Genomic DNA, 46,955 nt, shown 5'->3' with positions numbered 1-46,955 from the left:
GATCTGACGATCGCAGACGGGCTGAAGAATGCCGAGACGACCAGCTCGGCCGGTGGTCGGTCGGTGTCGATGCTGGCGGTCCTCGAGGATGGCCAGGAGACGCCGTCGAAAGTGCGGTACTACGGGGAGGCGAGTGACACCACGTCGACGACCTATCGGCTCGGGATGGTTCAAGGCGAGCAGCGCCAGGCCGTCAGTGGGCATCAGGCGGTTGAACTCCACCTGCCGCCGCTGCCCGAGGACACACTGGTCTACCGAGTCACAGACGAGGGCAGCCAGCCGATCACTGCCAACGCCAGCATCGGGGGAATCACGCACTCGGCGAACAAGACGGTGATCAAGACGTACACGACGACCGATGGCGATGTCGGCGTCGAAGTCGTCTACGATCCGGGGATCCTCGAACGAGTGGACTGGTGGGTGTCCACCTCGGTGCCGGATATCTCCATCCCGTCGTTCGGCTTCGGGATGGCCTCGTCACCGCTGGTCGGCGGGGCGTTGCTTGTCCTTGCCCGCCGGCGGCGAACCCTGAGGTGATCACCCATGCTCCGCAAACTTCGCACACTCCTGGTAGTCGCAACGCTCCTGACTAGTGCGGTCGCCGCCCCGGTCGGCGCACAATCGCTCACAGACGGAGAGGACGCCCCGATCGTCCAGTACGCCACCGATGGCGAGCTGCGGCCGTCGTTCATCGTTGAGTTCGAGAACGACAGCGCGGACTCTCTTCGTGACTGGGTTCGTGGTGCTGAGAGTCGCGAACTCATCGAACTGGACAACGCGTCGAAGACGGCCACGGTCGCCGCCCCGCACTTGCACGTCATGGGTGGGTTGTTCCGCCTCGATGGCGGCTCCGTCGAGTTCTTCCTCACCGGTGAGCAACTGCAGAGCCGCAGTTACATCGAGGATGTCGCGATCAACTACCAACTCAGCTACACCGAGCCGGTGATCCTCGAGTCCGGCGACAGCTGGAGCACGCCACAGGTCGGGCTGCTCGAGTTCGACGATCCGGCATACCCGACAAACGGTGTCGCCTTCTCCGAGGACGCGAACCGGACGACGATGGCCGAAGCACGCGAGTCTGTCGGCGATATCTCGGCAGATTCGTCGGGCCAGACGGTCGCGGTCGTCGACACGGGCGCGAACACGGCCGACGGGCGCGTGTTCGGCAACGGCTCGGTCGGCTCGCCGATCCGGATCAGCAACGCCTCGAAGAACGTCATGACGAACGAGACGGTTGCCGACGCTGGCTGGGACGCGATCGAGGACGGGAACGGGCACGGCACCTGGACGGCCGCCAGCATCGCGGCCAACGCCTCGGGCACCGTCCACGACGGTGTTGCACCCGACTCCCAGCTGCTCGTCGTGAAAGCACTGGCGGATGATGGCGGCGGCTCCACCGCAAACATCGCGGATGCGATCCGCTACGCGGCCGATCAGGATGCGGACGTGATCAGCCTGAGCCTGGGCGCGAAACTCCGCTCCGAGCCCGTGGTCGATGCCGTCACGTACGCCCAAGACGCCGGCTCGGTGGTCGTCGTCGCCGCGGGGAACTCCCGGCAGACACGATCGCCGGGCGTCGCAACGCCGGCTGACGTGGCCGGCGTGATCACGGTCGGGGCGACGAACGGCTCCGGACCGCAGGAAGCGTGGAGTGCGTACTTCAGCCAGTACGCCGGCTCTCAGGCAGCCGACGGCAACGTGACGAACGCCGAGCCGATCGACGTTGTCGCGCCGGGGATGCAGATCGTCGCCCGGACACCGACGACCGGCGGCAGTCTCACGAACACGTCGCTGTCGGGCACGTCGATGGCGACGCCGATCGTCGCCGGTGGAATCGCCCAGGCGATGGCGGCCAACGACACGGTCTCGAGCTTCAGTGACGGTGACTCACTGGCCGAGGCCTCGCCAGCGGAAGTCCATGATGCGGTCACGAACAGCGCCTCGCCCGCGCCGCATCTCGCGACTGCGGAGGCCGGCCACGGGATGTTCAACGCGACGAACCTCGCAAGCGGCACGCATCCCGAGACGAGCCAGTCCGAGGCGATGACTGATCCCGCCCAGCAGCGCCAGACGTACTACGAGGCCGCCGCCGAGGCGGCGGGCGGATTCCTTGCCCGGGTCGCCTCTGCTGCGGGGGGCTGATCATGCGCCGACGAGAGTATCTGCAGGCAGCCGGCGCGGTGGCCGTCGGTAGCACCGTGTTCTCAGCGAGTGCGCTCGCGGAACACTTCGACGCTAAACCAGACGACGTTACGCTGGAGTACGACGAGTCCGTGCTCGAGCGCTACCGGCCGGAGCTGGTGATGCCCGCCGCTGCCGAGGAGAAGTTCATCGGCCTGTACGGCTGGGTCACCCGGTCGGAGGAGCGAGAGACCAACGTCGCCGTGTACTGGGCGAGTTACTCCCACCAGGAGGGCTGGCTGGGGAATCTCGACAGCCACTACGGCGACCACGAGCCGGTGTACGTGTTCTTCGACGACGATGGGGTCACCCAAGTGATCGCGTCGATCTACCATTGGATCGCCGGCCGGGCGCCCGGAGCGGAGATCCCACTCGTCGACGACACGCACCCACAGCTCCGCGTGATCAAGCCCTGGCACCAGTACACAGCAGCCGGCCAGCCCGGCGAGTTCTTCGACGTGGACGACCTGACGACCGTCTTCGACAGCTGGCTGGATAACGGGCTGGAAGAGTCACTCGCGCCGGGGTCGGTCACCAACCCGTGGACGATGCGATCGCGGCCGGACTGGTGGCGCCGTGGGACGGCTGGGTTCTCGATCAATGCCACGCTGGTCGACGCGATGATGTCGGTCGGTGTCGGTGACGTAGGCAGTCTCTCAGACCAATGATGCACCAGATGCACGCACGGGCGGATCGCGACCGGCCACCGCCCGCCCCGCCGCCGACTCTCCCCGGTATCGTCCCCAAAATGACCTGACCTTTCCTTCGATGTTCAACTTCACCACAACGACGAAGAGCGTCCTGCTCGTCGCGATCATGCTGGTCGCAGCGGCCGGCGGTGCCCTCGCAGCGGCGCCGACGGTCGACACCGAGACGACCAACACCTCGACGACGACGGAGCTCAACGACGGCGGCACACAGGCGTACAACCAGTCGACTACCTCTCTGATCGCGTGGTCGGCCGACTCCGAGCACTCGAAGATCGAGATCTCCCAGGACGGCGACACGCTGTATGCGGCATCCCCCTCGAACTACAGTGCAGCCGACACGGACTCCAGCGGGAGTCTCGACACCTGGTACTTCAACGTCAGCGTGGCGGATGACGGCGCCGACTACAGCGGTCTCGACGCCAACGCTGGCGAATCGGTGACCCTCAACGTCACGCTGATCAACAACACCGAGGTGTCGAACCCCGACACCACCAACATCTCCTACACGTTCGCGAACGGCAACGTCGAAGCGTTCGAGGACGTGGATGAGACGAGTGTGCAGACGCCGAGCGACAGCGGCACCTTCAGCGTCGCCTCACTGGCGTTCTGGAGCGACAACGCGACCGACCCGGCGAAGACCGATGCGACGATCGGGGTCACCGGCAACGAGACCGAGACGGTCACCCTGAGCGTCGCCGGGACGCCGATGGCTGAGGCGTTCAGCACGGCCGCGGAGAACACCGAGAGCGGCGACGTGATCTGGAGCTCCGCCACCTCGCTCGACGATGAGTACGTCGTGGTCGCGAACAGCGAAGCGCCGGACACGGACTGGTTCAACGACAGCCAGCCCTACGCGACCTACGACGAGGACGCCCAGACGCTGACCTACCACAACGTCGACGAACTCACTGCCGACGATGCGCAGGACCTCGAGATCTCGGCGACCGGCAACGACGGCCTCGGGCTCACGAACACGGCGTCGATGCTGACAAACTACGACGCCACCTGGTCGAGTGCGTACGGGACGGCGATCTGGAACGCCGACTTCACCGAGCCGGACTGGGAGGACAGCGACGAGTAACGCCGCTGCTCCATCGCGCACCGCTTTCTGACAGTCAAAATCCCCTACCCGACGCTGACCCGCTTCGGTAGCCATGCCGCACCGCCGGTCGAGCCCGGCAGCGGGTCCTCAGATGTCCACCACAGCATCCACCCGACTGCGAAGCACCGTAGAACGCATCCCGAATCCGCTTCCGTACCCCGTCTCTGTGGCGGGGAAGTTCCTGTTCTGTGGAACAGTCGGCCAGCTCACGTGGCTCATGTTCCTCGCCTACCTGCAGGGTGGTGAGATGTGGAGCGCAAACGGCGCGGAGGAGGCGGCGAGCATGTCGACTGAGGGGATGCTCTTCCTCGGTGTTCTGACGCTCCCTGCGCTGGTCGTCGCCCTTGTGTACACGTATCTTCCGGCCGAGACGACGGATATCTTCCACCGATTCGGCAAGGGCTCGGCGATGTTTTTCGCCCTGAACGTCTCTCTGTCCACGTCGTTGATCGCATGGCAATACGTCTACGCTGACGTCCCCCTTGACCCGTTTACCCTAATCGGAGAGTGGGCTATCGCTTCGATATTCCTCCCCGGTCTCTACGTTGGCTGTCTGGTTGCGGCCCGTTGGGCGCGGTAGCTCCGACTCGTTCCTGCGACTCGCTCACATCGGCCTCGCGACGGTTCGACTCCGTCGGTGAGCTTGAGGTGAACAGATGCTCCAGCTTGCTGACCGACTCCGAGCACCGGCCACAGACCACGACTGCAGCGACGCAGTCGCCCCAACGCCGACCCAGCGCGGCCCGCGGTTCGAGTGCCCGTCGTGTGGGGCGCTGTTCACGGAGGCGATCGTGACATGATCCGCCGCCTGTTCGTCGCGCTGCTGGTCGTCACGGCAGCGATCGGCGCCGGCTCGATGGGCGTCGCCGCCCAGTCCGACGACGGTGCCTTCTTCGACGGGCTGATCGCCGACGACGATGACCAGGGCATCCTCGAGGAGGCCGGCATCTGGATTGCCGGCGCGACCAGCGGCGCCTCCCGGACCTACGCCGCCTACCTCGGCGACGAGGCCAACGCTACCACCTACGCGGCGGACTTTTCGACCACGTTCAACGAACACAACCAGAGCCTCGAAGCCTTCGCGAGCGAGCGGCTGACGGCTGACACCAACCACGACGTGTTCGCGGTTCACTTCCACGATCGCGAGGACGGCAACGTCACGCGCTACGTCGTTTCGGACGTGGAAAACGGCTCGTGGACGAACGCTCGCGTGCTGACGCCGTCGGAGTTCGACGCGACCAACCGGACGGCCGACCAGTGGGTCTCACTCGACTGGTACCAGTCCCGCGCGGCTGGCGACGAGCTCGAGACGTTCGTCGACGAACACGCCGAACCGAATGAGGACCTCTCGACGGGTGACAAGGCCGCCTACCTTGCGAAGTACGGCGCGCCGGAGTCGTCGATGTGGAACACCACGGAGGAAGCATGAGTGACAAAGGACGCGGCTGGTACGGCGACAGCAAGCGCCACGCCGAGGCCGCGAAGAAGGCCAACGAAGGCCGACTCCGAACCGCCTGGCGCTCGATCAAGAGCGGCGCCGGAACCCTCGCCAACGGCGCCCGGATGCTCGGCACCGGAACCCGCCGGGCGGGTGGCTTCCTCCGTCGGCAGGTGTCCGGCACCCGCCGAAACCTCGGCCGGGCCTGGGACTACCTCACCTTCGACGAGTTGCTCCCGCCGAGCATCCGGGACATGATCCAGTGGACGATCGAGACCATCCCGAAGCTGCTGGGCATCCGCGGAGCGACGCCGTGGCAACAGATCGGCGCCGCGATCTCGGTCATCGGGTTCGCGCTGCTGGCCAGCTTCCTCACCGGTGGCGCGCTGATCGGGACGGTCGTCATCGTGATCGCTCTCGGCAGCATCGGCATTGCCCGGCTGATCCCGGCTGTGAACGATGAGTACGGGGAATGGATCGCGGCACTCTCGATCAAGAACGACTACGACCTGCCGAGGTGGAAGCGTGACTGACGTTCGTCGCCGCCTCCGGTCAGTCGACCTCCCGAGTCGGGAGGACATGACTGTCCGCAGTGCGTTCCGATGGGGATCGCGGCTGATCTTCATTGGCGTGTTCCTGGTCGCGGTGGCGCTCTCCTTCGCCGCCGACGCGATCGCTGTTGCGCTACTCGCCAGCGTCCTACTGGCACAGATGCTCTACGTCGTCCTCCCGATGAACACGATCCGGGAGAAGGCGTACGAACTCTACAGCGGCGAGGCGGGCGAACAGGCCTACGAGGAGCTCGAAGACCGAGGGGGGAAGTTCCGCTGATGCTCCGACCACGCGTGGGCGTGCTCGTGGCGGTCCTACTCGTCGCGGCGGTCGCCCCCACACTGGCTGCCGTACCGGCGACGGCGTCGACACAGTCGGACTGCTCGACGCGCGTCACGTACGACGCCTTCCGGTTCGACAACGCGACTGTCGACGCCGCGACCAACGACTCGGCCACCGTCACGGCCCAGAACACGGAGGTCCGCGTCGAGCAGGCCACCGGCTTCCTCCGCATCAACGCCAGTAACCCGAACGGCTACTGCGTCGAGTTCCGGGTGAACATTGCGCCGGCGATCGTCTCGCCGGCCGAACTCGGCGATGTCGAGAGTACCGACGGGAACCGAACGGCTGGCTGGCACGCGGTTCACGACTTTGAGCATGACGAGACCTACACGCAGGTCGTGTTTACGCTCGGCCCCGGTGAGACGGTCACGTTCGCGCCCTCGACGGTGCGCGTGAAGAGCCTCTCCTGGACGGGCGAAGTGAAAGACACCGGGAGTTCGTTGTGGGAGTCGATCTCGAACTTCTCGATCGGCGACGAGGAGGAGGATCTCGAGAAGCGAACCTACCGCTTCTCGGCGACGAACACCACCGAGACGGTCACGATCTCCCTGCAGAACGAGTCGACCGGAAAGGTCGTTGAGGAGTGGCAGGCGATGTACCGGACGAGTAATGCCTCGAGCTGGCGGCCGGTGTCGACCGACTCGCAGGCACCCGTGTTCTACCGGCAGGTCGACGACTACCGAGTCCAGTTCGTGTTCAACGACCCGGATGCGAAGGTACGGTTCACCGCGCGACCGACGCGGTGGGACGAGATGCAGCACCAGTGGGAGTCGTGGAATGCTGGCACCGACGTGATCGACGACTTCCTGGACGGACTCTTCGACTGATCCACACCCATGACTAGCAACTTCGAACGAGTAGCTTGGGGCCTCGCCGTCCTCGCGTTCATCCCGGCACTGACCGTGATGAGCGGGTTCCTCGTCGCCGCGGCGATCGCGGCGGCGATCCTGTTCCTGTTCTACGGTGGCCGGTATGGCTTCCGGCTGTACGAACAGCAGAACGTGGGGAAGAAGGCGGGCCGCTTCGACGTGAACAGCACGCTCAACGGGGGCAAGGACGACAAGGACTGGGGGCGAAAGTAGATGGCCGAGCTCATCACGGTCGCGACCGCGCTCCTACTCTCGATCGCGATCGGCCTGTGGCTGTTTGCGAGGTTCTCCAGCGGCGGCGACGTGGCCGTCGCGAGCTTCGGCCTCATCCGAAACGCGTCGACGCTGCTGATCGGCGTGTTCCTCCTGATGACGGGCGCATGGCCGCTCGTCATCCTCGGCGGCCTCATCATCGTCGTCGCCGTGTTTCTTGGGAGCACCCACGCAAAGAACCTCGATCAAAACACCAGTCTCCGGAAGAAGATCGCCGGATGACCCGACACACCACGCGGCGGGCCTCACGGCCCGCCTTTTTTGATGGCGCTGGCGTTGTAACGCGTTCGACCGACACAGGCACCCTACCCCAAGGATGTGCCGGGCGACCCACACGGTAACCGAGGTCGGGGTTGGCCAGATCCAGTTCTACATCCCGCACGAGGTGAGCGAGGGCTGCGTGTTCAACCCCGGCGACGACTTCGAGGTGCGGGCGATAAGCGGTGTCGGACTGCTTCTGATCGACCCCAACGTGGCGCCGACGATGGAGGACCTCGCGCCGGTCCTCGACGAGTAACCGACCTGATTCATCATGCAACCTACGACCGACCAGCGACAGTACCGCCCCGACAGCATCTCGTGGCTGTCTGCAGAACTCCGTGAAGAAGTCCAGTTCGTCAACGACCGGGGCCTGAAGGGTCGCATCTACCAGTGGCTCCGCGACGTGAGCGAGCTCCCCGGCGGCGACGTCCTGGACATCGTCGATCACCACCTCAGCACGGTCCGTGAGAAGCCCGACGACGAGGAGGGCATGGGCGAGTTTGCGATGCGCCGCGTCGACGGCGACGGAACGGGCAACTTCCCCGACTCCTGTGAGGGCTGCCCCCACTACGGGACTCGCTGCCCGGTGTTCGTCGACCCGGTGGAACGGCGCCGCCGTGAACAACTCCAACTCGAACACGCCGACGCCGACACGAGTGACAAGCGCCGGGCCTACCGACGCTACGCCGAGGAAGTCGGCTGCCACCAGATCACCAGCGCGCTGTCGGACCACGTCGAGCAGTATCAGTCACTCCAGGAACGCGGCCTCGACCTGCTCGAAGAGAGTGACGTAACGATCGGGTTCACCGGCGAGGCCGACGAGGGCGCCCGCGTTGAGGCCGAGGCAACCCAGGAGGGCCGCTAGATGGTGAACGTCCTCCTCGTCGGCGTCATCGCCGTCGTGATCGTGCTGCTGATCCTCGGTGCGCTCGACCGCTGGAACGTCTTCGGTGACGATCGGGAGAACCCCGAGAGCGGGACCGACCGGGTGAAGCAAGAAGCCCGTCGCGAGGGCGACTACAGCGTCTCACTGCTGAAGAAACACAAGACGCTGACGTTGCCAGCGAAGGTGCTGGCGATCTCGCTGGGCCTGCTCGTGCTCGCGACCGGCGTGTTCGCGTACTTCTCGCTGAAGAACGGCGCGCCCGTGGAGGTGCCCTACGCCAACTACCTCGAAGCCGCGGGGATCGCCACCGTCGCGATCGGCGGCGGCGTCGCCTACCGCGGAAAGAAGGACGCCCAGCGCGGGAAGCTGAAGGTGATCTACGAGGACGACGACTCCAACGAGGATGGGACGGAGACGGTGTACTTCGACCCCTCGGAGACGACGACAAACAAGGACGGCAACCTCGTGATCTACGAGCACTTCCCAACGCGGATCGTCGGCCTGTTTGGCCGGCGGAAGCTGGTCGCCCACGACCGGGAACTCCGGGCCGAGCGCGGGATTCTGAGCGACATCGTCGCCCACGAGATCCCCGATCACGCGATCCGTGTGAAGGAAAACGAGTACCTGGTCAAAACACAGGAGCGGATCGTCACGAACGGCGTCTCGAACGCCGCGGACTACCGCTACCGAACGCCAATCGAACTGCCCTACGAGTCCTACCTCCAGCAGCGCGAGAAGATGGAGAAGCTGGAGAGTCGACTCGACACGAAAGACGCGATCCTGGGCGAGACGCAGACGCAGCTCCGCGAACTGCAGCGTCGCCTCGAAACCCAGGACATCCGCTCTCGCGACGAAGCCCGCGAGGAGATCATGGACATTCTGACACAACTCCCAACTGGCCAGAAGAACGTCGAGATCCGCAACGAGCGGGCGGCCCAGCGCCTCCCGAAAGACCAGCGTGAAGTCGCGCAGAACGGCGCCGAGGTGGATCGCTGATGGAGTTCTCGCTTCCATCGCGGCGGCGAGTACTGCGGTTCATCGCCGTGTTCTACACGGTGACCGCACTGGCGTTCTTCACGCTCTATGAGGTAATCGGGGTGTACGAACCGCTGTCTCTCTTCGCAATCTACAATTCTGTATTTTGGCCTCAGACAATGACGTTCCACTGGCTCTATGGGGTACTGATGCTGCTCGGCCTGATGGCAGCAATCGTTGAGCCGCGAGTGGCGGAGGTGGTGAACTGATGCGTCGACACCTTCTCCTCGCCGTCGTCATGGTACTCTCGATGGCGGTGGCCCCTGTCGGCGCCGCCGTCGCCGATCCGGTCGCCCAACAACAGACGGCCACACCGACGCCGGCGCCGACGGCGACACCGACCGCGAACAACACGACGACCACGCCGACGGACACGAACGGCTCGACGAACCCGACTGCAGCCTCACAGGTCCGGATCACGCCGGAGAAGTTCGACGAACCGTTCCTCGCGGTGAGCGTTCGCGAGTCGGACTCGGTGTTCGAAACTACCGGTCCGTTCGCGCTGTTCACGCTCTCCCGGGAGGTCGAGGCCGCCCGGATCAGCCAGCAGCCCGCGGAGGCGCAGGTGTTCGCGGGCGGGACGCAGGTGAAGGTCACCTACGCCGATGACGCCGCGCCGCCGGGCGAGACCAGCCTCTACACGCTCGAACTGTTCTTCACGGACGGCTCGACGAAAGAGGTCGAACTCTATGCCCGCCAGACGGGCGTCTCCGTCGGCGCGTCGGAGCTGCAGGAGTACGCCCCGGTGCTGGAGGAACTCCGTGAGGTCGCCGAGCAGCACGGCTACGGGACCTCGCCTGAGGAGTTGGAGGCCTACCTCTCGTGGGTGAACGAACGCGCGGATCTGATCGACGGCTTCCTCACGAAGTCCGCCGCGCAACTGATGGCCCTCGCGATCGCGGCGTCGATGAACTGGCTGTTCTGGTTGCTGCTGCTGGGCCTGATCGCCCTGGTCGCGAAGTGGATCCAGAAGCGCTGGGGTGGGCTGCTCGAGGCCCTGCAGAACGACGTGGGGCGTGCCGAACGAAAGCGTCGCGAGCTCGAGCTCGCCTACGAGGAACAGAAACAGACCGCCGACGAGGTGCCGCTTGAGGAGGTGCCGGCGGTCGGCTCGAACGCGGTGTACTGGCGTGATGGCCACGGCGTCCGCAGCGCCGGCCAACTCGCCCGGATGGCCGCCTTCGGCGCCCACCGACAGACCGATGACGGCCTCGAACAGGTCCACGGTGGCGTTGAGGACCTCGACACAGACTCGCTGGAGGACTCCTGGCTCGAACCCGTCCTGCGTTCGAACCGTATTCCGACGGCGAAGCAGGCACTCGGCGAGATCAAGGCCACCCTCGAACACATGGAGACGAAACACAACCTCGGCCACCTGTATCGGGACGCCCGTGACGACGTGGCCCAGCTGATCCAGGATGTCGAAGAGGAAGACCAGATGATGTTCGGGCCGGGCAACGCCGGCACCGGAGGGGATGACTGATGGGTCTGCTCACGAGTGCGGTGGCGTTTCTGAAAGGCCTCCTCAAGCTGCTCCTCCGGAGCGTCCTGTTCCCGTTCCGCCTTCCGAAGAAGCTCTGGAACACGGTGACGGGTATCCGGACGGCGTCGCCGGCGTCGAAGGCGCTGCTGGTCGTGGTGTTCGCGCTGGCCGCCGTCGCCGGCGCGGGCGTCTTCTACATGACCCAAGCCGAGGTCGAGGTATCGGCCTCCAGCGCGCCGTTGCTCTCGGCGGTGCTGGAGTGGGCTACGTCGGGCTGGGGCTACGTCTTCGCGGCGATCGTCTTCGGCCGCGGGTCGATCTGGGGCATCCGCAAGGCCCGGATCGTGAAGGCCGCCCGTGAGACGGGGCACAAGCCACAGACGGTCGGGCGGATGGCCGACGAGATCCGCACGACCGACGGGACGAACCGGGCGATTATCTTCGGCGACGACGACAGCGCGAGCGCTCGCGAGCGCATCCGGCAGGCGTTCAACGGTAACGACGACCGGATCTCCTTCGACGAAGAAGCCGACCCGTCGGAGGAGGTCGTCGACGAACCGGCGGCGACCGAACCCGGCGCGATGAACCTCCCCGAGCGGGCGACCGACAGCGAGGCCGAGCCGGAGCCGGAAGCGGACGAGGACGCGCCCAGCAACGCCGAGAGGTTCAAGCTGTGGCGGATGGACCTCGCGACCGGCCTCCGGACGGACGACGTGATCTGGAAGCTGCTGGTGCCGGCGGGGATCGTGTTCGTCCTCGAGCTCATCCTCGTTCGGTTCTGGGTCCAGTGGTGGCTCTATCCCTCACTGCTGGCCGGCGCGCTGCTCGTCGGCGTCGGCGTCTACCGGGGCGACCAGTGGCTCCGCCAGCGCCGCCTGCGGAGTCTCCGGCAGGACCGCGGCGGCGAGACGTGGGAGGAGATCGCGGTGTTGGTAAAGACCGTCGACGCCGAGGGAATGACCTGCCACATGGGCTTTCTCGCCGGTCGCACCTACGCGTCGACGGATCGCGAAGAACTGATCGACACGCTCGCGACGCGAGCGCTCGAACGCGCCTACGGCTACCACCCGTCGCCGGCGATCGAGGAGCGCTACGCCTGGTGTCTGGATCGCTACATCCTGAACTTCGCCGGCTGGCGCGAGAACATGGAGAAGCCACAGGTGATGGACCAACTCGTGAACGAAGTGCTCGACTCCGAGGATGGGATGCTCCCGAAGGAGGTCCTGGCCCAGCGTGTCGTCGAGCACGATCGACGGCACGTCTGGATGGGGCTCCGGTACGTGGGGATAGGCTACGACCCCGATCTTGTCGCCGAGTGCTACGACGAACTCGTTCCGAACACACTCGTCGAACACGAGTTCACGATCCGGGCGCCCGACGGTAATCGAGAGGTGACGGCCGTCCGCGCCCGGACGGAGACGCTACCGCCAGACGTGGCGAAACTCCGGGCCAGCTTCTCCGATCGCTTCCCGATCCGGCAGATGCCCGACCGCTACAGCCTCCCGGGCGTCGACCCGGACGAATCGACTCGTGGCTTTCGAGTAGAGAATAGCGGCTCTATTGTTTGGTGTCCGAACTCATATTAGACCCGGGAAAAATTCGCAGGCATGGTTGGTTGGCTTGATATCTTAATTAGTGCATTTGTACTCCAACTTCTCGCACTTCCCGGTGAGAAGGGGCAGATCGTGATCGCTGCGCTCGCTACGAAGTACAACCCATACATGGTCGTGGCCGGCGCAGCAACTGCATTCGGTGGCTGGACAGTGCTGGAAATCCTGCTTGGAAATGCGCTGAAAGGAGCACTCCCCGAAGTGTTCCTCGACGGCCTCACCGCGGCGTTGTTTTTCGTCTTCGGTGCGTGGATTCTCTACACGTCACAACTAGATTTTGAGGAAGACACGGATGACGAGCAACTGTTGACGGATGGTAGTCCGGAGGTTGTCGATGAGGCAACTGATGTCGTCCCATCTCGCTTTGCTGGCTTTTTCCCTTCGTTTTCGCTGATGGTATTCGGCGAATTCGGCGACAAAACACAACTGATCACCATCGGCCTTGCGGTCCAGTACGGTGCGCATCCGGCAATTTGGTTCGGAGAGATGCTCGCAATCATTCCAGTGAGCTTTGTGACAGCGCTGTTTTTCTCACGCAGTTCAGCCTACATAAACACGAAATGGGTGCGATACGTCTCGGCAAGCTTGTTTACGCTATTTGGGCTCGACATTGTGTCGAAATACCTGTTCGGCATTCAATTTCTTCCATTCTAGCCGTATCTGAGAGCCATAGCTCAGTCATGGTCATTTCTCGATGCGGGCTCGACCCAGAGGCAGAATTACTGAAATCGCTACACACCCGAATGCTATTCAAATTCGCGCTTGAACACTACTGTAGAGCCGTATGGAACGTAATCGCGGCATCGGTATCCTGTGTCAAAAGAGCAAGCCGGTGTTCCGCGACGTAGCCGAGCGTCTTCGGAATGCAGGCTTTCAGGTTCGATTCTTCCATCCCCAATCACCGCTCTCACCAGAACAGATCGCCGACCTCTCGTTGATTGTTAACAAGCAGACACTTCCGAGTGCACTCCCAACTCTCAGGCATGCTCGACGGACGGGGACAGTGCTGTGGAATAATTTGCAGGCGTTGATTTTGTTCAGTTCACGGCTTGTCGGTCTTCGAGCGCTTTCGGAGATGGGATTTCTCACACCGGAAGTCACCTTCGAGAAACCTGATGGCGAGTACGTCGCTAAAGGCTACTACATCTGGAACGACGAACCGGAACTCAACGGCGAGGGAGATTTCTATCAGGAACTGGTTCCGACAGAACCAGTCGATTACAAGTATTATGCCGTCAACGACGGGTCACAAATACACGTCGCGGGGCGGCGCGTCACCTCGAAGCTCTACGGGGAGAAACAGTTCCTCGGCCAGATAGAGATCAGGCCAGCACTTGCAGCGTCGCTCCGAGAACTTGTTGAACGATTTGACCTTCGGGGTGTCGGGGTTGATTTGATCAAAGATGGCGACGGCCAGTATTGGGCTGTCGATGTCAACCTCGCAGCGGGATACCGAGACACTGGACTAGAGCCGGCTCTCACCGAATCGATTATTGAGGGCCTGCCAAGCGAGTGAAAAGAAGTAACCGCGACTTCTGGATGGCGTCCACTCTGTTGAATTGCTGGATGAAATTGCAACCCATTGTGGCTTTCAGCAGAACAGTTTGACGACCGACGAGTATTGCTTGATTCACGCCGAGACAACCGACGTGGTTGTGCTGTAGACGCGCGTTGGATCATTGTATGACCACTGAAACAACTCTTTGAACTGGTAGAATCTCTGGTGGCCAATACGCAATCCAACTTAGCGGCTGTTTCACTTCCGATTGGATGGTGAGAGCCTACCGGGATGATATGAGTGCCTTCGCTAAGTACAGGGGAAGTACGTAACGGTCAGCACAGAAGGGCGATAAGCAAGTTAGTCCCACGAGGGATGGCCGTGATGATTGGGATACATATCCTTGGCTGAGTACTCGTCTACCCGTGGGAACATGGTCCAGCCATCGGTTTCACGAACGAACGTCGCACAGTAGATGGTGGCATCGTTGCTGAACTGGTGGATGACGTGCCGACAAGCACCACATGGAGTCGTCGGGTTCGTTGTTTCGTCAGGTGCGGGTGTTGCGACAAGAATTCGCTCAACAGCTCCGGAATCCGGCTCTGTGTATAGCATATTGTTGATGGCGTGGCGTTCAGCGCAGAAGTTGGCTTGTGGCATCGACGTTTCGAGAGGAATGCCGACATAGAGGTTGCCGGTTTTCGACTGAACGACCGCATAGAGTTTATCTGTTTGACCGGCATGTCGGCGCTTCTGAGCGTGAGTTCGGATTCGCTGACGGGCCTGTTCGATAAACTTTCTCGCCTCCTCGGACTGGCTCATATGAACGTGAAACAATCGACGACCTGATAAGGATCTTCTGTGCCCTTCGTTCAATTCGCAACCCCACTTAGCAGCTGTTTCACCGCCGTAAGGCCTGATACATAGGGTCCTACAGAGTCCTCGTGTACCGTACGCCCTTCCAGTAGCGTAACTACCAATCGCAGATCGGTCCGAGAACAGCGTTCCCAGTAACTCCCCACGAAACCCATGAGCAACAGCTACGACGACATTCAGACCCGCGACCGAACCGACACGGCAACAGCCGCCGAGAACCTGCTGAAAGAGCGTGTCGAACACCAGCTCTACCAGGAGAACCTCGAGATCGAGGCCGAGGTCCGGTGGCTCATCAGCGACGCCGAGGCCGCACTGGTCGGCCAGACCGACGACGACCCGGAGGCGCTGCTCTCACGAGCCCACTGGATGCTGTGGCTCGACCCCGACCGACAGGCGGTACTCCGCGGCGACGAGCTCCCAAACTGGGCGGCCAGCCAGTTCACGCGTATTCACCGCCTCCGCACCCGCGGGCGCCGTCCCGATCCAGAGGACGAGTACCCGGTCCTGCTCGAAGTCGCGAAGGCACAGGGCTACCTCTCGGCGGCGACGGACAAGACCGACTACGCGCCGATCACGCTGGAGCACGTCGACAAGAAGGGCTACAGTTCGACCGTCGACGAGGACGACGTCCTCCCCATCGGCCGGAAGCGGATGCGGAAGGACTCGACGGCCTCGATCGAGTTCATGGCCGAATCGATCCCACACGAGGCCTGCGACCACATCCTGACGACGGCGTCGCCGCGGCAGGGAAAGGACTCGACGAACGCCCGGATATGTGGGAACCTCAAGGACCAGCACGGCTACAAATGGGTGAGCATCCTCGACGACGGTCGCAACGAGCTGCCGATGATCGCGATCCCGAACGACGAGGACGCGATCCGTCGTAGCCTGGAGCGCCTCGGCCAGGAGCCCAAAGCGTACGACACGCGGGTATACGTTCCCGCGATGCCGGGCGTCCCGGACAAGCTACCCTCGAACTTCCGGCTGTTCACGATCGGCGTCGACACACTCACGCCAGAGATCATCCTCCGCCTCGCGGGGAAGACGACCGCCAGCGGCTCGACCGAGCGCCGGATCAACCGCGCCCTCGAGGCCGCCCGTGGCGGGACGGGCACCGTCGATCAACTCGTCGACGAGCTCCAGGAGATGGCCGGCGAGATGGAGGCGACGGTGACGATGGAGAACCCCGACGACGACAGCCTGCGGGACATCACCTACCAGATGGAGGAGGACGAGACCCTCCAGCGGGCCGCGAACACGCTCGCCCAGTACGCTGGCGACGGCCTGATCGAAGACGTGGGCGCCGACACGAACATCGACATGGCCGAGGTGTTGAAAGCGAAGGATCGCGTGGCGGCGCTGAACTGCAACTTCCTCGACGACGGCCACGGCGCGCTGCATTACGTGATCATGGACCTCTGGATGCAGCTGATCTGGCAGGCCGCCGACGAGCACAAGAACGTCCCGCGGGTCGCTCTGGAGATCCGCGAGCTGAAGAACGTCGCACCGAGCCAGCCCCAGAACATGAAGTACAGCGCCGAGCGCCGATCGACCGCGCAGACGATCTTCGAGATTGCCTCCCAGGGCGGGAGTCGGGGGATCCTGATGGTCGGCTCGACGCAGAAGGTCAACGACGTGCGCCGGCAGATCCGCGTGAATATGCGGAACAAGATCGTCCTCTCGAACGAGGATGAGGGGATCAAGACGCTGAAGGAGAGCATCGACATCTCCAACCTCGAAGAGACCATCAAGGGGTTCGACCCTGGGCAGGGCCTCATTCACACTCCGGGGTGGAAGCGCTGGCCCGTCGAGTTCGGGGGCGCCCGCTGCGGCCTGTCGGACAAGGACCGCGGCTGGCTCGATCGCTACGGGCTCGCGTGGGGTGCCCGCGTTCGCGAAGATCCGCGCGACCGCTGGCGCAACCGCCACGAGGATGTCGAGTGGTGGGTCGAGGTAAACGAGATCGACGTTCGCCACGGCGACGAGAAGCCGGTGGTGCGAGACTACTACTCGGACTGGTTCCTGCTCGATCGGGACTTTCCCGAGGAGACGACTCGGGAGGACGTCGACGAGGGACTCGTTCGTGAGGTCCTCCAGGAGCGCCGCGAGTACCCGGTCAAGTGCGATCTCTCGTTGCGCGACGTGTCCGAGCTCCGCGCCGAGCGGACGACGATGATCCGCGACGCCGAGGAAGCCCAGGAGGAGCGGATCGAGGAAGGCCTGGAGGAGTACGAGGTGCCGGCGCCGCTGGAGGCGCTGGCCTACGTGAAGAGCGACAAGCGGGAGAACATGATGGAGGTGCTGCGAGTGGTCCGCGATCGGCGCGTCGGTACGTACGGCGACATCGCGACCCACTGCAGTGTCTCGGCCAGTGCGATCGGGAACTACACGAGCGACGATGGCGAGATCAACGGCTGCATCGTCAAAGACCCGGAGACCGGCGGGTACGAGATCACCCCACTCGGCGAGAAGGCGCTGGAAGTGCCGTGGGACTCCCTCGATGAGTAGCTGATTTTCCCGTCTTCATCAGGCGCCCGGACGCGGCAGGATGCATGTTCTATAGTGCGCGCGTAGTTGCCGGGGTCGGATCTCAGAGCCACACCAGAAACCTATGAGAGCTCAAAATCTCGTCCGAGTACGGGGTACAGCCTTGGTTTATCGACGTCGAGGGTGGGGAAAGGACGCCGAGGTGTGGGTTCGAGCTGATGAGCTGTATCGAGATCGTCGGCGCCGGTGTCATCACGATCATCCTGGCCGTCGTCGCCCTCGAAGAGCACGGCGAGGAACTCACGCCGATCCATGGCGTCGCCGAGAGCACGACCGAGGCGGTGTTCGAGCGAGTCTGGAGTAGCGGCTCGTTTTGCTTCCACCCCTGTGCGGAAACGGGCGTCTTCGCACAGATGTGCGAATTGGTTGGACTTCTTGCCACGTCAGGGTGTGCACTACTTTCGCTAGGTACAGAGGATATATTCAGCACGGCGATTATTGCTACGTTCAACTAACCAATCATATCTCTTATGGCGGTCAAATACGCAACGATGAGGTAGAAAATCTACGTGGCCAATTCGCACACCACTTACCAGCTCTTTCATTCTCTGGTAGGCTGAGAAAGTGGGGGTCTCTCATCGCAACCGGCTTCCGGGAATCGGGGGGGAATCGGAAGCTCGACGCTCGATCAGCTCCGATGACACCTCCAAACCGGGTCAATTTCGACCGTTCTCGGCGGAGGTTCTTCCGGGATGCCAGCAAAGAGGAAGCTATCCATGATGACCGAAGAGTACGAGGATCAGGACGGCCGCCGAGTCTGGCTCAGTCGTGACGAGGTCGACGCGCTGCTTGAGGTCGTCGACGATCCACTGCGGAAGGTCGCGTTTCGACTCGCCGCCGAGTGTGGACTCCGGACTCACGAAATCGTTGCAGTCACGCCGGACCACGTCGTCGATGGTGGTGAGGCGGGACAGATGCTTGTGGTTCCAGAGGGGAAGGGAGAGAAGTACCGCGAGGCGCCGATCCCTGACCCGCTAGCAGATCTCGTCGACGCCGCAGCGAGCTTCGGTGGCGTCGACGATGGAGAGGTCCTCGTCGATCGTTCGACGCGAGCGCTTCGGAACTGGGTCGAGGCAGTTCGAGGAGAGTTGGTCGATGAGACTGGCGAGGACCGTTGGGGGTATCTGACGTTCCACGATCTCCGGCGTACCTGGGCCGGGCAGCTGGCGAACGCCGATGTCGATGAGACGATCGCACTTCGATGGGGTGGATGGAACGATCTTGACACGTTCCTGAACCACTATCGTGGCGAAGCGACCGAGAAGGCGCAGGCTCGTGAGCGCAAGAAAGTCGTATGGCTTTAACAGGTAGATTGGGTCACGAAATAATCGGTTCTTGAGAATTGTTGGGAGAACTTAGCACCCCCGTTTCCCGTGCATCAACTGGAGATTTCTGCGTGCGGTGGGGGCGGTGCAGTGTATTTTGCTGTCCCTGTCCCGTTAGGGACACGTCCTAAGGGGTGTTGCCCGCCGGGCGGAAATGCGGCCGTCGACGCCGGCGCTCTCGAGTTGGGAATCCATCGGCAAAGTGAGACGATCGGGGTGATTCTGTCGCGCGAGGCCGAAAACTAGGGGTGCAGGATAAAGATGTCTCTCACCAGTCGGCGTGTTAGCCGGGCGTCTCGGGGATCTCGAAGTCGGGCTCGGCGGCGTCGCGAACGTCGAACTCGAAGCCGGCCTCCTCAACAGCCGCCTGGATCTGTGCGGGACTCCAGGAAGAACCAGCCTCGATCATCTGCTTGACCTCGCTGATCGCGTCGACGACGTCGAGACCGGCGAACGTCATTTCGGCGAGCTGCTGGACGGCCTCGGAGCGGTGATCCTTCTTCGCCTGCTCCAGGAGATCGTCGAGACGTTCGGAGTGGTGCTGCCCACGATCGTCGTCCCAGTGAATCTCGTGCGGGAAGGTGCCGGTCTTGTTCCCGTCTTCGTGCCAGGCCTCGAGGCCGTCACGCACGACGTCGCCGGCGTCGACGGGCGCGTCGAGATCGCGATCGGGGCGTGGGAGACAGGTCCCGAGGTTCAGCACGCGACCGTCTTCGGCGAGTTCGGCGCCCCACTTCTGCCGCCAGTTTTCGAACTCCGCACCCGCGCGGCGCTGGTAGGCGTCCTTCTCGAGCACGGTATCGGCACGGCGCATCGCGTTGTCGATCGTCGAGACGAACTTCGTCGCCGTCCGCCCGACGATCTCCTCGAACTGCTCGCGGAGGTTGGCGGAGTGGAAGGTGATGACGCCGTTGTCGGACTCGACTGCCTCACCCATGCGCTGGAGCCAGCGGTACACTGTCGACGCCGACACCTCGGCGTCGTCGGCGAGGTCCTCGTAGTGGGCGTGGCCACCGTCGGCGATGAGCTGCTCGGAGAGTTCGAGCCCCAAATCAGTCATGCGCTGAAGCGACCGAACGATCATCGACTCCTGGGAGCGCTCGATCTCCGGCGTCGGGTCGTCGGCGAGCTCGGGGTCGAGATCCGTCGCCTCCGCACGGAAGTGCCAGTCCTCGACGAACGCACCGACCTCTTCCTCGGACTCAGCGCCCAGTGCGTCCGGGTCGATCGGGATGCCCGACCACGCGAGAACGTTGACGAGTCGCTCCTCGAGCTCCCGCCCAAGATCGTGACGGTCGGACCACGACGGCCGGGAGTCGTTCAGGCGGATCTCGTTCATCTGCTGGGTGTAGAGCGCGCCGAACTTCGGGTAGAACAGCGGGTCGGACGGATCGCTGTGCACGTTCTCTGGGTGGTACGACTTCAGCTGGCCGCCGTACTGGTGGCCGGGGATCATGGTCCCGGCGCCGGTTGAGTCATGCAGGAACCGACTCATGTACCCCTGGACGTCGCGGTTGTCCCAGAAGTACGCACCCTTCGAGCCAGCCTGATCCGAGAGCAGCATCGCCAACTGGTGGAATGTGCCGCCCTCGCGCGTGAGCTTCTCCGACAGCTTGCGGGAGAGGCGGAGATAGCGCTCGTACTGGATGATGGTCGAGGTGGGGAGCGGGTTGGTGAACCGGTCGTCGCCCCAGTTCTCGTCGACCTCCTCCGCGAGCGCCTTGCAGGCCTCCTGGAGAACGTGGAGGTACTCGTCGGGCTCGAGGTTCGATCCCTGGACGTTGACGTTGTACCCGCGGTCGGGCTGATCGTCGTGATCGAACGGGCTCGCGATGTCGTTGCGCGTATCGACGTGCTCCATCCCGGCATATCGGGGCCGGACGTGGAAGTCGGCCTTCCGCTCGCCGAACCCCTCGACGTTGATGCGGGGCTCCCACATCCCACGATCCTGGGAAAGGTCGAACTCGGGATGTGGGGCGATCTTCCCGGCGGGGTTGCCGTCGTCGTCGCTACCGTAGTACAGCGAGATGGTGACGGGTTCCATCGGCTCACCGTCATCGTCGACGGGCGCATCGGGATGTGGCTCGACGACCCAGGGGATCTCGGTCTCGACCGTGGTCCCGCCGCCGTGTTGCCGCATCAGTCCGCAGAGCGCCCAGTAGGCCGCCATCGGGTTCGACAGCCCGCGCTCGGAGAAGTTGAGGTTCGCGCGCAGCTCGTGGGGCGCCGTCCCGATGATCGGGGCGTCCGGATTCGGACGGGTCGTCACTCGCCCTCACCTCCGTCAGCCATCGCGGCCAGCTTCTGGCTCGCGCTGGCCCCCTCGGTTCGGGAAGTGATCTCCCCATCGGGACCGCGGAAGACGATATCGCCCTTCTCGACGGCCTCGAACTTCTCGACGCCGAGCTCGCGAAGCGCCTCGGGACTGTGCCCGGGAAGCTCACGCTCGCCATCGGCTTCGAGTTCGTCGATCCGGTCGTCGAGGTAGCCAATGACCACGTCGCGGCCGCCCTCTGGCGTGCGTTCGAGGCGCCGCTCGATCGCTTTCCACGCGCGGGCGACGGCGATCTTGTCGATCCCGCGGATCCGGTCGCGAATCATCTCGCCGGACGCCGAGACATCGGCGTCGCGAACGACACGCTGACTCGCTTCGCTGTACCCGGGAGCATCACGCTCCTCGAGGCGAGTGATGCCGTGATCGAACAGATCTCTGTCGAGGAAGCGTGCGGGATCCTCGCCGAGATCAGACTGCATCCGCGGGAAGCGCTCGCGACTACCGGAGCCGGCGGGCTGGTTCTCACTCGGCATCGCGATCACCTCCCAGTCCGTCGATCGGGAGACGACTCGCGGCCAGTTGCCAGTAGTCCTCGCGACCGTCGACCCCGTACCACGTCGATCGGAGGTCGTCCTCGACGATCACCGCAGGGACGGCGAGCAGGCCGCGGATCTCCACCTGGTCGGAGGCGTCGGCGTAGACGGCGAAGAGGTAGACCCCATCGTTGGCCAACAGCCGCTCGTGCTGCCGTCGGGTGAGGTTGAATCGACCGAATCGCGTCCGCGTCCCGTCGGAGATCGTCACCCGAGCGCTCTTGATCTCGACTGGCTGGCCGGACTCGATCACGCAGATGCCGACCATCGGGACGCTTCGACTCGCGAACAGCGCGATATCGGGGGTAGCGTCGTACCAGAAGTCCTCGGCTGCGCCATCCCACGAGTCGGGAACTGTCGCCTCCTGGAGCTCGTCGACAGCCTCGAGGACGAGTGCTTCGACGCTCTCACCGACGACTTTCGAGGCGGCTTTGCTCACGGCAAATCACCCCGCAGAGTGTCGGTGACTGCAGCCGCGAGGCGATCGAGACACTCCTCGCAGTATGGACGATTACGCGGAACGCCGTCGGCACCGCAGGGACACTGCGAAGAGAGGAAGATCTCCCTCACCGCTCCTCACCTCCGTTGAGGAGCGCCACCGGTGCCCACGACAGCCGCGCGCGGTAGTTCTCGGGTGCGGCGCCGTGGACCTGTGTGACGACACCCTGGGCTTCGAGGCGCTGGAGAACGCCGTAGACCGTCTTCCGGGTCCGACCGAGTTCTCTCGCGAGCCGTGGGGTCGGAACCCCGCCGTCCAGCAGGTCAGTCTCGCCACTTCGGTAGAGCCGCCAGAGTGCTTCGAAGACTTCGGGCTCGATGTTCGACGGCCCGCGCGGATCGTGTGCCATCGACATCACGCTGATTCACCTCCCTCGAGCAGCGCAGTGGGAACGAACGACTGGCGCGCGCGAAGGTCGTGGGGTGCAGCGCCGTCGAGCGCTGTCACGACACCGCGTTGCTGCAGTCGCTGGAGCGTACTCCGAGTTGTGCTGTGGGTGGCATCGAGTTCTTCGGCGATCCTGGCTGAGGCGACGCCGCCGTCGAGGAGGTCTGTCTCGTCGCGTTTGTAGAGCCGCCAGCAAACCTCGAAGACAGCGGGCTCGATTTCCGACGACCGAATCCGCTCTCGAGAGCGAGCGACCTTCGACATCACGCCGTCTCACCCCCGTAGAGTGCCGCCAGCGCATCGTCGCTCCACTCGTGAACGCCGAGGCGCTGCTCCACGTCCTGGAGGAACTCGCCGGCGCGCTCGCGGGCGGCCTCGGTACTACTTCGTTTCTGGAGGCGGCGATCGACGGTTCGGTATTCGACGATCTCGTCCGGATCGGCCTCCTCGTAGAGTGCGTGGCCTGTCGCGAGCAGCGCGATCGCGACGAACGCCTCGCCGTACAGCTGCTCGGGAACCTCATCGAACGTGAGGAAGCGCGCGCCGCGCGTCGCGAGCGCGGAGAGGTCCTCGTCGACGGCCTCCTGGACACGCTCGAAGAGGTCCGGGTGGAGTTCGCGGTAGCGGGCGAGGTGGTAGCCGCAGTAGGTGATGTCGCCGCCGACGGAGTGCCACGGAACGCGGTAGACGGCGGCCTCGTCACAGGCTTCCACTCCACACGAAACGGAGGGGTTGACGGGACCGACATCTGCCTCGAAGAAGGATCGAGCAGCGGCGTTGAACTGCGCGAACCGCTCGCCGCGGCTCATGCTGTCACCCCCTGGGTAAACGACTCGCTACCCCTTTTTAAGGACAGCTTTGAACAAGCAGTAGAGAGCCTGGACCGGGAGTCGAACCCGGGAAGTCTCGATTACAAGTCGAGTGCATGAACCACCCATGCTCTCCAGGCGCAGTCGACGCTACTCAGTCCTCCTTTGAGTGCGTGTCGCTTTCGGGCGCTTTCTCCAGCTCCACGCGGTGGGGTTCGTAGCCGTGACGAGCGTAGAAGCGCCGGGCGGCCGCGTTGTCCGCGAGTACCTCCAGCGAGATGCGGTCGACGCCGGCGTCGAGCAGGCGGCGTTCGGCGGCTGCGAGCAGGTCGCCGCCGAGGCCGGTACCGCGGTGAGCCGGCCGCACGTAGATGTTCTCGATCACGCCGCGCTCGACGTCCTGCCGGTAGCTGTCGGTCTCGGGCGAGAACTCCACGAACCCCGCGAGGTCGCCCTCGGCGGTCCGGGCGACCAGCAGGCTCTGGGTGATGATCGCGCGGGCCAGCCCCTCTCGAACCGCCTCGCGGTTGGGTTCGGCCAGCAGGTGTGAGCCGTGTGCGCGCTGGCTGCGCGCGAGATCCACCCACAGCTCCGCGAGCCTGTCGGCGTCCTCGATGGTCGGCGCCTCGATCTCCATCCGTTCCCCCGTGCGTCCGCGGGGAGGTAAGAGCTATCGGCCGCGGTGACCACGCCGAGCAACTCCGAGCCCGTTCCCGATACGGGAGAGGGAAACGTTCAACCGCCGTCCGGCCGACCACTCGCGCATGGATCCCGACGAGATCGACCGGATCGCGGTGCTCGGCGCAGGCAACATGGGCCACGGTATCGCCGAGGTCGCCGCGCTGGCGGGCTACGACGTGACGATGCGGGACATCAACGAGGAGTTCGTCCAGAACGGCTACGAACAGATCGAGTGGAGCCTCGACAAGCTGGCCGAGAAGGACCAGATCAGCCGGGACGAGGCCGACGGCGCGCTGGATCGGGTCACCCCCGTCGTCGACCTCGAGGAGGCGGTCGGCGACGCCGACGTGGTGATCGAGGCCGTCCCCGAGAAGATGGACATCAAGAAGGAGGTGTACCGCGAGGTCGCCGAGTACGCGCCGCCGGCGGCCATCTTCGCGACGAACACCTCGAGCCTCTCGATCACGGAGCTCTCGGAGGTCAGCGACCGGCCCGAGCAGTTCTGCGGGATGCACTTCTTCAATCCGCCGGTGCGGATGCAGCTGGTCGAGGTCATCTCCGGCGCCAACACCGCCGACGAGACGCTGGACACGATCGAGGAACTCGCGGAGTCGTTGGGCAAGACCCCCGTCCGGGTCCGGAAGGACTCGCCGGGGTTCATCGTCAACCGCATCCTCGTCCCCCTGATGAACGAGGCGGCGTGGATCGTCGACGCCGACGACGCCACGGTCGCGGAGGTCGACTCCACCACCAAGTACGACCTCGGCCTCCCGATGGGGTCGTTCGAACTCGCCGATCAGGTCGGCATCGACGTGGGCTACCACGTGCTGGAGTACATGCACCAGGAGCTCGGCGACGCCTACCGACCCTGCCCGCTGCTGGCCGAGAAAGTCGAGGCCGAGGACCTGGGGAAGAAGACCGGCCGCGGCTTCTACGACTACGAGGACGGCAGCGTCGAAATACCGACCGACGCCGGCCGCGAGGACGTCCAGGAGCGCCTGCTGGCAGTGATGGCCAACGAGGTCGCGGGGCTCGTCGACGCCGACGTGGCCGACCCCGAAGCGATCGACCAGGCGGTCAAACTCGGCGCCGGCTTCCCCGACGGCCCGGCGAAGATGGCCGACGACTACGGGATCGACGCGCTGGTCGAGACGCTCGACGAGCTCTACGAGGCGACCGACGAGGAGCGCTACGAGGCCGAGGCGGCGCTGCGTGACCTCGCCGAGGCCGGCGACGGCTTCCACGGCAGCGCGGACGGCGAGACGGGCGGCGAAACCGAGTACGACGTGCTGAACGTCGCCGTCGACGGCCACGTCGGCCACATCGAGATCGCTCGCCCCCACCGGATGAACACGATCAGCGAGGAACTGCTCCACGAGCTCGACACCGCGATCGACGAACTCGACGCCCACGAGGACGTGCGCGCGGTGCTGCTCACGGGCGAGGGCGACCGCGCGTTCTCCGCGGGCGCGGACGTGCAGTCGATGGCCGCCGGCGGCGGCGACCCGCTGCACGCGGTCGAGCTCTCGAAGCTCGGCCAGGAGACGTTCGGCAAACTCGAGTCCCTCGACGCGCCGGTCGTCGCCGCCATCGACGGCTACTGCCTCGGCGGCGGGATGGAGTTCGCGACCTGTGCGGACCTCCGGGTCGCCAGCCGCCGGAGCGAGCTCGGCCAGCCGGAACACAACCTCGGGCTGCTGCCGGGCTGGGGCGGCACCCAGCGCCTGCGCCACATCGTCGGGGAAGGCCGGGCGAAGGAGATCATCTTCACCGCCGAGCGGTACGACGCCGAGGAGCTCGAAGAGTACGGCTTCATCAACGAGGTCACGGACGGCGAGGACCTGCTTGACCGCGGCTGGGAGCTGGCCCGCGATCTGGCGGCCGGGCCGCCGATCGCCCAGCGCTACACCAAGCGCGCGATGCTCGCCGGCCGCGACGACACCGACGCCGGCCTCGAAGTCGAGAGTCAGGCGTTCGGCCACCTGATGAACACCGACGACCTGATGGAGGGCGTCACCGCCTTCATGGGCGACGAGGAGCCGGAGTTCGAAGGGAAGTAGGCCACGACAGCCTCTCCCTCGGGCGGTAGAAAGAGTAGGGTTTATACGACCCGACCGAGCATATTCGAATGCGCTCGGTTGGTGTAGTCCGGCCAATCATTTCGGCCTTTCGAGCCGATGACCGGGGTTCAAATCCCCGACCGAGCATTCTGCCGCGAGCAACGGTCGCGAGCGGGCGAGCCGACTCGGCCCCGCGGCGCTGGGGGAGTAAGCGCGGCCCGGAGCGAGAGGCATATCCACCCTGCCCACCCACATTCGGTCATGGGCCTGGAGGACCTCCCGGAGGAGTGGACCGTCTGGACCGAACAGCGGGACGGGCGGGTCATCCTCGCGTACTGCCCGGACGTGTTCGACGCCGACGAGTTCCCCGCGGCGTGTCTTCCGACGATCTACGTCACGAACGGCTCGCGGGCCGACCGGCCCGGGGCGGGCCAGTACGCGACCGAGCAGTGGCACGCGACGCTGTTCGCCGAGCCGGAGGTCGAGATCGCCAACGAGACGCGGGAGAGTCGAGCGGCGGCCGTCGAGGCCGCCGTCGACGTGGCCGCGCGGTTCGCCGCCGGCGAGATCGACTACCGCGGCGCGTACCAGCAGCCTCGGGAGCGGTATCTCCACGAACTCGACGAACTGACTGGCCGTGTCTGAGCCGGTCTCGCGGCCCGTCGGGGGCGGGAGCCTTAACCCCGCCGCGTAGCTACGTTCGCGTATGACCACCGTCACGCTCGTCGGCGCCCGACTCGCCGAACCGGGCGAGGAGTTCGTCTACCAGGGGGAGTCGTCGGCCTGCGAGGGCTGTCCCTACCGTAGTCAGTGTCTCAACCTCGAAGAAGGGACTCGCTACGAGGTGACCGACGTGCGGGAGAACACGCAGATCCTCGACTGTGCGGTCCACGACGGGGGCGTCCGGGCCGTCGAGGTCGAACCGACCAGCATCCCGGCGAACGTCCTCTCGAAGTCCGCCTACTCCGGGAGCAAGGCCAAGCTGGCGGGTGAGTGTCCGCACTCGGACTGCCCCTCCCATCCGCTCTGTGTGCCGCTGGGCGCCGACTTCGACGAGGAGTACCAGATCGAGGACGTGGTGGGTGATCCCCCGCACGAGACGTGTGAGCTGGATCGGGACCTGACGCAGGTGGAGTTGGCGCCGAAGGAGTAGTCGCGGTCGGGCGTTCGCGTCGGCTTTTCGCTTACTCCAACACGACGAGCACGTCGCCCATGTCGACGCTCTCGCCCTCCTCGACGAGCACCTGCGAGACGGTGCCGCCGCGCTCGGCGTCGATGTCGTTCTCCATCTTCATCGCCTCGAGCACCGCGACGGTGTCACCCGGCGCGACCTCGTCTCCCTCCTCGACCTCGACCGACAGGACGGTCCCCTGCATGTCGACGGCGACGGACTCGCCGCCCTCGGGGATTTCCGGGGCGTCGCCGGCGGAACCGCCGTCGTCGCTGTCCTCGCCGCCCCCGCCGGCCTGCGGGGGGCGATCCTGACCGCCGCTGCTGGTTTCGGGCGTGGGGATCGCCGGCGCCCCTTCCTCCTCGAGGTTCACCTCGAAGCGCTTGCCGTTGACCTCGACGGTGAACTGTCGCTCGGTGGTCTCGGCGTCCTCGCTCTCGTCGCTCGTGTCCTCGGTCCCCCACGTCTCGACCGCCCCGTCGATCCGGGCCGGGTCGAGGTCCTCGTCGAGGTACTTCGTCGTGTGCGTCCCCGCGACGAAGGTGTCGTCCTCGAGCATCAGGCGGTGGAACGGCCCGATGGTGACCACGCCCTCGATGTCGTACTCCGCGAAGGCCCGCTGGGAGCGGGCGATGCACTCCTCGCGGTCGCCCGCGTGGACGATCAGCTTCGCGATCATCGAGTCGTAGTCGGTCACCAGTTCGTCGCCCGCCGAGAGCGCGTCGTCGACGCGGACGCCGATGCCGTCCGGCGTGTCGTAGGTGGTGAGCGTCCCGCCGCTCGCGGGCTGGAACTCCTCGTCGGCGTGCTCGGCGTTGATGCGGAACTCGATCGCGTGCCCCGAGAGGTCCACGTCGTCCTGCTCGAACGTGAGTTCCTCGCCGGCGGCGACCCGGAGCTGCCACTTCACGATGTCGATGCCCGTCAGTTCCTCCGTGACGGTGTGTTCGACCTGGATCCGGGTGTTGACTTCGAGGAAGTAGAAGTTCGCGTCGGGGCCGAGCAGTTCGCCGGCGTCGGCGTCGCGGTCCTCCTCCTCGACGAGGAACTCGAAGGTACCGGCGTTGTAGTAGCCCGCGGCGTCGGCGCCGCGGCGGGCGGCCGCACCGATCTCCTCGCGGAGTTCGTCGGTGAGCGCGGGGCTCGGGCCCTCCTCGATCACCTTCTGGTGGCGCCGTTGGAGCGAGCAGTCACGCTCGCCGAGGTGGCGGACGTTGCCGTGCTCGTCGGCGAGGATCTGCACCTCGATGTGTCGGGGGTTCTCGAGGTAGCGCTCGAGGTAGACGTTGGCGTTGTCGAAGTACGCCTCGCCCTCGCGTTTGGCCGACTCGAACTGACTCTCGGCCTCCTCGGGGCCGTCGACGATCTTCATCCCGCGGCCGCCGCCGCCGCCCTCGGCCTTGATGGCGATGGGGTAGCCGTGCTCCTCGCCGAACTCCGTGACCTCCTCGGCGCTCTCGGCCGGGTCGGTCGTCCCGGGGACGATCGGCACGTCCGCCTCGCGCATCGTCTTCCGGGCCTTGGTCTTCTCGCCGAGTTGCTCCATCGCGTCCGCGGCCGGGCCGACCCAGGTGATGTCGTCGTGGGCCTCGACCTTCCCGGCGAACTCGGCGTTCTCCGCGAGGAAGCCGTAGCCGGGGTGGATCGCGTCGGCGCCGGCCTTCTCGGCGGCCTCGATGACGGCCGCGTGGTCGAGGTATGAGTCGGCCGCGCGGGCGGGACCGACGTTGTACGCCTCGTCGGCGTAGCGAACGTGGCCGCCGTGTTTGTCCGCCTCGGAGTAGACGGCGACGGTGTCGACGCCCAGTTCCTCGCAGGCGCGCATGACTCGCACCGCGATCTCGCCACGGTTCGCGACGAGCACCTTATCGAACATTCTTGCAGGGGGTTCTCCCAGATGGGACGTGATTCTGTCGGTCCGTCCCGAGCAGATCAGTTCTCCTCGTGTTCGCCCTCACCGTCGTGGTCGTCCTCGTCGTCGCGACCCGCCAGCCCGGCGAGGTGGCCGGCGCTGGAGACGACCAGTTCCGCGCCCAGCGTGGCGGCGTTCTCGCTGCCCGGGATGGAGAAGACGGGGGTACCGTCGGCGACGCCGGCGGTGGCGCGCGTGGCCACGACCATCGTGCCGATCTCCTCGTAGGAGCGCCGGCGGAACAGTTCGCCGAAGCCGGGGAGCTCCTTGTCGAAAAGTTGTTCGACGGCCTCGACGGTCACGTCGTCGGGCGTGACGCCGGTGCCGCCGGTGGTGATCACGATGTCCACGTCGTCGCGGTCGGCGAACCGCTGGACGGTGCCCTGCACCTTGTCGTAGTCGTCGGGGAGGAGGTCGCGGGTGGCCACCTCGTGGCCGGCGCCCTCCAGCGCGTCGACGATCCGGTCGCCGCCGTCGTCGTCGTCGAGGGAGCGGGAGGAGGAGACGGTGAGGACGGCGACGCCGAGGTGCTCCTGGTCGTGGCTGTGGTGCTCGTGCGTGCCGGGTTGGTCGTGTTCGTGGGTTTCCGGGTCGTGGCTGTGGTCGTCGTTCGCGTGTTCGTCGCTCATGGTCCCGTGTCGGGTCGGGAGCTACAAAACTCCGGTCGCTCGCGTCACGCCGTGGCGCCAACCGTTATGCCCTCCCCGCCGCAACCCCTCCCCCATGAAGTCCGTCCAGTTCCACGGCCACGGCGGCCACGACGTGATCGAGTACGACGAGGTCCCGGAGCAGGACCCCGGTCCGGACGAGGTCAAGATCGACGTGAAGGCCGCCGCGCTGAACCACCTCGACGTGTGGACCCGGCGCGGGATGCCCGGCGTCGACCTCGAGATGCCCCACACGCCCGGCAGCGACGCGGCGGGCGTCGTCGTCGACGCGGGCGAGAACGTCGACCGGTTCGAGCGGAACGACCGCGTTGCCGTCTCTGCAGGCGTCTCCTGTGGCCACTGTGAGTACTGCCGGGACGGCGAGGAGTCGATGTGCGTGCGCTACCAGATCATCGGCGAACACCGCCCCGGCGTCCACGCCGAGTACGCCACGGTGCCGGCGGACAACGTCGTCCCCGTCCCGGAGGGCGTCGACTGGGAGGTCGCCGGCTCCGCGGCGCTGGTGTTCCAGACCGCCTGGCGGATGCTCGTCACCCGCGCCGACCTCCAGCCGACCGACTCGGTGCTCGTCCTCGGCGCCTCCGGGGGCGTGGGCCACGCGGCGGTCCAGATCGCCGACCACGTCGCCGGCGAGGTGTACGCCACCGCCTCAACCGAGGAGAAACTGGGGTACGCGGCCGACTGCGGCGCCGACCACGTCATCGACTACACCGAGACGAACTACGCGGACCGGATCCGGGAACTGACTGGCAAGCGCGGCGTCGACGTGGTGGTCGACCACGTCGCCGGCGAGTCGTGGACTGACTCGCTGGCGTCGCTGGCGAAGGGCGGGAAGCTGGTCACCTGCGGCGCGACCGCGGGCGGCCAGCCCCACACCAACGTGAACCGGATCTTCTGGAACCAACTCTCCGTGCTGGGGTCGACGATGGCCACCCCCGGCGAGGTCGACGACGTGCTCTCGCTGGTGTGGGACGGCACGTTCGAACCCCGGATCCGGGAGATCGTGCCCATGTCCGAGGCCGCCCGCGGTCACCGCATGCTCGAGGACCGGGAAGGCTTTGGGAAGGTAGTACTAAAGCCGGATAGTGAGCTCTGACGACGGCGACGACGGCGGGTACGTGCACACGCCCGGGGGCGTCGAGGGCGACGATGGGCCGGACGCGAGCGACGGCGAGAGTGGCGGCCCGAGCGGCTGGATCCTCGTCGGCGCCATCACGCTGGCGACGCTGGTGATCCCGGGGATCATCTATCTCTACCCCACGCTGCTGGCGGATCACGTGCCGTTCCTCGTCGCGATGCTGGCGCTGCCGTTCGTCCCGGCGCTCCTGCTGGGCGTCGTCGGCGTCTGGGCGATGAAGGGGTAGCTGGCGGTCGATTAGCGTTCGAAGCCGACGCTCCCGTCCGCAACCGTCTCGCCTTCCTGATCCCGCCGCATCGCGATCTCGAACCACGGACACAGCCGCAGTTGGCGGTACCACTCGGGCTGTTCGTACAGCAGGTCGTAGTCCGCCCAGAGCAGCCCTTCGATCTCCTCGGTGTCGGGATCGAGATCGGTTTCGGTCAGCGTGACCTGCAGCACCGCACAGACCTCCCATTCCAGCCCCTCGCGCTCGTAGCGGCGCTTGTACTCGAAGCGGTCCGTCACTTCGAGGTCGTCGTACTGGTCGGGCGTGACGCCGAGTTCCTCCTCCAGGCGCTGTTTCGTGGCGTCGACTTGGCTCTGCCCCTCGACGGGGTGGGAAGCGACCGTCCCGTCCCAGCAGGTGTCCCAGAGGCGCTTGTTCGCGGCGCGCTGGGCCAGTAGAATGCGCCCGTCTTCGTCGAACACGAGGGCAGTGAAGGCGCGGTGGCGCTGCCCCTCGCCGGTATGGGCGTCGAGGCGGTTCGCGAGACCGGTCGGCTCGTCGTCGCCGTCGACGGCGACCACGTCCTGCGTGGCGTTGGGGTGGGGCCCCTCGTCGGCGCCGGCACCCGAGTCGGCGTTCTCCGTGCTCATACGGGGTTCATCGGCCACCGGGGGTAAGGTCGCTTCGATGCCGGGCGGGGCGGTCGCCGCCGTATCAGCTCAGGCGTCGACGCCCAGCTCCTCGAGCAGCGTCAGCGCCGCCGCGTGGGAGGAGCCCGGCCCCCGTGCGGTGACGAGGTCGCCGTCGACGGTGACGGAGGTGTCCGAATCGAGTTCCGCGTCCCAGTTCCCGCCGGCGGCCGTCACCTCGTCCTCGACCCAGTAGGGGAGCTTCCGGCCGTCGGGCATCAGGTCGTTCTCGTCGACGATGCCCTCCTCCCACGCGTTCGGGAAGCCGGTCACGTCGCGACCCTCGACGAGCAACTCGCCCGCGGAGTCGCGGGCGAACGCGAGGATGCCGACGGTGTGGCAGACGACCAGCGCCGTTCCGTCCTCGCCCTCGACGGCCGTCCGGAGGGCGGCACGGGCGTGGCTGTCCTGTGTGATGTCCCACTCCGCGCCGTGGCCGCCGGGGAACACGACCGCGTCGTAGCTTCCGGGCTCGGCCGCGGCCAGCGGCGTCGGATCGTTCAGGCGGTCGTCGGTCTCGTGGATCTCGCGGAGGCGATCGGCCTCCGCCTCGCCGATGTCCTCGGGGTCGAGCGAGCGCTCGTCGACGACCGGCGGGTTCCCGGTCGGCGTCGCAACCGTGATCTCGACGCCGGCGTCGGTGAGCGTCGTGAGCGGGTCGATGCACTCCTCGGCCCAGTACCCTTCCTCGCTGACGATGAATAGCGCGTCGGTCATGCACTCAATCCTCGGGGAGTGCGAGGGAAAAGGCCTCCCGCCGTGGCACGGCCTCCGCCCGTCGGAGGACTTTAGGTTCCCAGTCGCTCGTCCAGGATCAGCCGGGTCGTGCTTTCCTCGACTTCCTCCTGCTCGCGGGCGCGGGAGATGAGTTCGTTCACCGCGCGCGTGTCCACGCAGTCGACGACGAGCACGATGTCGTCCTCGCCGGAGACCTGCCAGACGAAGTCGACCTCCTCCCAGTCGGCGAGGCGCTTCCCCACCTCGTCGGTGTTCACGTCCATCGCGACCGAGATCTCGATCATCGCCTTCACGTTCCCGGTCCGGGTGGTGACGGTGAACCGCTCGATGACGCCGTCCTCGACCATCCCCTCGACGCGGTTGCGCACCGTTCCCTCGCTGGTGCCCACCTGCTCGGCGATCTCGGTGTAGGGGGTCCGTGCGTCCCGCCGGAGGACGTTCAGGATCTCCCGATCGAGTTCGTCCATACAGGCCCGTGTCGCTCCCTCGGGATACCGGTTACGAATTTCGTAAGAATCCTTCGAACGACACAGTTATTACGCTAGATGAGTACGTTTCTCGTAATGAGCGCGTACATCGCGCTGGCCGACGGTCGTGTCGTGGAGGGACGCTCGCGTGCTCCCGGCACGGATCGGGGCGAGCTGGTGTTCACGACGGCGTACACCGGCTACGAGGAGAGTCTGACCGACCCCTCCTACGCCGAACAGGTACTGACCTTCTCCTACCCCCTCATCGGGAACTACGGGGTCCGCTCGGAGCGGTTCGAGTCCGACGCCGTCACGCCCCGCGTCGCGATCGCCCGGGAGTTCACCGACGACGTGGCCGACTGGCTGGCGAGCGAGGGCGTGCCGGCCGTCGACGCCGTCGACACCCGGGAGCTCGTGACCGCGATCCGCGAGCAGGGGGCGATGCGGTGTGGCGTCGCCGCCGGCCCGGACGCGACGCCGGAACAGGCCCGCGAACAGCTCGACCAGTGTGTCGAGATGAGCGACCACGTCGACATCGGCGCGCAGGTCAGCGTCGACGAACCGCAGGTGTACGAGGGAAGCGGACCGCGCGTCGCCCTGCTCGACTGCGGCGCGAAGCAGTCCATCGTCGACTCGCTGACCGCCCGCGGCGCCGAGGTCCACGTGATGCCCTACGACTCGACGCCCGCGGCCGTGGCCGAGCGCGAGCCGGACCTCGTGTTCGTCTCGAACGGGCCGGGCGACCCGGCGAACTTCGAAGCGGCCGGCGAGGTCGTCGACGAGTTCGCGGGCGAGACGCCCATCGCGGGCATCTGTCTCGGCCAGCAGGTCGTCGCCCGGTCGCTGGGCGGCGCGACCGAGAAGATGGAGTTCGGCCACCGCGGGCTGAACCAGCCGGTTCGCGACCTCGAGACCGACCGCGTGATCATGACGACCCAGAACCACGGCTACAGCGTGGCCGACCCCGGCGACCTTGCGGTCACGCAGGTCAACGTCAACGACGGCACCGCGGAGGGGCTGGCGGGCGTCGACATCGACGTACTCACGCGGCAGTACCACCCCGAAGCCAACCCCGGCCCGCACGACTCGCTCGACTTCTTCGACGACGTGCTCGACCTGGCGGACTGTCGAACCCCCGCGGTCGTCTCGGACTGATCCGGCCCGCCGCACCGGCCGCCGTCTCGTCGCCGCGCCCCGATCGTGTCGTCGCCGCGCCGACTCGGTAAAACGTTCTTCAGGACACGTTTTAGTCGCACTCGGCACAACGTGTGCCCATGTCCAACGTTGACACCGTCCCCGACGGGTACGTCGAGGTCGCCGACGCGGACACCCTCCGCGAGGAGGGCCGCACCGTCGCCAGCGCCGGCGGGACGCCGGTCGTCGTGTTCCACCACGAGGGCGAGTTCCGCGCGGTCAACAACCGCTGTCCGCACATGGGCTTCCCGCTCTCGGAGGGTAGCGTCGACGAGGGCGTCCTGACCTGCGAGTGGCACCACGCGCGCTTCGAACTCTCCTGTGGCGACACGTTCGACCCGTGGGCCGACGACGTGGAGAGCTACCCGCTCGAAGTCGTCGACGGCACGGTGTACGTCGACCCCGACCCCCAACGCGACGAGCCGCCGGCGGTTCACTGGACCGAGCGACTGGAGGACGGCCTCGAACAGAACCTCCGGCTGGTACTCGCGAAGTCCGCGATCGGGCTGCTCCGAGCGGACGTGGACCCCGAGAACCCCTTCGAGACGGCGGTCGTCTTCGGCACCAAGTACCGCGAGGGCGGGTGGAGCTCCGGGCTGACGATCCTGACGGCGCTGCTGAACCGCATGCCCGACCTCGACGAGGCCGACCGCGAGCGAGCGCTGTATCAGGGGCTCGTACAGGTCGCGAGCGACTGCGCGGACCAGCCGCCGAAGTTCGACCAGGAGGCGTTCGAGGCCACGGACGTGCCGTTCTCCCGGCTGAAGTCGTGGTTCCGGGAGAACGTCGAGGTGCGCGACGCCGACGGCGCCGAGCGCGTGCTGCGGACCGCCGTCGCCAACGGCTGCTCGCCCGAGCAGCTCACGGAGATGCTGACCGCGGCGGCGACGGACCACCGCTACATCGACACCGGCCACCGGTTCGACCACCTGAACAAGGCGACCGAGGCGCTGGACCACGTCGGCTGGGACCACCCCGAGACCGCGGACGTGCTGGCGTCACTGGTCCGCGGCCTCGCCGACGCCCAGCGCAGCGAGGAGCTCTCCTCGTGGCGTCAGCCCGACGATCTCGCGGGCCGCAGCGCCGAGTCGTTCGACCGCATCGACGAGATGGTCGCCGAGGGCGAGGGACAAGAGTGGACCGAGCCCGACGACTTCACCGACCGACTCCACAGCGAGGAGCCGGAGGAAGTGTACGACGCGCTCGACGGCGCGATCAGGAACGGCGCGACCGTCGAGCAACTCGCCAGCGCGGTCGCGTTCGCCGCGGGGAAGCGCGTCGCACGGTTCTCCACCGCGAACGAGTTCAACGACTGGAACACGGTCCACCACACGTTCACGTACGCGAACGCGGTCCACCGCGCGGCCCAGCGGGCGCCGACGACCGAGCTCTACCGCGGGGTGTACGACGCGGCGACGAACGTCTACCTCGACCGGTTCCTCAACACGCCGCCGGCGCCCGAGCCCGCCGGCGACGCCGACGCCGATCCGGACGCGGAGATCGAGGGGCTGGGCCGCTGCTTCGAGATGGAGGGCGAGGTGAACGCCGCGGGCACTCACGCCGCGAACTTCCTCGACGCCGGCGGCGACCCCGAGCGCCTGAAGGCGGAACTCGGTAACGCACTCCTGCAGGAGGACACCGGCTTCCACACGTTCCAGGCGCTCGAAGCCGGGCTCCGGCAGTTCGACCTGCGTGACGATCCCGAGGAGCGCCGGGTCCTCGCGACGGCGGTCGCGCGCTACCTCGCGGCGCACTACCCGACCCGGCGCGAGCGCGAGCAGACCTACTCCATCGCCTCGCGGCTCCACCGCGGTGAGCGGATCCACGAGGCCGCGGGTTCGGAGGCGGCCGCCGACGACTGAGCGCCGCCGACCGAGCGCGAGCGATTTGCCGGCGCACAACCTTTTTCAGGCGCGTACGCCTCTGATACGTATGAGCTACGACGCGGTCGTGTTCGACAACGACGGCGTTCTGGTGGACACCACCGACTACGACGTGCTGCAGGAGGCGGCCTGGCGTGCGTTCGAGCAGGCGGGCGTCGACGACCCCGATCCCGAGCACGTCGAGGAGGTCGTCGTCGGTGTAACCCCGGAATCGCTGTCGGAGATCTGTGAGCTGTACGACCTCTCCGTCGAGGAGTTCTGGCGGGTTCGCGACCGGGCCTCACACGAGGCTCAGCGCGAGCACGTCCACGCCGGCGGGAAGCCGCTGTTCGACGACGTGTCGACGCTGTCGGGTCTGGACCTCCCGATGGGTGTGGTGAGTTCCAACCAGCAGGAGACGGTCGACTTCCTGCTCGATCACTACGGCGTCTCGGGGCTGTTCGACACTGCCTACGGTCGCCAGCCGACGATGGCCGACCTCCGGCGGAAGAAGCCCGACCCGCACTTCATCGAGCGGGCGCTCGCGGATCTGGACGCCGAGGACGCGCTCTACGTCGGCGACCGGGAGAGCGACGTGACGGCGGCGTTCAACGCCGGCGTTGACTCGGCGTTCATCCGCCGGCCACACCGCCGGCACCACGAGCTGTCGGTCGAGCCCGACCACGTCGTCGACGACCTACACGACGTGCGGGCGCTCTGTCGGTAGTTCTCCGGGGCGTTCGAACCCGTCGACGCCGGCGGAAGCGTTAGGCCCGCGCAACCCCAACACGAGCTATGAGCGAGAGCGACACGGGAGCCGAGAGATCCGACGCCGAGTGGCGCGAGGAGCTCTCCGACGAGGAGTACGAGATCCTGCGCGAACGGGGCACCGAGGCCCGGTTCAGCGGCGAGCACGTCGACCGCGACGACGACGGCGTCTACCGCTGCAAGGGCTGTGGCGAGGTGCTGTTCGACTCCGAGACGAAGTTCGACGCCGGCTGTGGCTGGCCCAGCTTCTACGCCGCCGAGAACGACGCCGTCGAGACACAGGAGGACACCCGCCACGGAATGACCCGGACCGAGGTCGTCTGCGCGAACTGCGAGGGGCATCTGGGCCACGTGTTCGACGACGGGCCGGAACCGACCGGGAAGCGCTTCTGTATCAACTCGGTCGCGCTGGAGTTCGAGGACGAGGCGTAACTGCGACTGCCCCGGGGCGAGCGCTTTTCTCCCGTCCGTCGGAACTGCCGAACATGGCTGACCCGACGCTGCTGTTGACCCACACCGTCCCGCCGGAGACCAGCGAGGAGTTACTCGACGCGCTCCGGGCGGAGGTTCCGGACGCCGAACTGCTGACGGCGGCGACGCCCGAGGAGACCGCGGATCTGCTCCCCGCGGCCGACGCGCTGATCACCGGGCGTCTCGACGCCGATCTGCTCGCCGACGCCGAGATCGAGTGGGTGCAGGCGCTCTCGGCGGGCGTCGATAGTTACCCACAGGATGCGCTGCAGGAGCGCGATATCGCGCTCACCAACGCCTCCGGGGTCCACGCGGAACCCATCGGCGAGCAGGTGCTCGGCGGGATGCTGGCGTTCGAGCGCGGGTTCCTCGACGCGATGGCGCAGAAGGAGCGCAACAGTTGGGAGCGCGTCGAGGGTGGCGAACTCCACGGGAAGACCCTCGGCATCGTCGGCGTCGGCGCGATCGGGAGCCGGGTCGCCGAACTCGGGTCGGCGTTCGGGATGGAGGTGCTCGGGACCAAGCGCGATCCCGCTTCGGCTCCCGACGCGGTTGAGGAGTGCTTCGGCCCGGACGGCCACACCGAACTCTGCCGGCGCGCCGACCACCTCGTGCTCGCCTGCCCGCTGACCGAGGAGACCGAGGGCCTCATCGGCGCCGACGAACTCCGCCTGCTCGACGGCGACGCCGTGCTCGTGAACGTCGCCCGCGGCGAGGTCGTCGAGGAGGACGCGCTGGTCCGGGCGCTGCAGTACGGCTGGATCCGCGGCGCCGCGCTGGACGTGTTCGAGACCGAACCGCTGTCGGCGGACTCGCCGCTGTGGAACCTCTCGAACGTGCTGCTCACGCCCCACATGGCCGGCTCGACGCCGAAGAAGGCCGAGCGGTGGGCGGAGATCATCGGGGAGAACTACCGGCGCTTCGGCAGCAACGGGGCGTTCGTCAACCGGATCTGCTGACTCCACCGCGGAGGTCCGACTACGGGAGGTACCGCACGCTGACCACGCCCGGCTCCGACCGGATCTCGACACGGTTCACCCCGAGGCGGGCCGCCCGGCTCAGCGTCGTCTCGCGGTCGTCGAGCACGTCCTCGACGGCCGCCCCGGTCTCGTCATCGGGGACGGTGATGACGTGGAGTTCGCCGATCCCGGCCCGTTCCTTCCGGGTGAGCTCACCCACCTCCTGCTCGGCAGCGAGCTCCCGTTCGTGCTTCGTCGGCGGCTCCCGGCTCTCACCGATCGACAGCGAGCGGCGCTCCTCGATCTCGATCAGTTCCGCCGTCACGTCGAGCGGTGGCTCCGGGGCGACGACGCCCTCGACGGCGTCGTCCTCCGAGAGCCCGGGGTTCGAGGAGAGCGTGTGGACCTGTCCGCGCTCGACGTCCCGCAACACTGCGCTGTCGTCGGCGGCGTGCGTGACGAGGAACGTCCCCTCGGTCTCGCCGTTGATCTCGGCGTCGCTCATACCCCTACTGGGCGCCCGAGCCCCTTCCGGATTTCGTCCGCGGCCGGCGTCGGGGGCCGGGATCAGCGGCGCCACCGGTGGACCGCGAGGATCGCGGCTGCGGCGGCGGCCGGGATCAGGGGCGAGGCGATCGGCGGAACCGCGTAGAGTGCGGCGAGGACGGGCGCGAACGGCCCGGACGGCGCGGGGCGCGTGATCGTCTCGCCGTCGAGCGTGAACGTCTCGGGCATCGACGCGACCAGCCCGAGATACAGCGCGAGGAGGAAGAGGTAGCCGGCGACCGCCAGCAGCGGCTCGTAGTTCCGCGGGGGTTCGAACGCGCCGTCATCGGCCAGCCCGCGGCGGCGCGTCCGGGCGGCCAGCAGGACCGGCCCCACGACCGGGAGCACCGCGAGCAGCCCCAGCAGCGCGATGAACGACCGCGAGAGCGTGAAGTTGCCCCCGCGGGCGCCGGCGGTCTGGCCGAACACGACGACGATCGCGAGCACGCAGGCCAGCGCGAGCAGCAGCGTCGTGAGGCCGGCGACGAGCACGTACGACCGGAACAGCAGCGAGTCGCTCCGCCGGAACGCGTAGGGGAACGCGCCGAGGATGCCGCCGTAGTCGTCTGCCATCGTCCGTGGTTGTGGGTGGGCGGAGTTAAACGCCGCGAGGCCGGCTCGCGATCCGCTGGGCGCGGGCCGAGCGAGCAACCCTTTTTCTAATAGGGGGACGTGAGTCAGCATCTGGATGGTCTCGCTCCCGGACTCGTTCTCGGACCTCTCCCGCCGCCACAGGCTCGTCGCCTACTACGCGGTGGGGCTGGTAGCGATGGTGCTGTTTCTCACGGTCGTCTACTTCTACGGGATGCGGACCCTGGAGGGCGAGGGGCCGGAGTACACGGTGTTCAACGCGCTGACGACGGTCGTCGAGACGATGACGACGACGGGGTACGGCGCCGACTCGCCGTGGAGCCACCCCCTGATGAACCTCTACGTCGTGTTCGTCCAGCTGAGCGGGATCGCGGTCGGCTTCTTCACGCTCCGACTCGTGATCATCCCGCTGTTCACGGGCGCGGAGGTCGACCTCGACAGCCGGCTCTCGCCCAAGCGCGACCACGTGATCATCTGCGAGTACAGCCGCGACTCCGCCGTGCTGCTGGACGAACTCCGGGAGTTGGACGTGGACTACGTGCTCATCTCCTCCGACGAGGCCGAGGCGAAGGCGCTCGCCGACGACGGCTACGCGGTGATCCACGGCTCGCCGCAGGACGCCGAGGCGTTCGAGCGTGCGAGCATCGACACCGCGCGGGCGGTGATCACCGACGCCGACGACGCCAACGTCAACACGATCCTGACGATCCGGTCGGTCCGCGAGGACGTCGACGTGATCGCGCTGACCGACGACAGCGAGATGGAGCGTGTCCTGCACTCGGTCGGCGCCGACACGGTGCTCTCGCCCCACGGCGTGCTCGGCCGCCGACTCGCGGACAAGGCCGTCGAGTCGTTCACCGCCGAGGTCCGCGAGACCGTCGAACTCGGCGGCGACATCGAGATCGCGGAGGTGCCGGTCTCCCACGGTAGCCCGCTGGTCGGCAGCCGGATCCGGGAGTCGGCGGTACGGGAGCGCACCGGCGCGAACATCATCGGCGCGTGGATCGACGGCGAACTCCAACTGCCGCCCGACCCCGACGCGGTGATCCGGGACAACACCGTCCTGCTGGTCTCGGGACGCCCCGAGAGCTTCGAGACCCTGAGCGAGTTCACTCGGCCGGCCCGGACGGTCGGGCAGCACGACCGCATCGTGATCGCGGGGTTCGGCGAGGTGGGACAGGCCGCCGCCACGGTGGTCGCGGCCGCCGGGATCGAAACGACCACTGTCGACATCACCGAGCGCGAGGGCGTCGACGTGGTCGGGGACGTGAGCACCCGCGACACCCTTCGGGAGGCCGGCGTCGACGACGCCGACGCGATCGTGATCGGCCTGCCGGAGGACTCGCAGTCGCTGCTGACGGCGGTGCTCGCACAGGAGATGAACCCCGACATCGAGGTGCTGATCCGGGTAACCGACGCGGAGGCGACCCGGAAGGCGCTGAGTGCCGGCGCCGACTACGTGCTGTCGGTGCCGCGGGTGAGTGCCCGGATGATCGCGAAGGCACTCCGGGGGGAGGCGATCCTCGATCCCGGCGGGCAGATCCGGCTGATCCGCGTGCCGGCGACGCCCTTCGCCGGGTCGACCATCGCCGAGTCGGGGATCGCCGAGACGACCGGCTGTCGGGTCGTCGCCGTCACGGACGAGGCCGGGAAGACGACGGTTGTCGACCCACAGCGAGCGCTCTCGGCTGGGGACGAACTCACGCTGGTCGGGAGCGACGAGTCGGTCCGGCAGTTCCTGAAGCGGTACGACGTGACGCCGGCGGAGAACGGCGAGTTGAGCTGACTACTCCGCCCGGGGGAACTCGCCGATGGTGTCCTCGCGGAACGCGTCCTCGTCGAACTCGTACTCCCCGTCGAGGAAGTCGACGACGGTGTGGGTGTCCCGCATCGCGTTCTTCAGGCAGGTCGAGGCGCCCGGCGAGGGCGTGATGTTGAAGATCACGTCGTTGCCGACGATCTTCGCCTCGCCCATGTCCAGCGACTTCTGCTCCGTGTCGACGATCTGGGGGCGGACGCCGCCGTACCCCTTCGCGCGCTCGATGTCGTCGAGTTCGACGCTGGGGACGACCTTCTGGACGTGGGGCAGGAACTGCCGCGGGCCGACCTCGGGCACGTCGTAGACGAGGTTCCGGAGCACGTACGGCAGGAGAATGCGGTCGGCGAGGATGTTGGCGTAGCTCAGGAACGAGGCGACGTTGAGGCCGAACACGTCGAGGAAGTCACCCACCGTGGAGATCCGGCCGCGTTCGAGCGCGGGGACGAGCTTCGCGGTCGGCCCGAAGCGGGTGATCGAGCCGTCGTGGACGTCGGCGTCGCCGTGGACCGCGGCGAAGGGGAGTTTCTTCATCTGGAGGGTGTACACCTTCCCGTTCAGCAGGTCGTCCGCGAGGAAGAAGCTCCCCGCGACGGGCAGGAGCACCTTGTCCTGGCCGTAACCCAGCTCCTTGGCCATCTGGAGGCTGTGGGAGCCGGCGGCGACGACCGTGGCGTCGGTGTCGAAGCGCCCGGCCCCGTCGGTCGCGATCGTGTGCCCCTCGAGCGTCGGCGTGATGTCCGTGACCTCCGTCCCGGTGTACACGTCGACGCCGTCGTCGTCCGCGACGGCCTCGACGAACGACCCCGCGGTCGCGCCGTAGTCGACGACGTAGCCGTCCGGCGTCTGGAGCGCGAGCATTTCCGTGTCGGGGTCACGCCCCTCGACGACCTTGGGTTCGAGCTCCGCGATCTCCTCGCGCCCGATCGGCCGGAGTTTGGGGAACAGGTCGCCGAACCCCTCCTCCTCGTAGCGCCGCTCGAGGCTCTCGACCTCCTCGTCGCCGACGCCGAGCACCATCTTGCTGCGCTTCGCATGCATCTCGCGGTCCGGGTCGTGGTTCTCCAGGTAGCCCGCGAGGAGCTCGGCACCCTCCTTGACCTCCTCGGCCTTCTCGAGGGTGTAGTTCGTCTCGATGTCGCCGAAGTGCAGCGTCTGGGAGTTGTTCGTGTGGTGGGTGTTGATCGCGCCGATCTCCGGCTCCTTCTCGATCAGCGCGATCGAGTCGATGTCGGTGAACTTCGCGGTCGTGTACAGCAACGACGCCCCACTGATGCCGCCCCCGACGATGACGAGGTCGTACTCTCCGGACATAATTTAGGCGTTACTCCGACGCTCGCACTCCGCACGGATAACGGACCCCTTTTCGCCGTCGTGTTCGACGATCGACGTGATCGGTATCGACGGGAGACCGGTCGACTCAGGCGGCGCCCGACACCCACTCGACGACCGGGACGAACAGTCGCAGATCGAGCGCGACGACCAGTACCGCGCCGACCACGTCGAAGACGAGATCGAACGCCGTGTCCCGCCAGCCGTAGTGGACGAGCACCGGTTCGATGTCGTACCGGTCGGCGATCTCGCGGGCGATCAGTTCGCCCACCTCCCAGAGGACGCCGAGGACGGTCGTGCCGAGCAGCGTGATGGCGGCGGCACCGCTCCACCCGGCCACGAGCACCGCCGCGTACAGCAGTGCCGCGGCCAGTGCCGCCGAGAGCGTGTGCGTGAGGTGGTCCCACCACCAGACCGACTCGTAGCGCCCCAGCATCCCGAGCGCGTGGAGGAAGCCGGCCACCGCGACCCAGAAGGTCAACCCCGCGAGCCGGGTCGGCTGATCGCCGTCGCGGAGTACCACCGGAAGTGCGGCGAAAACGAGCACGAGGGCGACGGCGGCGGCGGTGTTGACGACCGCCGCCGTGTCGCCGCGGCGGTAGCCGACGTAGAGGGCGGCCAGCTGTGCCGCGCCGACGAGGGCGACGCCGACTGTCAGGGCACCCATCGCTCTACTGGTGAGGGCTCACACCACACGGAAGTAACTTCTGCACCGTCACGCCCGGGCGTCGTCGGGCTCGGCGCCGTCGAGGTAGCGGTCGGGGACCCGTGCCAGCAGCGACGGCGACACACGGCCCGGGAGTACCTCGGTCGCGAGCAGGTGTGCGACCTGCGGGAGCACGCGCCGCGAGGCGACGTAGACGGCCCCGACGCCGAGTGCGGCGATCACGACCGGCCGGAACGGCGACCCGACGTGGAGCCAGAGCGGGACGGCGAGCCCGACCGAGAGCAGCAGGTCCTCCGGGGCGCCGTCGTAGCGCACCCACCGACGCGGGGCGATCCAGCGCCCGCGGTAGTGGTCGTAGACGGCCCGCTCGGAGGTCGCTTCCCAGGGACGAAGCTCCAGCCCCCCGCCGAACACGTCGACGAGGCTGTGACTCGCCGCCGCGGCGAGCAGGAGCGCGGCGCCGACGGTCGCCGCCGTCGGACTGACGACCGCACCGACGGCGGCGACGACGGCGAGCAGGCTGTAGCCGACCGGGTAGTGCAGCGTCTTCCGGTGGCCCACGTACAGGTCCAGGTCCGGCAGGATCCCGCCGGCTAGCCCCGCTCCCAGCGCGACGGCGGCGTACTCCGGCGCGAGCACGGCCACCGGCAGCGCGAGGAGCATCCCGAACAGCGCGTGGGTCGGGAGCATCATCGTGTCCTTCCATATCGGACAGATACCTATGAAGGTGTCGTGTGAGACAGTCACACGGTTCGGCGCTGGCGCCGTCGATAGACGCCGTCGCTCCCCTGCTAGCGACGATCAGCACAAAAACGGACCGCGGAACGGGAACCGAGGCGACCTCCCTCAGCCCTGCACCTCGATCTCGGTGCCGGTGACGGTCGCGTCCGCCACGATCGGCAGCCGGACTTCGAGGATGCCGTTGTTGTACTCGGCGGCGATCTCCTCGTCGTTGATGGACTTGGGGAAGCGGAACCGACGGTGGTAGGTGCGCCGGCGGCCACGCTGGGTGTCCTCGTGCTCGGCGGCGATGTTCAGGACACCCTCGTCCCAGGAGACGGAGATGCTCTCGGGATCGAATCCGGGCATCTCGACGCTCAGGACGAACTCCCCGTCCTCCTCGAACAGTTCGTAGTCGGTACTACCGGTTTCGAACAGTCGACTCGGGAGATCGAGCCCCTGCGTCCAGGAACTGGTCAGGTTCTCTGGTAGCGCCATGGCTGATCACCTCGACTGCACGCGTCGATTGTGCACGAGCGTTAATGAAGGTTATTAATCATGTTTGGGACGAACCTGTCGAAACGAGAAAACCGGGGGCAGCGGCGGCCTCGTTGCGGTCGGCTGGGTCGATAGCGGCTGACCGGCGACCTATTCGTCGTCCGTGTCGCTGTCGTCGTCCACTGTGTCGCCATCGGCCTGTTCGACCTCCTCGCTCACCTTCTGGCTGACCTCCTCGCTCACTTCCTCGGAAACCTTGTCGGCGACGTCGTCGACCTCCTGGCTGACGGTCTCCTCGACCTCCTCGCTGACTTTCTCCGAGACTTCCTCGCTGACTTTCTCCGAGACTTCCTCGCTCACTTCCTCGGAGACCTTGTCGACTTCCTTGCTGACGGTCTCCTCGACCTCCTCGCTCACCTTCTGGCTGACCTCATCGCTCACTTCCTCGGTCACCTTCTCGGAGACCTCCTCGCTGACTTTCTCCGAGACTTCCTCGCTCACGGTGTCGGTGACGGTCTCGGATACCTCCTCGGTCACCTGATCGACTTCCTCGCTGACGGTCTGTTCGACCTCCTGACTCACCGTCTCGCTGACCTTCTCGGTCACCTCTTGGGTCATCCAGTCGGGGTCGAACCGCGCCATCTTCCAGGCGATGTGGATGATGTAGGAGAGCAGGACGCCGAGGCCGAACGCGACCCCCACGGCGGTCCCGAGCTCGAGAATGAGGATGATCGCAACGAAGATCGTCAGCCCGTAAGCCAGGTCGACACCGAAGTCGACACGGGAGGCCTTCATCGACGCCACCTCCGCGAGCGCGCAGACTGTCGTCTTTGGTCCATACTGGATGACGGAGTTCCAGACAGGTATACCCATCTCTCCCGGCCCGCGTGGCCGCGGTGATCTCCGGCGGGATCGGTCCAACGGCTTAAGAGCGACGCGCCGTTGCTCCCTGTATGGTCGAGGTTCTTCTCATCCTGGGTATCGTGGTCTCGCTGTTCGTCGGGTTCAACATCGGCGGCTCGACGACCGGTCCGGCGTTCGGGCCGGCGGTCGGGTCCGACGCCATCTCCAAGACCGGCGCCGCGACGCTGATGGCCGTCTTCTTCTTCGTCGGCGCGTGGACGATCGGGCGCCGCGTCGTCGACAAGCTGGGGGAGGAGCTCATCACCAGCGCGAGCGTGTTCACGATCGAGACGAGCATCGTCGTCCTCTTCTTCATCGGCGGCGCGCTGTTCATCGGCAACTACTTCGGCGTCCCCGCGTCGACGTCGATGACCGCCGTGGGCTCCATCGCCGGCCTCGGCGTCGCGACCGGTTCGCTCGACTGGGTCGTCATGGGCGAGATCGCCGTCTGGTGGATCGTCGCGCCCATCGTCGGCTTCTGGGTCTCGGGGATGATCGGCCGGTACCTCTACCCGCGGATCAACCAGTGGGTCGCCATCGACAGCAGCGAGGGAGCGCTGATGGAACTCGACCGGTCCGGCACCGTGCCACGACTGGTCTCCGGCCCCAACACGACCCGACGGGAGATGGTCGGCGGGATCGTCGTCATCACGATCGGCTGTCTGATGGCGTTCGCCTCGGGCACGTCGAACATCGCGAACGCCATCGCGCCGCTGGTCGGCGCGGGCGTCGAGATGGAGATGATGATCCTGCTCGGCTGTGCCGCCGTCGCCGTGGGCGCGTTCACGATCGCGCGCCGAACGCTCGACACGCTGGGCAACGACATCACCGACCTGCCGCTGACGGCGGCGATCGTCGTCGCGATCGTCTCCTCGACCATCGTGATCGGGCTCTCGGCGATCGGCATCCCCGCCTCGTTCGTCATCATCGCCACCACCTCCATCGTCGGCCTCGGCTGGGGCCGAGCGACCCGGACGGCGACGCTCTCGGGCGGGGTGCGCGGCGAGGAGTCGACGAGCGTCTCCGTCGGCGCACTGGCCGCCGAGGAGCCGGGTGAGGAGGCGCCCGGCATCGGCGAGGAGGACCCCGAGGACATCCCGGCGGCGTCGGACCTGTTCGATCCGTCGACGACCGGTCGGGTGCTGCTGATGCAGAACGTGGTGCCGGTGCTCTCGACCGTCGGCGCCTACGTCGCGTTCACGGTCCTGTTCCGCTTTCTCTGGTAACGGCTGGACGCTCGCGGACGCGTCGACTCGTCGTCAGTCGGCGTCGTCGGACGGCGTCTGACTCCCCGCGGGGCTCGATCCCTCGCTGTCCCCGGCGTCGATGCTCCCCATCTCGGGGG

General features: G+C 66.5%; 55 protein-coding genes and 2 tRNA genes. 36 read left to right on the top strand and 21 right to left on the bottom strand.

All coding sequences use genetic code 11. The features are described from left to right. The 20 genes from BMZ83_RS14710 to BMZ83_RS17270 form a co-directional block, all read left to right on the top strand. A partial coding sequence (locus BMZ83_RS14710) for a hypothetical protein (protein ID WP_218144690.1) occupies window positions 1-537 on the top strand: 537 nt, incomplete at its 5' end. 6 nt (window positions 538-543) lie between these two features. After that, window positions 544-2,142 (top strand): S8 family serine peptidase, encoded by a 1,599-nt coding sequence (locus tag BMZ83_RS14705; RefSeq protein WP_074880351.1) that lies wholly within the window; start codon window positions 544-546, stop codon window positions 2,140-2,142. A 2-nt stretch (window positions 2,143-2,144) separates the two neighbouring features. Continuing rightward, window positions 2,145-2,849: a hypothetical protein gene (locus tag BMZ83_RS14700; RefSeq protein WP_074880348.1), complete on the top strand. Its 705-nt coding sequence runs from the start codon at window positions 2,145-2,147 to the stop codon at window positions 2,847-2,849. A gap of 100 nt (window positions 2,850-2,949) precedes the next feature. Continuing rightward, on the top strand, window positions 2,950-3,972 hold the full coding sequence (locus BMZ83_RS14695) for a hypothetical protein (RefSeq protein ID WP_074880345.1): 1,023 nt from the start codon (window positions 2,950-2,952) through the stop codon (window positions 3,970-3,972). A gap of 112 nt (window positions 3,973-4,084) precedes the next feature. Next, the gene (locus tag BMZ83_RS14690; RefSeq protein ID WP_143076990.1) at window positions 4,085-4,573 is read left to right on the top strand and encodes a hypothetical protein; all 489 of its coding nucleotides are present in this window, start codon (window positions 4,085-4,087) and stop codon (window positions 4,571-4,573) included. Between the two features lie 76 nt (window positions 4,574-4,649). Next, a complete protein-coding gene (locus BMZ83_RS16995) occupies window positions 4,650-4,793 on the top strand; it encodes a hypothetical protein (RefSeq protein ID WP_166623294.1) in 144 nt (47 codons plus the stop codon). After that, window positions 4,790-5,422 carry a hypothetical protein gene (locus BMZ83_RS14685; protein ID WP_074880339.1) on the top strand — a complete coding sequence of 211 codons (633 nt, stop codon included), beginning with the start codon at window positions 4,790-4,792 and terminating at the stop codon, window positions 5,420-5,422. Before BMZ83_RS16995 ends, BMZ83_RS14685 begins: the two co-directional genes overlap by 4 nt. Continuing rightward, window positions 5,419-5,964: a hypothetical protein gene (locus BMZ83_RS14680; protein ID WP_074880337.1), complete on the top strand. Its 546-nt coding sequence runs from the start codon at window positions 5,419-5,421 to the stop codon at window positions 5,962-5,964. Before BMZ83_RS14685 ends, BMZ83_RS14680 begins: the two co-directional genes overlap by 4 nt. Then, window positions 5,957-6,262, top strand: coding sequence for a hypothetical protein (locus BMZ83_RS14675; RefSeq protein WP_143076989.1), 306 nt, complete (start codon window positions 5,957-5,959; stop codon window positions 6,260-6,262). Before BMZ83_RS14680 ends, BMZ83_RS14675 begins: the two co-directional genes overlap by 8 nt. Further along, complete coding sequence (locus tag BMZ83_RS14670; RefSeq protein WP_074880331.1) at window positions 6,262-7,152, top strand: hypothetical protein; 891 nt, start codon at window positions 6,262-6,264, stop codon at window positions 7,150-7,152. The genes BMZ83_RS14675 and BMZ83_RS14670 overlap by 1 nt, the downstream gene beginning before the upstream one ends. A gap of 9 nt (window positions 7,153-7,161) precedes the next feature. After that, window positions 7,162-7,407 carry a hypothetical protein gene (locus tag BMZ83_RS14665; RefSeq protein ID WP_074880327.1) on the top strand — a complete coding sequence of 82 codons (246 nt, stop codon included), beginning with the start codon at window positions 7,162-7,164 and terminating at the stop codon, window positions 7,405-7,407. Then, window positions 7,408-7,689 (top strand): hypothetical protein, encoded by a 282-nt coding sequence (locus BMZ83_RS14660; protein ID WP_074880324.1) that lies wholly within the window; start codon window positions 7,408-7,410, stop codon window positions 7,687-7,689. Between the two features lie 94 nt (window positions 7,690-7,783). Continuing rightward, window positions 7,784-7,984 (top strand): hypothetical protein, encoded by a 201-nt coding sequence (locus BMZ83_RS14655; protein ID WP_074880321.1) that lies wholly within the window; start codon window positions 7,784-7,786, stop codon window positions 7,982-7,984. Between the two features lie 15 nt (window positions 7,985-7,999). Then, window positions 8,000-8,593, top strand: coding sequence for a hypothetical protein (locus tag BMZ83_RS14650; protein ID WP_074880318.1), 594 nt, complete (start codon window positions 8,000-8,002; stop codon window positions 8,591-8,593). Beyond that, complete coding sequence (locus tag BMZ83_RS14645; protein WP_074880315.1) at window positions 8,594-9,610, top strand: hypothetical protein; 1,017 nt, start codon at window positions 8,594-8,596, stop codon at window positions 9,608-9,610. Beyond that, the gene (locus BMZ83_RS14640) at window positions 9,610-9,858 is read left to right on the top strand and encodes a hypothetical protein (protein WP_074880313.1); all 249 of its coding nucleotides are present in this window, start codon (window positions 9,610-9,612) and stop codon (window positions 9,856-9,858) included. Before BMZ83_RS14645 ends, BMZ83_RS14640 begins: the two co-directional genes overlap by 1 nt. Beyond that, the gene (locus tag BMZ83_RS16990; RefSeq protein ID WP_079990213.1) at window positions 9,858-11,132 is read left to right on the top strand and encodes a hypothetical protein; all 1,275 of its coding nucleotides are present in this window, start codon (window positions 9,858-9,860) and stop codon (window positions 11,130-11,132) included. The genes BMZ83_RS14640 and BMZ83_RS16990 overlap by 1 nt, the downstream gene beginning before the upstream one ends. After that, a complete protein-coding gene (locus tag BMZ83_RS14630; protein ID WP_074880307.1) occupies window positions 11,132-12,718 on the top strand; it encodes a hypothetical protein in 1,587 nt (528 codons plus the stop codon). Before BMZ83_RS16990 ends, BMZ83_RS14630 begins: the two co-directional genes overlap by 1 nt. Before the next feature lie 21 nt (window positions 12,719-12,739). Further along, entirely contained in the window at window positions 12,740-13,396 is a 657-nt protein-coding gene (locus BMZ83_RS14625; protein WP_074880304.1) for a TMEM165/GDT1 family protein, read from the top strand. 130 nt (window positions 13,397-13,526) lie between these two features. Further along, window positions 13,527-14,258: an ATP-grasp domain-containing protein gene (locus BMZ83_RS17270; protein WP_241729596.1), complete on the top strand. Its 732-nt coding sequence runs from the start codon at window positions 13,527-13,529 to the stop codon at window positions 14,256-14,258. Window positions 14,259-14,600: 342 nt separating this feature from the next. Here BMZ83_RS17270 and BMZ83_RS16540 read toward each other — a convergent pair whose 3' ends face one another. Then, entirely contained in the window at window positions 14,601-15,062 is a 462-nt protein-coding gene (locus tag BMZ83_RS16540) for a cytidine/deoxycytidylate deaminase family protein (RefSeq protein ID WP_143076988.1), read from the bottom strand. Window positions 15,063-15,269: 207 nt separating this feature from the next. Between BMZ83_RS16540 and BMZ83_RS14615 the strand changes: the two genes are divergently transcribed. From BMZ83_RS14615 to BMZ83_RS14605, 3 genes are all read left to right on the top strand, one after another. Further along, the gene (locus BMZ83_RS14615; protein WP_074880297.1) at window positions 15,270-17,624 is read left to right on the top strand and encodes a hypothetical protein; all 2,355 of its coding nucleotides are present in this window, start codon (window positions 15,270-15,272) and stop codon (window positions 17,622-17,624) included. A gap of 197 nt (window positions 17,625-17,821) precedes the next feature. Further along, window positions 17,822-18,118: a hypothetical protein gene (locus BMZ83_RS14610; protein ID WP_074880294.1), complete on the top strand. Its 297-nt coding sequence runs from the start codon at window positions 17,822-17,824 to the stop codon at window positions 18,116-18,118. Between the two features lie 237 nt (window positions 18,119-18,355). Further along, entirely contained in the window at window positions 18,356-18,967 is a 612-nt protein-coding gene (locus BMZ83_RS14605; RefSeq protein WP_206674363.1) for a tyrosine-type recombinase/integrase, read from the top strand. 304 nt (window positions 18,968-19,271) lie between these two features. On the opposite strand, the gene BMZ83_RS14600 is transcribed toward BMZ83_RS14605, so the two are convergent. The 8 genes from BMZ83_RS14600 to BMZ83_RS14565 form a co-directional block, all read right to left on the bottom strand. Beyond that, window positions 19,272-21,257: a DUF7845 domain-containing protein gene (locus tag BMZ83_RS14600; RefSeq protein ID WP_074880287.1), complete on the bottom strand. Its 1,986-nt coding sequence runs from the start codon at window positions 21,255-21,257 to the stop codon at window positions 19,272-19,274. Next, window positions 21,254-21,796, bottom strand: coding sequence for a hypothetical protein (locus tag BMZ83_RS14595; protein ID WP_074880283.1), 543 nt, complete (start codon window positions 21,794-21,796; stop codon window positions 21,254-21,256). Before BMZ83_RS14595 ends, BMZ83_RS14600 begins: the two co-directional genes overlap by 4 nt. Next, a complete protein-coding gene (locus BMZ83_RS14590) occupies window positions 21,786-22,295 on the bottom strand; it encodes a hypothetical protein (RefSeq protein WP_074880280.1) in 510 nt (169 codons plus the stop codon). Before BMZ83_RS14590 ends, BMZ83_RS14595 begins: the two co-directional genes overlap by 11 nt. Before the next feature lie 127 nt (window positions 22,296-22,422). Beyond that, complete coding sequence (locus BMZ83_RS14585; RefSeq protein ID WP_166623295.1) at window positions 22,423-22,704, bottom strand: helix-turn-helix domain-containing protein; 282 nt, start codon at window positions 22,702-22,704, stop codon at window positions 22,423-22,425. Between the two features lie 5 nt (window positions 22,705-22,709). After that, a complete protein-coding gene (locus tag BMZ83_RS14580) occupies window positions 22,710-23,006 on the bottom strand; it encodes a hypothetical protein (RefSeq protein ID WP_074880274.1) in 297 nt (98 codons plus the stop codon). Continuing rightward, window positions 23,006-23,551, bottom strand: coding sequence for a hypothetical protein (locus BMZ83_RS14575; protein WP_074880270.1), 546 nt, complete (start codon window positions 23,549-23,551; stop codon window positions 23,006-23,008). The genes BMZ83_RS14580 and BMZ83_RS14575 overlap by 1 nt, the downstream gene beginning before the upstream one ends. Before the next feature lie 66 nt (window positions 23,552-23,617). Then, window positions 23,618-23,691: transfer RNA gene (locus BMZ83_RS14570), tRNA-Thr, on the bottom strand. A 14-nt stretch (window positions 23,692-23,705) separates the two neighbouring features. After that, window positions 23,706-24,188, bottom strand: coding sequence for a GNAT family N-acetyltransferase (locus tag BMZ83_RS14565; RefSeq protein ID WP_074880267.1), 483 nt, complete (start codon window positions 24,186-24,188; stop codon window positions 23,706-23,708). A gap of 127 nt (window positions 24,189-24,315) precedes the next feature. Between BMZ83_RS14565 and BMZ83_RS14560 the strand changes: the two genes are divergently transcribed. The 4 genes from BMZ83_RS14560 to BMZ83_RS14545 all read left to right on the top strand — a co-directional run bounded on the left by BMZ83_RS14560 (window position 24,316) and on the right by BMZ83_RS14545 (window position 27,445). Next, complete coding sequence (locus BMZ83_RS14560) at window positions 24,316-26,292, top strand: 3-hydroxyacyl-CoA dehydrogenase/enoyl-CoA hydratase family protein (protein ID WP_074880264.1); 1,977 nt, start codon at window positions 24,316-24,318, stop codon at window positions 26,290-26,292. A 72-nt stretch (window positions 26,293-26,364) separates the two neighbouring features. Beyond that, window positions 26,365-26,439, top strand: a tRNA-Glu gene (locus BMZ83_RS14555). 114 nt (window positions 26,440-26,553) lie between these two features. After that, window positions 26,554-26,937, top strand: coding sequence for a DUF5820 family protein (locus tag BMZ83_RS14550; protein WP_074880261.1), 384 nt, complete (start codon window positions 26,554-26,556; stop codon window positions 26,935-26,937). A gap of 61 nt (window positions 26,938-26,998) precedes the next feature. Continuing rightward, complete coding sequence (locus BMZ83_RS14545) at window positions 26,999-27,445, top strand: UPF0179 family protein (RefSeq protein WP_074880259.1); 447 nt, start codon at window positions 26,999-27,001, stop codon at window positions 27,443-27,445. 31 nt (window positions 27,446-27,476) lie between these two features. On the opposite strand, the gene BMZ83_RS14540 is transcribed toward BMZ83_RS14545, so the two are convergent. Together BMZ83_RS14540 and BMZ83_RS14535 are read right to left on the bottom strand one after the other, a co-directional pair. After that, entirely contained in the window at window positions 27,477-29,339 is a 1,863-nt protein-coding gene (locus BMZ83_RS14540; RefSeq protein ID WP_074880256.1) for an acetyl-CoA carboxylase biotin carboxylase subunit, read from the bottom strand. Between the two features lie 56 nt (window positions 29,340-29,395). Further along, the gene (locus BMZ83_RS14535) at window positions 29,396-30,004 is read right to left on the bottom strand and encodes a MogA/MoaB family molybdenum cofactor biosynthesis protein (protein WP_074880253.1); all 609 of its coding nucleotides are present in this window, start codon (window positions 30,002-30,004) and stop codon (window positions 29,396-29,398) included. A 94-nt stretch (window positions 30,005-30,098) separates the two neighbouring features. Here BMZ83_RS14535 and BMZ83_RS14530 point away from each other — a divergent pair, with 94 nt between their 5' ends. Together BMZ83_RS14530 and BMZ83_RS14525 are read left to right on the top strand one after the other, a co-directional pair. Continuing rightward, window positions 30,099-31,139: a zinc-binding dehydrogenase gene (locus BMZ83_RS14530; RefSeq protein WP_074880250.1), complete on the top strand. Its 1,041-nt coding sequence runs from the start codon at window positions 30,099-30,101 to the stop codon at window positions 31,137-31,139. Next, the gene (locus BMZ83_RS14525; protein ID WP_074880248.1) at window positions 31,129-31,407 is read left to right on the top strand and encodes a hypothetical protein; all 279 of its coding nucleotides are present in this window, start codon (window positions 31,129-31,131) and stop codon (window positions 31,405-31,407) included. The genes BMZ83_RS14530 and BMZ83_RS14525 overlap by 11 nt, the downstream gene beginning before the upstream one ends. 11 nt (window positions 31,408-31,418) lie before the next feature. Here BMZ83_RS14525 and BMZ83_RS14520 read toward each other — a convergent pair whose 3' ends face one another. The 3 genes from BMZ83_RS14520 to BMZ83_RS14510 all read right to left on the bottom strand — a co-directional run bounded on the left by BMZ83_RS14520 (window position 31,419) and on the right by BMZ83_RS14510 (window position 33,283). Next, window positions 31,419-32,039 (bottom strand): NUDIX hydrolase, encoded by a 621-nt coding sequence (locus tag BMZ83_RS14520; protein WP_074880245.1) that lies wholly within the window; start codon window positions 32,037-32,039, stop codon window positions 31,419-31,421. A 69-nt stretch (window positions 32,040-32,108) separates the two neighbouring features. Next, window positions 32,109-32,795: a type 1 glutamine amidotransferase domain-containing protein gene (locus tag BMZ83_RS14515; protein ID WP_074880242.1), complete on the bottom strand. Its 687-nt coding sequence runs from the start codon at window positions 32,793-32,795 to the stop codon at window positions 32,109-32,111. A 71-nt stretch (window positions 32,796-32,866) separates the two neighbouring features. Next, complete coding sequence (locus BMZ83_RS14510) at window positions 32,867-33,283, bottom strand: Lrp/AsnC family transcriptional regulator (RefSeq protein ID WP_074880239.1); 417 nt, start codon at window positions 33,281-33,283, stop codon at window positions 32,867-32,869. Between the two features lie 96 nt (window positions 33,284-33,379). Between BMZ83_RS14510 and carA the strand changes: the two genes are divergently transcribed. From carA to BMZ83_RS14485, 5 genes are all read left to right on the top strand, one after another. Beyond that, complete coding sequence (gene carA / locus BMZ83_RS14505; protein ID WP_074880236.1) at window positions 33,380-34,438, top strand: glutamine-hydrolyzing carbamoyl-phosphate synthase small subunit; 1,059 nt, start codon at window positions 33,380-33,382, stop codon at window positions 34,436-34,438. A 119-nt stretch (window positions 34,439-34,557) separates the two neighbouring features. After that, on the top strand, window positions 34,558-36,339 hold the full coding sequence (locus tag BMZ83_RS14500; protein WP_074880233.1) for a Rieske (2Fe-2S) protein: 1,782 nt from the start codon (window positions 34,558-34,560) through the stop codon (window positions 36,337-36,339). A 70-nt stretch (window positions 36,340-36,409) separates the two neighbouring features. Continuing rightward, the gene (locus BMZ83_RS14495; RefSeq protein ID WP_074880231.1) at window positions 36,410-37,066 is read left to right on the top strand and encodes an HAD family hydrolase; all 657 of its coding nucleotides are present in this window, start codon (window positions 36,410-36,412) and stop codon (window positions 37,064-37,066) included. A gap of 68 nt (window positions 37,067-37,134) precedes the next feature. Next, window positions 37,135-37,539, top strand: a complete 405-nt coding sequence (gene msrB, locus BMZ83_RS14490; RefSeq protein WP_074880228.1) for a peptide-methionine (R)-S-oxide reductase MsrB — start codon at window positions 37,135-37,137, stop codon at window positions 37,537-37,539. Window positions 37,540-37,592: 53 nt separating this feature from the next. Then, window positions 37,593-38,537, top strand: coding sequence for a D-2-hydroxyacid dehydrogenase (locus BMZ83_RS14485; RefSeq protein WP_074880224.1), 945 nt, complete (start codon window positions 37,593-37,595; stop codon window positions 38,535-38,537). 19 nt (window positions 38,538-38,556) lie between these two features. On the opposite strand, the gene BMZ83_RS14480 is transcribed toward BMZ83_RS14485, so the two are convergent. Both BMZ83_RS14480 and BMZ83_RS14475 read right to left on the bottom strand, forming a co-directional pair. Continuing rightward, window positions 38,557-39,042: a DUF5812 family protein gene (locus BMZ83_RS14480; RefSeq protein ID WP_074880221.1), complete on the bottom strand. Its 486-nt coding sequence runs from the start codon at window positions 39,040-39,042 to the stop codon at window positions 38,557-38,559. Window positions 39,043-39,104: 62 nt separating this feature from the next. After that, on the bottom strand, window positions 39,105-39,656 hold the full coding sequence (locus BMZ83_RS14475) for a hypothetical protein (RefSeq protein ID WP_074880218.1): 552 nt from the start codon (window positions 39,654-39,656) through the stop codon (window positions 39,105-39,107). A gap of 115 nt (window positions 39,657-39,771) precedes the next feature. Between BMZ83_RS14475 and BMZ83_RS14470 the strand changes: the two genes are divergently transcribed. After that, entirely contained in the window at window positions 39,772-41,460 is a 1,689-nt protein-coding gene (locus tag BMZ83_RS14470) for a potassium channel family protein (protein ID WP_074880214.1), read from the top strand. On the opposite strand, the gene BMZ83_RS14465 is transcribed toward BMZ83_RS14470, so the two are convergent. From BMZ83_RS14465 to BMZ83_RS14445, 5 genes are all read right to left on the bottom strand, one after another. Next, complete coding sequence (locus BMZ83_RS14465) at window positions 41,461-42,804, bottom strand: FAD-dependent oxidoreductase (protein ID WP_074880211.1); 1,344 nt, start codon at window positions 42,802-42,804, stop codon at window positions 41,461-41,463. 106 nt (window positions 42,805-42,910) lie between these two features. Continuing rightward, window positions 42,911-43,489, bottom strand: a complete 579-nt coding sequence (locus tag BMZ83_RS16985; RefSeq protein WP_074880207.1) for a hypothetical protein — start codon at window positions 43,487-43,489, stop codon at window positions 42,911-42,913. A gap of 48 nt (window positions 43,490-43,537) precedes the next feature. Then, entirely contained in the window at window positions 43,538-44,182 is a 645-nt protein-coding gene (locus tag BMZ83_RS14455; RefSeq protein ID WP_074880205.1) for a hypothetical protein, read from the bottom strand. 153 nt (window positions 44,183-44,335) lie between these two features. Continuing rightward, window positions 44,336-44,707 carry an Hsp20/alpha crystallin family protein gene (locus tag BMZ83_RS14450; protein WP_074880202.1) on the bottom strand — a complete coding sequence of 124 codons (372 nt, stop codon included), beginning with the start codon at window positions 44,705-44,707 and terminating at the stop codon, window positions 44,336-44,338. Window positions 44,708-44,857: 150 nt separating this feature from the next. Then, window positions 44,858-45,502, bottom strand: a complete 645-nt coding sequence (locus tag BMZ83_RS14445) for a hypothetical protein (RefSeq protein WP_074880199.1) — start codon at window positions 45,500-45,502, stop codon at window positions 44,858-44,860. 158 nt (window positions 45,503-45,660) lie between these two features. Here BMZ83_RS14445 and BMZ83_RS14440 point away from each other — a divergent pair, with 158 nt between their 5' ends. Next, on the top strand, window positions 45,661-46,836 hold the full coding sequence (locus BMZ83_RS14440; protein ID WP_074880195.1) for an inorganic phosphate transporter: 1,176 nt from the start codon (window positions 45,661-45,663) through the stop codon (window positions 46,834-46,836). The last annotated feature ends 119 nt before the right edge of the window (window positions 46,837-46,955 follow it).

The sequence above is a fragment of the Halolamina pelagica genome (genome assembly GCF_900115675.1).
Taxonomy (GTDB): domain Archaea; phylum Halobacteriota; class Halobacteria; order Halobacteriales; family Haloferacaceae; genus Halolamina; species Halolamina pelagica.
This window is presented reverse-complemented; position numbering and strand designations above follow the sequence as displayed.

Excerpts from the sequence above, each read along its gene's own strand:
- BMZ83_RS14705 (WP_074880351.1), top strand. The coding sequence starts at position 544 with ATGCTCCGCAAACTTCGCACACTCCTGGTAGTCGCAACGCTCCTGACT.
- BMZ83_RS14700 (WP_074880348.1), top strand. The coding sequence starts at position 2,145 with ATGCGCCGACGAGAGTATCTGCAGGCAGCCGGCGCGGTGGCCGTCGGT.
- BMZ83_RS14695 (WP_074880345.1), top strand. The coding sequence starts at position 2,950 with ATGTTCAACTTCACCACAACGACGAAGAGCGTCCTGCTCGTCGCGATC.
- BMZ83_RS14690 (WP_143076990.1), top strand. The coding sequence starts at position 4,085 with ATGTCCACCACAGCATCCACCCGACTGCGAAGCACCGTAGAACGCATC.
- BMZ83_RS16995 (WP_166623294.1), top strand. The coding sequence starts at position 4,650 with ATGCTCCAGCTTGCTGACCGACTCCGAGCACCGGCCACAGACCACGAC.
- BMZ83_RS14685 (WP_074880339.1), top strand. The coding sequence starts at position 4,790 with ATGATCCGCCGCCTGTTCGTCGCGCTGCTGGTCGTCACGGCAGCGATC.
- BMZ83_RS14680 (WP_074880337.1), top strand. The coding sequence starts at position 5,419 with ATGAGTGACAAAGGACGCGGCTGGTACGGCGACAGCAAGCGCCACGCC.
- BMZ83_RS14670 (WP_074880331.1), top strand. The coding sequence starts at position 6,262 with ATGCTCCGACCACGCGTGGGCGTGCTCGTGGCGGTCCTACTCGTCGCG.
- BMZ83_RS14665 (WP_074880327.1), top strand. The coding sequence starts at position 7,162 with ATGACTAGCAACTTCGAACGAGTAGCTTGGGGCCTCGCCGTCCTCGCG.
- BMZ83_RS14660 (WP_074880324.1), top strand. The coding sequence starts at position 7,408 with ATGGCCGAGCTCATCACGGTCGCGACCGCGCTCCTACTCTCGATCGCG.
- BMZ83_RS14655 (WP_074880321.1), top strand. The coding sequence starts at position 7,784 with ATGTGCCGGGCGACCCACACGGTAACCGAGGTCGGGGTTGGCCAGATC.
- BMZ83_RS14650 (WP_074880318.1), top strand. The coding sequence starts at position 8,000 with ATGCAACCTACGACCGACCAGCGACAGTACCGCCCCGACAGCATCTCG.
- BMZ83_RS14645 (WP_074880315.1), top strand. The coding sequence starts at position 8,594 with ATGGTGAACGTCCTCCTCGTCGGCGTCATCGCCGTCGTGATCGTGCTG.
- BMZ83_RS14640 (WP_074880313.1), top strand. The coding sequence starts at position 9,610 with ATGGAGTTCTCGCTTCCATCGCGGCGGCGAGTACTGCGGTTCATCGCC.
- BMZ83_RS16990 (WP_079990213.1), top strand. The coding sequence starts at position 9,858 with ATGCGTCGACACCTTCTCCTCGCCGTCGTCATGGTACTCTCGATGGCG.
- BMZ83_RS14630 (WP_074880307.1), top strand. The coding sequence starts at position 11,132 with ATGGGTCTGCTCACGAGTGCGGTGGCGTTTCTGAAAGGCCTCCTCAAG.
- BMZ83_RS14625 (WP_074880304.1), top strand. The coding sequence starts at position 12,740 with ATGGTTGGTTGGCTTGATATCTTAATTAGTGCATTTGTACTCCAACTT.
- BMZ83_RS17270 (WP_241729596.1), top strand. The coding sequence starts at position 13,527 with ATGGAACGTAATCGCGGCATCGGTATCCTGTGTCAAAAGAGCAAGCCG.
- BMZ83_RS16540 (WP_143076988.1), bottom strand. The coding sequence starts at position 15,062 with ATGAGCCAGTCCGAGGAGGCGAGAAAGTTTATCGAACAGGCCCGTCAG.
- BMZ83_RS14615 (WP_074880297.1), top strand. The coding sequence starts at position 15,270 with ATGAGCAACAGCTACGACGACATTCAGACCCGCGACCGAACCGACACG.
- BMZ83_RS14610 (WP_074880294.1), top strand. The coding sequence starts at position 17,822 with ATGAGCTGTATCGAGATCGTCGGCGCCGGTGTCATCACGATCATCCTG.
- BMZ83_RS14605 (WP_206674363.1), top strand. The coding sequence starts at position 18,356 with ATGCCAGCAAAGAGGAAGCTATCCATGATGACCGAAGAGTACGAGGAT.
- BMZ83_RS14595 (WP_074880283.1), bottom strand. The coding sequence starts at position 21,796 with ATGCCGAGTGAGAACCAGCCCGCCGGCTCCGGTAGTCGCGAGCGCTTC.
- BMZ83_RS14585 (WP_166623295.1), bottom strand. The coding sequence starts at position 22,704 with ATGGCACACGATCCGCGCGGGCCGTCGAACATCGAGCCCGAAGTCTTC.
- BMZ83_RS14580 (WP_074880274.1), bottom strand. The coding sequence starts at position 23,006 with ATGTCGAAGGTCGCTCGCTCTCGAGAGCGGATTCGGTCGTCGGAAATC.
- BMZ83_RS14575 (WP_074880270.1), bottom strand. The coding sequence starts at position 23,551 with ATGAGCCGCGGCGAGCGGTTCGCGCAGTTCAACGCCGCTGCTCGATCC.
- BMZ83_RS14565 (WP_074880267.1), bottom strand. The coding sequence starts at position 24,188 with ATGGAGATCGAGGCGCCGACCATCGAGGACGCCGACAGGCTCGCGGAG.
- BMZ83_RS14560 (WP_074880264.1), top strand. The coding sequence starts at position 24,316 with ATGGATCCCGACGAGATCGACCGGATCGCGGTGCTCGGCGCAGGCAAC.
- BMZ83_RS14550 (WP_074880261.1), top strand. The coding sequence starts at position 26,554 with ATGGGCCTGGAGGACCTCCCGGAGGAGTGGACCGTCTGGACCGAACAG.
- BMZ83_RS14545 (WP_074880259.1), top strand. The coding sequence starts at position 26,999 with ATGACCACCGTCACGCTCGTCGGCGCCCGACTCGCCGAACCGGGCGAG.
- BMZ83_RS14540 (WP_074880256.1), bottom strand. The coding sequence starts at position 29,339 with ATGTTCGATAAGGTGCTCGTCGCGAACCGTGGCGAGATCGCGGTGCGA.
- BMZ83_RS14535 (WP_074880253.1), bottom strand. The coding sequence starts at position 30,004 with ATGAGCGACGAACACGCGAACGACGACCACAGCCACGACCCGGAAACC.
- BMZ83_RS14530 (WP_074880250.1), top strand. The coding sequence starts at position 30,099 with ATGAAGTCCGTCCAGTTCCACGGCCACGGCGGCCACGACGTGATCGAG.
- BMZ83_RS14520 (WP_074880245.1), bottom strand. The coding sequence starts at position 32,039 with ATGAGCACGGAGAACGCCGACTCGGGTGCCGGCGCCGACGAGGGGCCC.
- BMZ83_RS14515 (WP_074880242.1), bottom strand. The coding sequence starts at position 32,795 with ATGACCGACGCGCTATTCATCGTCAGCGAGGAAGGGTACTGGGCCGAG.
- BMZ83_RS14510 (WP_074880239.1), bottom strand. The coding sequence starts at position 33,283 with ATGGACGAACTCGATCGGGAGATCCTGAACGTCCTCCGGCGGGACGCA.
- carA (WP_074880236.1), top strand. The coding sequence starts at position 33,380 with ATGAGCGCGTACATCGCGCTGGCCGACGGTCGTGTCGTGGAGGGACGC.
- BMZ83_RS14500 (WP_074880233.1), top strand. The coding sequence starts at position 34,558 with ATGTCCAACGTTGACACCGTCCCCGACGGGTACGTCGAGGTCGCCGAC.
- BMZ83_RS14495 (WP_074880231.1), top strand. The coding sequence starts at position 36,410 with ATGAGCTACGACGCGGTCGTGTTCGACAACGACGGCGTTCTGGTGGAC.
- msrB (WP_074880228.1), top strand. The coding sequence starts at position 37,135 with ATGAGCGAGAGCGACACGGGAGCCGAGAGATCCGACGCCGAGTGGCGC.
- BMZ83_RS14485 (WP_074880224.1), top strand. The coding sequence starts at position 37,593 with ATGGCTGACCCGACGCTGCTGTTGACCCACACCGTCCCGCCGGAGACC.
- BMZ83_RS14480 (WP_074880221.1), bottom strand. The coding sequence starts at position 39,042 with ATGAGCGACGCCGAGATCAACGGCGAGACCGAGGGGACGTTCCTCGTC.
- BMZ83_RS14475 (WP_074880218.1), bottom strand. The coding sequence starts at position 39,656 with ATGGCAGACGACTACGGCGGCATCCTCGGCGCGTTCCCCTACGCGTTC.
- BMZ83_RS14470 (WP_074880214.1), top strand. The coding sequence starts at position 39,772 with ATGGTCTCGCTCCCGGACTCGTTCTCGGACCTCTCCCGCCGCCACAGG.
- BMZ83_RS14465 (WP_074880211.1), bottom strand. The coding sequence starts at position 42,804 with ATGTCCGGAGAGTACGACCTCGTCATCGTCGGGGGCGGCATCAGTGGG.
- BMZ83_RS16985 (WP_074880207.1), bottom strand. The coding sequence starts at position 43,489 with ATGGGTGCCCTGACAGTCGGCGTCGCCCTCGTCGGCGCGGCACAGCTG.
- BMZ83_RS14455 (WP_074880205.1), bottom strand. The coding sequence starts at position 44,182 with ATGATGCTCCCGACCCACGCGCTGTTCGGGATGCTCCTCGCGCTGCCG.
- BMZ83_RS14450 (WP_074880202.1), bottom strand. The coding sequence starts at position 44,707 with ATGGCGCTACCAGAGAACCTGACCAGTTCCTGGACGCAGGGGCTCGAT.
- BMZ83_RS14445 (WP_074880199.1), bottom strand. The coding sequence starts at position 45,502 with ATGAAGGCCTCCCGTGTCGACTTCGGTGTCGACCTGGCTTACGGGCTG.
- BMZ83_RS14440 (WP_074880195.1), top strand. The coding sequence starts at position 45,661 with ATGGTCGAGGTTCTTCTCATCCTGGGTATCGTGGTCTCGCTGTTCGTC.